Genomic DNA, 55035 nt, shown 5'->3' with positions numbered 1-55035 from the left:
CCGACGCCTACTGGGGCGAGGAATGGCTGGAACAGCTGCACGAGACGTTTTCCGACGTTCTGCTCGCGTGCGTCGCGCTGCATGTGGCCGGCGTGACGTGGGTCAGCCGAAAGACCCGCATCAACCTGCCGCGCGCCATGCTCACCGGCTACAAGAAAGATACGGGGCACGCATTCCGCGCCGTTCGCGCATCCGGAGACGACGCCGGGCGATTGACGGCATCGATGCGACAAGGTCAACGTCCTGCCGACGCAGGACGTAATGCCGCCGAAGCACGCAGAACGAAGGCTATGAGTGCACCGAGTGCGACTTGTGCACAAAGTCGCGGTAGCCCGGGGCCGTCTGCTGCACGCCATGACGGGCGGTACGTAAAGGGGCGGCAGCGGAAATCCGCTGCCGTTTTTTTGCGAAAAAACCGCACCCCCCAATTCAGTTATTGACAACCATTCTCATTATCTATATCGTTCACCTAACGTGTTTCAAACCAGAAGGTGTGCGTCATGTACGTCTGTCTTTGCAAAGGTGTCACCGACCATGAAATCCGCGGCTTGGTCCATCATCGTGGCGTGACCACGATGCGCCAGCTTCGCGACGAACTCGGCGTATCCACCCAATGCGGTCGCTGCGCGCGCTGCGCGAAAGACGTACTCCAGGAAGCGCTTGCCGAATGCCGGGGATGTTCGGCGGACGCCTCATTTGCCGCCGCCGCCTGATTCGATCCGCTCTGCTTGCGCCCGTTCTGTGCGGACCGCGCATCCATACTTGTCCCGCACGGCTTTTCCCCTAGAATGACAGGCGCCCCATTCGCCTACTAGCCAGCATTCGACCAGCCAACGGCTCTTTAAACGGGTTTGCCAAATATTCAGGAGAGAACCATGAAAGGCGACAAGAAAGTCATCCAGTATCTGAACAAGGCACTCACGGTCGAGCTGACTGCCATCAACCAGTATTTTCTCCACGCCCGCATGTACAAGAACTGGGGGCTGGTTGCGTTGGGCAAACACGAATACGAAGAGTCCATCGAGGAAATGCATCACGCCGACAAGCTGATCGAACGCATCCTCTTTCTGGAAGGCCTGCCCAACCTGCAGGATCTGAACAAACTGCTGATCGGCGAAAACGTCGTCGAATGCCTGGAATGCGACCTCAAGCTCGAACTCGTCGGCCGCGCCCTTTACGTCGAGGCCATCGCGCACTGCGAATCGGTCAAGGACTATGTTTCCCGAGAAATCCTGGTCGGCATCCAGTCCGACACCGAGGAGCACATTGATTACCTCGAAACCCAACTCGACCTGATCAAACGCATGGGCGAGCAGAACTACATGCAGACCGCTGCCGGACCGATCGAAAGCTGAGCGCCCCCGCGCGTACAATGGACGCCCCCGCTGTGGGGCGTTTTTATTGTTCACGATGCACTTCGACCCTGACTGCCGCGCCTGCCCACGCCTCGCCACGTTTCTCGACGAGGTACGCGCCCGCCATCCCGATTACCATGCCCGCCCGGTGCCCGCCTTCGGCGATCCCGCGCCCGGTCTGCTCATTGTCGGTCTCGCCCCGGGCATGCACGGCGCCAACCGCAGCGGCCGCCCCTTCACCGGCGACTACGCCGGTGTGCTGCTATACGAAACCCTGCACAAATTCGGCTACGCCAGCGCACCGCAATCGCTGTTCGCAGACGACGGCCTGCAGCTGACCGGCTGCCGCATCACCAACGCGGTGAAATGCCTGCCGCCCGCCAACAAGCCGGAACCGGGCGAAATCCGCGAATGCAACCGCTATCTGGCCGCCGAACTGAATGCCTTGCCCAGTCACGCCAGCATCCTGGCGCTGGGCCAGATTGCACACCAGGCGGTGCTCCGCGCACGCGGGCTCAAGCTCAAGGATTATCCCTTCGCCCACGCCAGCGACTACCGTCTGCCCGACGGCAGAAGGCTGGTCAGCAGCTATCACTGCTCCCGTTACAATACCCAGACGCGCCGTCTCACCCCCGAAATGTTCGCGGCCGTGTTCGAGACAATTCAAGCGAAGGACTGACCATGCCCGTCGTCACCATCAAGCTCGCCGGCAGCCTCACCCGGGAGCAGAAGCAGAAAATCGCCGAGGAAATCACCGCCACGCTGGAGCGCCATGCCGGCAAACCGGCGTCGTATACCTACATCGCGTTCGAGGAACTGCCGGACGAGAACTGGGCAATTGCGGGCAAGCTGCTCGACGAAGACTGAGCCTTGGCCGTCGACAAGGAATTCCTCGCCTCGCTGCCCACCCTGCCCGGCGTCTATCGCATGATCGATGCGGCCGGCGCCGTGCTGTATGTCGGCAAGGCGAAAGACCTGAAGAAGCGCGTCTCCAGTTATTTCCAGAAAAGCGACCAGAGCCCCCGCATCAAACTGATGCTGAAAAGTGTCGACCACATCGACACCACGATCACGCGCACCGAGGCCGAAGCGCTGCTGCTGGAGAACAATCTGATCAAGGGTTTGAAGCCGCGCTTCAATATCCTGTTCCGCGACGACAAGTCCTACCCCTATCTGCTGCTGACCGGACACCGCTTTCCGCGCCTGGCCTATTTTCGCGGCACGCCGAAAAAGCGCGACCAGACGTACGGCCCCTACCCCAACGCCTACGCGGTGCGCGAAAGCATCCAGTTGCTGCAGAAGGTGTTTCAACTGCGCACCTGCGAGGACACGGTATTCGCCAACCGCTCGCGCCCATGTCTGCTGTACCAGATCAAACGTTGTACCGCACCATGCGTCGGGCTCATCACGCCCGAGGCCTATGCGCGCGACGTCCATGAAGCGGCCCAGCTGCTGCATGGCGAGGCCAGCGCACTGACTGAACACATCACCGAACAGATGAACGCCGCTGCGGCCGCGCTCGATTTCGAGACGGCCGCCTTCCTGCGTGACCGCCTGCGCATGCTCGCAGCCGTGCGCGAGAAGCAGTTCGTCGATTCCACCGGCAGCGATGCGGACGCGGATGTGGTCGCGGTGGCCGAGGCCGGCGGCGTGATCGCGGTCAACCTGACGATGATCCGCGGCGGACGGCATCTCGGCGACCGCAGCTTCTTCCCCCAACACGGCGAAGGCGCGACGCCAGCCGAGGCGCTGGAGGCCTTCATCGTCCAGCACTACCTCGACCACCCCATTCCGGCGCGCATCCTGGTGAGCGAAGCCATCGAGACCGGCGCACTGGAAACGCTGCTCACCGAGCAGGCCGGTAAAAAAGTCACTCTGCTGCATCGCGTCACCGGTGAACGCAAGGTCTGGATCGGCATGGCGCAAGCCAACGCGCGGCTGTCGGCCGAACGCCGCAGCGCCGATCGCGCCAACCAGTCGCAGCGGCTCGCCACGTTGCGCGACACGCTCGATCTGCCGGCACTCAACCGCATCGAATGCTTCGATATCTCGCACACCATGGGCGAAGCCACTGTCGCCTCCTGCGTCGTCTATGAGGGAAACGACCTGAAGAAATCCGATTACCGGCGCTATAACATCAGCGGCATCACACCCGGCGACGACTATGCCGCCATGCATGCCGCGCTGATCAAACGCTTCCACAAGAGCGTGGAAGAGAATGGCGTGCTGCCCGACCTGCTGCTGATCGACGGCGGCAAGGGACAGATCTCGATGGCGGTCGAGGCCATGGCCGAACTGGGCCTGAACGACGTGCCGCTGCTCGGCGTAGCCAAAGGCGAGGCACGCAAGCCCGGGCTGGAAACGCTGATTTTCGCCGACGGCCGCGAACTCAATCTCGCCAAGGACCATCCCGGCTTCCACCTGATCCAGCAAGTGCGCGACGAAGCGCACCGCTTCGCCATCACCGGCCATCGCGCCAAACGCGGAAAAACGCGCGTGCAGTCGACGCTGGAAGACATCGCAGGCATCGGCCCCAAACGGCGTAAACAGTTGCTGGAACACTTCGGCGGCCTGCAAGGCGTACGCGACGCCGGCGTCGACGCGCTTGCCAGCGTGAACGGTATCAGCCGAGAATTGGCGGAAACCATTTATAACGCGCTCCACTGATGCCGCTCAATCTCCCCAACCTGCTCACCTGGCTGCGCATTCTGTTCATCCCGCTGATGGCAGGCGTGTTCTACCTGCCCGACGGCTGGGTGACGCCATCTGATGCCAACATGCTGGCGGCCGCATTTTTCGGGGTGGCGGCGCTGACCGACTGGCTCGACGGCTGGCTGGCGCGCAAACTGGGCCAGACTTCGGCCTTCGGCGCCTTCCTCGACCCGGTTGCCGACAAGCTGATGGTGGCTGCCGCGCTGATCGTACTGATCGACCTCGATCGCGTGGCGCCGCTGATCGGGCTCATCATCATCGGCCGCGAAATCACCATTTCCGCCCTGCGCGAATGGATGGCCAAGGCAGGCAAGTCGGCCAGCGTCGCGGTCTCTTTCGTCGGCAAGCTGAAAACCACGGCACAAATGGTCGCCATCGTGCTGCTGCTGTATTTCAAGCCTTTCGCCGGCCTACCCATCCTCCAGATCGGCACGCTGCTGATCTGGGTGGCCGCCCTGCTTACCCTCGTGTCGATGGCGTATTACCTCGTGATGGCCGCGCGCGCCCTGCAAAAATCTTCGCCCTGAGGTGTTGACAGAAAAAACCGAAATCACCATAATGCGCAGCCTTCAACGCGGGAATAGCTCAGCTGGTAGAGCGCAACCTTGCCAAGGTTGAGGTCGGGAGTTCGAACCTCCTTTCCCGCTCCAGCATTCCGGGGAAAACAGAAGGCTTAGCCGGACGTTTTCCCCTTTTCGTTCAAGCGTTTTACCGCGACGGCGCGATAGCAAAGCGGTTATGCACCGGATTGCAAATCCGTGTAGGTCGGTTCGACTCCGGCTCGCGCCTCCAAATTCAGGGTCAGCCGTCCGCTTTGCCCGGATGGTGAAATTGGTAGACACAAGGGACTTAAAATCCCTCGCCAGCGATGGCGTACCGGTTCGATTCCGGTTCCGGGCACCACCTTCCAGTTCACCGGCCCGAGTGGTATAATTTTTGCGCTTTATTATTAACACGATGGGCGGTTCGCCCATTTTTTATTTGTGCTGCGCCGTGTCCTGACCGGGCCGCATAGCGGCACAACAATGGATTTGCGATGATGGATCTGCCCACCCGCTTGGAGCCTGTACTTGCCGGACTCGGTTACGAGCTGGTGATGCTGGAGCGTGCCGGGCGCGGGCTGATCCGTATTTTCATCGACAAGCCGGGCGGCATCACGATTGACGACTGTGTCGCGGTGAGCAATCACCTGACCCATCTGTTCACTGTCGAGAACATCGACTACGACAGGCTGGAAGTGTCCTCGCCCGGCCTTGACCGGCCGTTGGTCAAGCCGCAGGACTATGCGCGCTTCGCCGGCGAGCCGGTGACGCTGAAATTGCGGGTGCCGATGGACAACCGGCGCCGCCTGACCGGCCAGCTGGTCGGTCTGGATGGCGAACTGGTGAAATTGATCGTCGACGGCTCGGAAGTGTCGGTCGACTTGAGAAATGTGGATGCTGCCCGCCTGAAACCCATGGTTTAGGCAAGGCAGGCTGGAGGGAATATGAGCCGTGAAATTTTGATGCTGGCCGATGCGCTGGCTCGCGAAAAGAACGTGGACAAGGAAGTGGTCTTCGAGGCACTGGAGCAGGCGCTCGCCTCCGCTACCAAGAAACGCTTCAAGGAAGAATCCGACGTGCGCGTGTCGATCGACCGCGAAACCGGCGACTACGAATCCTTCCGCCGCTGGCAGGTCGTGTCCGAAGCCGATCTGGAATCCGAGGGCTACCAGATCCTGCTGATCGACGCCCAGGACAAGATTCCCGACATCGAAATCGGCGACTACATCGAAGAGCCGCTGGAAAACGTCGAGTTCGGCCGCATCGGCGCCCAGGCTGCCAAGCAGGTCATCCTTCAGAAAATCCGCGACGCCGAGCGCGAGCAGATCATCAGCGACTTCCTCGCCCGCAAGGAACACCTTGTTAACGGCGTGGTCAAGCGCATCGACCGCGGCAACGCCATCATCGAATCCGGTCGCGTCGAAGGCTTCCTGCACCGCGACCAGATGATCCCGCGCGAGAACCTGCGCGTCGGCGATCGCGTCCGCGCCTACCTGCTGCGCATCGACCGCGGCCCCCGCGGGCCGCAGGTGGTGCTGTCGCGCACCGCGCCCGAATTCATCATGAAGCTGTTCGAACTGGAAGTGCCGGAGATCGAGGAAGGCCTGCTCGAGATCAAGGCGGCCGCCCGCGACCCGGGCCTGCGCGCCAAGATCGCCGTGGTGTCGCACGATCCGCGCATCGATCCGATCGGCACCTGCATCGGGTTGCGGGGCTCGCGTGTCACCTCGGTGACCAACGAACTGGCCGGCGAACGCGTCGACATCATCCACTGGTCGGCCGACCCGGCGCAGTACGTGATCAACGCACTGGCCCCCGCCGAAGTCAGCTCCATCGTGGTGGACGAAGACAAACACAGCATGGACGTGGTGGTCGACGAGGAGCAACTGGCGATGGCGATCGGCCGCGGCGGCCAGAACGTGCGCCTGGCGTCCGAACTGACCGGCTGGGAACTCAACATCATGTCGCGCGAAACGGCGGAAGAGAAACAATCGGCCGAAAGCGGCAAGACGCTCGCGCTCTTCATCGAAAAGCTCGATGTGGACGAGGAAGTCGCCCAGATCCTGGTCGACGAAGGCTTCTCCACGCTGGAAGAAGTCGCCTATGTGCCGCTGAACGAAATGCTCGAGATCGAGGCCTTCGACGAAGGCCTGGTCAACGAACTGCGCAACCGTGCCCGCAACGCCCTGCTGACCGCTGCCATCGTCGGCGAGGAACAGGTCGAGGCCTCCGCGGGCGACCTGCTGTCGCTCGAAGGCATGGACGCCGAAACCGCACGCACGCTCGCCAGCAAGGGCGTCCACACCACCGAGGATCTGGCCGAACTGGCCGTCGATGAGCTGACCGAAATGGCCGCCATGGATGCCGAACGTGCCAAACAATTGATCATGGCCGCACGCGCGCCCTGGTTCGCCCAAGGCTGATACGCCACGAGGACTGCATGAACGTTGAACAATTTGCCCAGGAACTGAAACTGCCGCCCCAGCTGTTGCTTGAACAGCTGAAAGCGGCAGGCGTCAATAAAAACGATGTGGTCGACTCCGTCACCGAGGCGGACAAGGCACACCTGCTCGACTACCTGCGCAAGATGCACGGTGGCGGGGCCGAGACCGGCAAGACCAAGATCACCATCACGCGCAAGCAGACCGGTGAAATCCGCAAGACCGACAGTACCGGCAAGTCGCGCACCATCACGGTGGAAACGCGCAAGTCGCGCACCTACGTCAAGCGCGATGCCGCCGCACTGGCGGCCGAAGCCCAGCCGGCTGCCGAAACCCCGCCTGTTCCGCAGGTCGAGGTGCCGGCCCAGCCGGTGACTGAGCACAAGATCGAAGCGCCCGTTCCCGAGCCAGTCGTCGAAGCCGCCCCGCCTGCAGCCGTCGAGGTTGAGCCTGTCGCCGCCGCACCCGAGCCTGTCGCCGAAGCCGCGCCGCCTGCGGCCGTCGAGGCCGCTGCGGAGCCCGCAACGGCCCCCGCGCCGGTGGTGAAAAAAACCACTCGCATCAAGAAGGCCTCGATCCTCAACGAAGCGGAAGTCAAGGCTCGCGAAGAAGAGACGCGCCGCCATCAAGCGCTGCAGGAACGTCAGGCTGCGGATGCGCGAGCCCGTACCGAACGCGACGCTCTGCGCAAGCAGGCGGAAGCTGCCCGCGAGGCCGCCAAGCTGGCGGAAGCCCAGAAAGCCGCCGCCCCTGCTGCCCCCGCCACACCGACGGAAAAAACGCTGCACAAACCGGACAAACCCAGCGCAGCCAAAGGCGCCAAAGGTCCGGACAAGAAAGCCGGAGGCACCTGGAAGGACGAAGCCGCACGCCGCAAGGGTGGTCTCAAGACCCGTGGCGGTGCTGCACCTGACGCAGGCTGGCGCGGCCGCAAGGGCAAATCCAAGGCCGGCCACGAAGAAACTACCTTCGTTGCCCCGACCGAGCCGATCGTGCGCGAAGTCCTGGTCCCCGAAACGATCACGGTGGCCGAGCTTGCCCACAAGATGTCGGTGAAGGCGGCCGAGGTGATCAAGGCACTGATGAAGCTGGGCAGCATGGTGACCATCAACCAGGTGCTCGACCAGGAAACGGCGATCATCGTGGTCGAGGAAATGGGCCACATCGGCAAGCCTGCCGCCCTCGATACGCCGGAAGCCTTCCTGATCGACACAGGCGAAGTAAGCGAACATGAAGTGCTCGCCCGCCCGCCGGTCGTCACGGTCATGGGCCACGTCGACCACGGCAAGACCTCGTTGCTCGACACCATCCGCCGCACTCGCGTCGCAAGCGGCGAAGCCGGCGGCATCACCCAGCACATCGGCGCCTATCACGTCGAAACCGAAAAAGGCGTCATCACCTTCCTCGACACCCCGGGTCACGAAGCGTTTACCGCGATGCGTGCACGCGGCGCGAAAGCAACCGACATCGTGGTACTGGTAGTAGCGGCGGACGACGGTGTCATGCCGCAGACGATCGAAGCCATCCACCACGCCAAGGCCGCCAACGTGCCACTGGTGGTGGCGGTGAACAAGATCGACAAGCCCGAGGCCAACCCGGAACGCATCCGCCAGGAACTCGTCGCGCAGGGCGTCACCCCCGAGGAATGGGGTGGCGACACCCAGTTCGTCGAAGTGTCGGCCAAGGCCAATACCAACATCGACGGCTTGCTCGACGCCATCCTGTTGCAGGCCGAAGTGCTGGAACTGCAGGCAGCTGCCGACGGCCCGGCCAAAGGGCTCGTCATCGAGGCGAGACTGGACAAGGGCAAGGGCCCGGTTGCCACGCTGCTGGTGCAATCCGGCACCCTGCGTCGCGGCGACATGGTGCTGGCCGGCCAGGTTTACGGCCGCGTGCGCGCCATGCTCGACGAAGCCGGCAAGACAGTAACCGAAGCCGGTCCTTCGATCCCGGTGGAAATCCAGGGTCTGTCCGATGTGCCGCAAGCCGGCGAGGACATGATGGTGCTGCCGGACGAACGCAAGGCGCGCGAAATCGCGCTGTTCCGTCAAGGCAAGTTCCGCGACGTGCAGCTGGCGAAAAAGCAGGCCGCCAAACTGGAATCGATGTTCGAACAGATGGGCCAGGGCGAAGTGCAGCATCTGCCCATCATTCTCAAGTCCGACACCCAAGGTTCCTACGAAGGTCTGGCGCATGCACTGGGCAAGCTGTCGACCGACGAGGTCAAGGTCAACATCATCCACAGCGGCGTCGGCGCCATCACCGAATCCGATGTCAACCTCGCGCTCGCCTCCAAGGCGGTGCTGATCGGCTTCAACGTGCGCGCCGATGCAACCGCACGCAAGCTGGCCGAATCCAGCGGCGTGGACATCCGCTACTACAACATCATCTACGAAGCCGTGGATGAAGTGAAAGCGGCGCTGTCCGGCATGCTGGCGCCCGAGAAGAAGGAAAGCGTCATCGGTACGGTGGAAGTCCGCCAGGTATTCGTCATTTCCAAGGTCGGCACCATCGCCGGCTGCTATGTGACGGATGGCATGATCAAGCGCAACGCCGGCGTGCGCGTGCTGCGCAACAACGTCGTAATCCACCAGGGCGAACTCGATTCGCTCAAGCGCTTCAAGGACGACGTCAAGGAAGTCAAGGCCAACTTCGAATGCGGCCTATCGCTGAAGAACTTCAACGACATCCAGGAAGGTGACATCCTCGAAGTGTTTGAAGTGGTGGAAGTGGCGCGCTCGCTGTAATGCCGAAGGATTTCCCCCGGGCACGCCGCGTTGCCGACCAGATCCAGCGCGAACTGCCGGAGCTGATCCGGCAGGAAGTGAAGGATCCGCGCGTCGGCATGCTGACCATCACCGAGGTGGAGGTCAACCGCGACATGGAGTTCGCCAAGGTCTTCTTCACCACACTGGGCGGGCAGGCCGAGCATGACGCCTGCCTGCAGGGTCTGCAGCGCGCCAGCGGCTTTCTGCGTTCGCAACTGTCGCACCGCATGCAGCTTCGTGTGGTGCCCAAGCTGACCTTCGTGTACGACCGCTCGGTCGAACGCGGCATCGAACTCACCCAACTGATCGAATCGGCCGTCGCCGAAGACGCCAAACACCCCAAGGACGAGTGAAGCCTGCCCGCCAAGTGGTCGACGGCGTGCTGCTGCTGGACAAGCCGGTCGGCATCACCTCCAACGCCGCACTGCAAAAGGCCAAGTGGCTGCTCAACGCCAAAAAGGCAGGCCACACCGGGACTCTCGATCCCTTCGCCGACGGTCTGCTGCCCTTGTGCTTCGGCGAGGCCACCAAGTTCTCGGCCTACCTGCTGGATGCGGACAAGCGCTATCGCGCCGTGCTGCAGCTGGGCGTCACCACCACGACGGGCGATCCCGAGGGCGAGGTACTCAGCACCCGCGACGTGGCGGTGAACTGTGCCGAAATCGACGCCGTGCTGCCAGGCTTCATGGGCGAGATCGAGCAGATCCCGCCCATGCACTCGGCACTCAAGCATCAGGGGCGCCCGCTCTACGAATATGCCCGTGCCGGGATCGAAATCGAACGACCGCCGCGCAAAGTCACCATCCGTTCGCTGGCGATGACCGAATGTGTCCCGCCCCGGGTCATCCTCGACGTCCAATGCAGCGCCGGTACCTACATCCGCACCCTGGCACAGGATATTGGCGCCGCACTCGGTTGTGGCGCCCACCTCACTGCCCTGACGCGCCTCGGTTCCGGTGGATTCAAGCTGGAACAGTCGCATACCCTGGCCGAGCTGGAAGCGCTCGATCCCGCTCGACGCCATGCCCTGCTGTTGCCCGCAGACTGCCTGGTGGCCCACCTGCCTGCCGTTCTGCTCGACGACACCGAGGCGGAGGCCTTGCGCCAAGGACGCAGCATCGCGCATGCCGCCACCGAGTCAGGCTTGATTCGCGTCTACACGGCTTCGAACACCTTCCTTGGGCTGGCCAACGCGAATGCCGGCCAGCTGGTGCCGCGTCGTCTCATCGCCACGCCACAGGCTTGAGTTAAGTCACTCATTTAGCGTAGAATTCCGGGTTTCCCCGAACGTGTCCCGCACAGCCGCAGGCCACGCGATTTGATAAGGAGTACACCATGGCTGTTACCGTCGCCCAAAAAGCAGAGATCGTCCAGAATTACCAACGCGCCGCCGCCGACACCGGCTCGCCCGAAGTGCAGGTTGCCCTGCTGACGGCCCGCATCAACGACCTGACCGGCCACTTCAAGGCCAACATCAAGGACCACCACTCGCGTCGTGGTCTGCTGAAGATGGTGAGCCGCCGCCGCAAGCTGCTCGACTATCTGAAGCGCACCAACCTCGAAGGCTACAAGACCCTGATCGATCGCCTCGGTCTGCGCAAGTAATCCCTCCAGAGCCACTGTGATGATCCGGCACCCTGCTGCACCGGCACAGTGGATGGGGCGTATTGCCCCCTGAATTTCGCACGCCCCGCTTCTGCGGGGCGTTTTTGCTTTGAAAGGAACTCGTGTGAGCGCTATCAAGAAAACTTTCACCTACGGCCGCCACCAGGTCACGCTGGAAACCGGCGAAATCGCCCGCCAGGCCTCCGGCGCCGTCATCGTCAACATGGACGACACCGTGGTGCTGGTCACCGTCGTCGCCAAGAACGAAGTCAAGCCGGGCCAGGATTTCTTTCCGCTGACTGTCGACTACCAGGAAAAAACCTATGCCGCCGGCCGCATCCCCGGCGGCTTTCTCAAGCGCGAAAGCCGTCCGTCCGAAGGCGAAACGCTGATCTCGCGCCTGATCGACCGTCCGATCCGCCCGCTTTTCCCCGAAGGTTTCTTCAACGAAGTGCAGATCATCGCCACGGTGATGTCGTCCAACCCCGAAGTCAGCGCCGACATTCCCGCGCTGATCGGCGCCTCTGCCGCGTTGTCCCTGTCCGGCCTGCCGTTCGACGGCCCGGTGGGCGCGGCACGTGTCGGCTTCATCAACGGCGAGTATGTGCTCAACCCGACCAACTCCGAGCTGAAGAATTCGGCGCTGGATCTGGTCGTCGCCGGCACCGAGACCGCCGTGCTGATGGTCGAGTCTGAAGCCATGGAGTTGCCCGAAGACATCATGCTGGGCGCGGTCGTGTTCGGCCACACCCAGATGCAGGCCGCGATCAACGCCATCAACGAACTGGCCGATGAAGCCGGTGCCGACGCCTGGGACTGGCAGCCGCTCGCCGAAGACACGGCGATGGTGGAACGCCTGAAGGCCCTGGCCGAAGACGGTCTGCAGCAGGCGTACAACATCAAGCAGAAACAGGCGCGCATGACCGCCGTTGATGAAGTCCGCAGCAAGGCCTTTGCCGAGCTGATCACCGCCGACATGGACACGGTCGCGCAGAACCACGTCAAGGACGCCTTCCATCGCCTGGAAGCCGGTGTGGTGCGCAACCGCATCCTGTCGGGCCAGCCGCGCATCGACGGCCGCGACACCCGCACCGTGCGCCCGATCACCATCCGCACCGGCGTGTTGCCACGCACCCACGGTTCCGCCCTGTTCACGCGCGGCGAAACCCAGGCGCTGGTCGTCACCACGCTCGGCACCGGCCGTGACGAGCAGACCATCGATGCACTGGAAGGCTCCTACTCCGACCGCTTCATGCTGCACTACAACATGCCCCCCTACGCCACCGGCGAAACTGGCCGCGTCGGTTCGCCCAAGCGCCGCGAGATCGGCCACGGCCGTCTGGCCAAGCGCGCGCTGCTGGCGGTGCTGCCGACCAAGGAAGAATTTGGCTACACCATGCGCGTGGTATCGGAGATCACCGAATCCAACGGCTCGTCGTCGATGGCTTCGGTATGCGGCGGCTGTCTGTCGCTGATGGACGCTGGCGCCCCGCTGAAGGCGCACGTCGCCGGCATCGCCATGGGCCTGATCAAGGAAGGCAACCGCTTCGCGGTGCTGACCGACATCCTCGGTGACGAGGACCACCTCGGCGACATGGACTTCAAGGTCGCGGGCACCGAGAAAGGCGTCACCGCGCTGCAGATGGACATCAAGATCACCGGCATTACCAAGGAAATCATGCAGGCCGCGCTGACGCAGGCGAAGGAAGGCCGCATGCACATCCTCGGCATCATGAAATCATCGGTCTCCGAGACGCATGAAATGTCGGCCTACGCCCCGCGCATCATCGCGATGAAGATCAACCCGGAAAAGATCCGCGACGTGATCGGCAAGGGCGGCGCCGTCATCCGCGCGCTGACCGAGGAAACCGGCACCCAGATCGACATCCAGGAAGACGGCAGCGTGAAGATCGCCTGCACCAGCATGGAAGCCGGCGAACTCGCCAAGAAGCGCATCGAGGAAATCACCGCCGAGGTCGAAGTCGGCAAGGTCTACGAGGGCCCGGTCATCAAACTGCTGGACTTCGGCGCGATCGTCAACGTGCTGCCGGGCCGCGACGGCCTGCTGCACATTTCGCAGATCGCCCACGAGCGTGTCAACACCATCGGCGACTACCTGAAAGAAGGCCAGGTCGTGAAGGTGAAGATCCTGGAAGCCGACGAGAAAGGCCGCCTGCGCCTGTCGATGAAGGCACTGCTGGATGCACCGGCCGCCACCGACAGCGAAACGCCGGAAACGGCGGGCTGACTACTGTCCGCCGCAAAAAAACCGCGCTCTATGGCGCGGTTTTTTTATACCTGAGCAGGCGCTGCCGGAAACAGGACGTTCACGACCAGGCCCATGCCCCCGGCCCCTGTTTCCAGGCTCACCTGCGCGCCATGCAAATGGGCGATTCGCTGGACGATGGTCAGGCCAAGGCCGGCACCATCCACGCTGCCCGACAATCGATGGAATGGCGAAAACGCTGCAGCACGTTGCGACTCCGGGATGCCCGGCCCGTTGTCCGCCAATTGCCAGGTTACGCCCTGTTCGGAACGCCGGACCGTCAGCGTGATACGCGTGCCGCCGTACCGCAGGGCATTGTCGATCAGGTTGGCAAGCATTTCCCGCAGCAATTGCGCGTCGCCCATCACCCAGGCCTCGCTGTCCTTCATGTCGAAACCGATCTCCACCCCGCTGGCCAAGGCCAGCGGAACCCACTCCCGCGCAACTTCCCGCACCACGTCCACGCCATCCAGCCGGCTCAGGCGCAGGGTGTTTTCCGCCGCATCGACGCGCGCCAGAATGAGCAGCTTCTGCACCAGGTCGCCCATGGTCTGGGTCGACTGGGCAATACGCGACAACGCATGCTGGGCATCCTCGTGTCGCGCGCTGGCCAGCGCCGCCTCGGCTTGCGCGCGAATGCCCGCGATCGGCGTGCGGAGCTGGTGCGCGGCATCCGCGACGAAACGCGATTGCGATTCCACCGCTTCGGACAGACGCTGCAGCAGCGAATTGATTTCATCCAGAAACGGGCGCAGCTCGGCGGGAGTCTCTCCCAGGGGAACCGGGCTCAGATCGAACGCCTGCCGCGCTGACAGCCGATCGCGCAGCCGGCTCAGTGGCTCGAGCCCCTTCCGCACGCCATAGGCGATGGCAATCGCCGCAGTCAGGGTCATCAGCAGCATCGGAATCACGATCGCCAGGGTGGCACGTTCGGCCATGGCCGAACGGTGCGACAGCGTCTCGCCCACCTGTACCAGGGCGGTCCCACGCGCACTCGTGCCTTTGAGCGAGAGTCCAAAAGCGGCCACCCGGACCTTCTCGCCGTCCTTGATGCCGTCATAGACGATCAACTGGCCCGGCCGGATATCCTGATGGCCAGGAAGCCGCGGCATGTCCTGCTCGCCGTCAATGACACGCCCAGCCGGATTGGTAATGCTGTGGAACAGCAAATCCTCCTGATCGAACACCAGCAATTCGCGCGCGGCAACCGGCAGGTCCACCTGCACCTGTCCCTGCAGGACCTCGACCCGATCGGCCAGCGCGAACGTACGCCGTATCAGCGACCGGTCAAACGCCGCATTGATGAAGTACTGGCTGGAGAAATAGGCGATCACCCACAGCAGAATGAATAGCGGCAGCATCATCCACAGCATGCGGACGATCAGCTGCCGTCGCAGACTTGTCTGGCCTTCCCCGTTCAACGCTCGGCTTCCAGCAGATAGCCCAGGCCGCGCAACGTGCGGATGACCACGCCTGAACCTTCGAGCTTGCGCCGCAGACGATGGATGTAGACCTCCACCGCGTTGTCGCCTACGCCGTCGTCCCATCCCGTCAGACGATCCGCGATCGCCTCCTTGGCCGTGACGCGCCCGGCATGGCTGAGCAGGATTTCGAGCACCCCTACCTCGCGAGCGGACAGCACCAGCGGCGTCTCGTCCACGCTGGCCTGCCGCTTCACGCTGTCGAAACAGAAGCGCCCCATGCGGATCTGGGTGTCAGCCACGCCATGCGCCCGCCGCAGCAAGGCGCGCAGCCGCGCCAGCAATTCATCCAGCGCAAACGGTTTCAGCAGATAATCGTCCGCGCCCGCATCGAGGCCGCGAACGCGATCCTCCACCGTATCGCGTGCGGTGAGGACCATCACCGGCAGAGTTGCGCCGCGTTTGCGCACATTGCGCAGAACCTCCAGACCTTCCCGCCGCGGCAGCCCCAGATCAAGCAGCATGGCGTCGTAGGTATAGGTCTTCAGCGCGGTCTCGGCCTGCACCCCGTCGCGGCTCCAGTCGACCGCGAAGCCTGCCTGCCGGACCGCCAGCATGACGGCCTCACCCAGGGTCGGATCATCTTCCACGAGCAAAACTTTCATATTTAAAGTCTGACACAAAGTCAGGCCTTTCGATCCCGCATGTCGCGAATATCGAGGCATCGCTTCGCACGACGATCCGTAAGGTTCATGTAAGCATGGCGCCGCATAGTGATTTTCATGCAGTCGACTGCGACTGCATGAAAACCCACTTGATCAACAGGAGAAATTGATGAGCAAACTGATGTCTTCCCTGGTCGCCGCCACGATTGCCGGTACGTTCAGCCTGTCCGCCATGGCTGCCGACGCCGCCCCCGCTGCGGCAGAGAAACCCGCCGCTGCACACAAGAGCGTCAAGAAAGCCATGAAGCACACGGCCAAGGCCCCCGAGAAAAAGACCGACGCTGCCAAGCAGTGATTTCCCCGACTGCCTGAAACCGTGCGCGAAAAAATCCATACCCGGCCCCTATCCGTAAGGTTCGTGTAAGTATGGCGTCGCATAGTGATTTCCATGCAGTCGCAATCCGTGACCGCATGTTCCTTTACTTGATCGTATGGAGAAATTGATGAGCAAACTGATGACTTCCCTGGTCGCCGCGACGATTGCCGGCGCGTTCAGCCTGTCCGCCATGGCTGCCGATGCTGCACCCGCCGCACCTGCTGGCGCTACCACCGCTGCCGAAAAGCCTGCTGCAGCCCCCAAGAAGGCCCACAAAAAGGCCAAGAAGCACGTCAAGAAGGCTGCTGCGAAGAAGGCCGAAGAGAAAAAGGGTGACGCTGCTGCCGAACCCGCCGCGAAGTAATTCTTCTTGGCACAAAAAACCGCGCTCTCTGGCGCGGTTTTTTTATGCCGGGCTGGCAAGAAACGATTGCCACCAGCGTTTGCGCTGGCCGGTCACCACCCCGCGCATCTCAAGCTCGCGCGGCGGCGTACGACTCATCAGCCAGCCCGGAAGGATCGATGACTTGGTCGCACTCGATCCGCATGAGCTTCCCAGATGATTGGGATCGTAGATCTTGATGAAGTTGGGCGCATCCAGATTGTCCGCATAGACAATCGCGCAATAATCCTCGTGATGCTCGCGCCGCAGTAGTTCATCCAGTTCGCGCATGAACTGCTGCACCTTGTCGGCGGCGGCCGGTTTCGCAGGAACATCCTGCCCCACCGCATAGAGATACCAGCCCGCCGCGGTATCCACCTTTTGCCAGAACGACGTCAACTGGTCCCAGCGCATCACACTGTAAAGCAGTCCGTTGTAATAACGGTCGAATTCGTCGATGTCTGCCATGGCTCTCTCCGCAGTGAGTCTGGTGGTCGGGGCGACGTGCGCCGCCGGTTTATTCTGTTACACGTCAGGCTGCCCTGAACAGACGACCTGGCGCCACTTCTTTTTGTTGTTATTTGGCGACCTGGCGCTCGCGGATTTCCTCGAGCGTTTTGCAGTCGATGCACAGCGTCGCCGTCGGGCGCGCCTGCAGGCGCTCCAGCCCGATTTCGACCCCGCACGACTCGCAGTAGCCGTAATCGCCGCCGTCGATCTTTGCGATGGTCTCGTTGATTTTCTTGATCAGTTTGCGCTCCCGGTCGCGGTTGCGCAGTTCCAGCGCCATGTCGGATTCCTGGGTGGCGCGGTCGTTGGGGTCGGCGAAAACTGTCTGCTCGTCCTGCATGGAATGCAGGGTGGTATCGATATCCTGCGATAGTTCGGCTTTCCAGGCTTCGAGCATTTTGCGAAAATGCGCGAGCTGTTTGGCATTCATGTATTCTTCGCCCTTTTTGGCCTTGTAAGGCTCGAAGCGCATCAAAGTTTCAGCCATCTCGTTCTCTGTTCTCTTTGAAAATTTCGGTCAAATCCGGGCCAAGCCCAAACCGACTTAATATCAGAATCGCTTACGCGCCGCAACCCATATGACACTGCACGCCCTACTCTTCGACGTGGACGGCACGCTTGCCGACACCGAGCGCGACGGTCACCGTCCCGCCTTCAATCAAGCCTTTGCCGACGCCGGTCTCGACTGGCACTGGGACGTCGCCCTCTACGGCAAACTGCTTGCCGTCACCGGCGGCAAGGAGCGGATGAAACACTATATCGACCACTTCCGGCCGGACTATAGGAAGCCGGACAATTTCGACGAATTGGTGGCCGAGTTGCACAAGGCCAAGACCCGTATTTACAGCGCACTGGCTGCGCAAGGCGACATTCCCATGCGCCCCGGAGTCAAGCGCCTGCTGGTCGAGGCGCGTACCGCCGGCCTGCGCCTGGCGATCGCCACCACAACGACGCCGGAAAACGTCACCGTGTTGCTGGAACACAGCCTGGGCGCAGGCACGCAGAACTGGTTCGAAGTCATCGCCGCGGGCGACATCGTGCCGGCGAAGAAGCCCGCGCCCGACATCTATCACTACACGCTGGAAAAAATGGGCCTCGCCGCCGCTGACTGCCTGGCGTTCGAGGATTCGGAGAATGGCCTGCGCGCGAGCCGGGGGGCCGGCCTGAAAACGCTGGTGACGGTCAACGACTACACGCTGGATCACGATTTCACCGGCGCGGCCGTCGTGCTCTCCGACCTTGGCGAACCCGGTGCGCCGAACCAGCGGCTCGCCGGGGCCGAGTTCGGCCAGCCCTTCGTCGACGTGGCCTACCTAAAAGCGCTGCATCAGCTTTAAGCCGCTCCCCTCAGGGGTTGTGCATGAGCGCGGCTTCGAGCGTATTTTCCAGCAGGGTCGCGACGGTCATCGGCCCCACCCCGCCGGGCACCGGGGTGATCCAGCTGGCACGTTCCACTGCCGAATCGAAATCGACGTCGCCGACCAGCTTGCCGTCGGGCAGGCGGTTGATGCCGACGTCGATCACGATCGCGCCTTCGCGCACCCAGTCGCCAGGAATCATGCGCGGCTTGCCCACCCCCACGACCAGGATTTCGGCGGAACGCACGAAGCTCTCCAGATCGCGCGTCGCGCTGTGGCACACGGTGATCGTGCAGCCCGCCAGCAGCAGCTCCAGGCTCATCGGCCGGCCGACGATGTTGGACGCGCCGACCATCACCGCATTCTTGCCGCGCAATTCCTCGCCGGTGGCGCGCAGCAGCGTCATGATGCCGCGCGGGGTGGAGGGACGCAGCGTCGGCATCTTCACCGCCAGCCGACCGATGTTGTAGGGATGGAAACCGTCGACGTCCTTGTCCGGACGGATGCGCTCGATCACCGTCTCGGCGTCGATGTGCGCCGGCAGCGGCAGCTGCACCAGGATGCCGTCGATGGCCGCGTCGGCGTTCAGCGTATCGATCAGCGCCAGCAGCTGGTCTTGCGTCGTCGCGCTCGGCAAGTCGTGCGACACGCTGGTGACGGCGGCCCGCTCGCAGGCGCGCTTCTTGTTGCGCACGTACACCGCCGAAGCGGCATCGTCGCCGACCAGAATCACGGCCAGGCCGGGCCGGCGTTTGCCCTGCACCTCGCGTTCGGCCACCTTGTCGTGGACCACTGCGAGGATGGTGTCGGCCATGGCCTTGCCGTCGAGAATACGTGCGCTCATCAGACAACCCTGAAGCAAAAGCGTGATTTTCCCGGAAACCCCCCTTCCGACTCAAGCGAAAATTGACCCGGCCGATTCGCCAAGGTATAGTCTCGCCTCTCCGAAATGCGCCCGGAACACCGGACGCCGATAGGATTTCGGGGTGTAGCGCAGCCCGGTAGCGCGCCTGCTTTGGGAGCAGGATGTCGGAGGTTCGAATCCTCTCACCCCGACCACCCCCTATCCGACAAGTAAGAGATGATTGCCCGAGAAGTGAGTCTCTGCCCGTAGCTCAACTGGATAGAGCACCAGCCTTCTAAGCTGGGGGTTACAGGTTCGATTCCTGTCGGGCAGGCCAAGGTTTTCGTTGCCAGCCTTGCTGGCGACAACAATGGTGGATGTAGCTCAGTTGGTAGAGTCCAGGATTGTGATTCCTGTTGTCGTGGGTTCGAGTCCCATCATCCACCCCACCGTTTAACGAGAAGCAGAACAAGGCCCGCGCGAGCGGGCCTTGTTCGTTTCATTCCCGGATCTCGCCGTCGACATACAGCCAGCGTCCGTCCGCCCGCTCGAAGCGGCTCGTTTCGAGCAGTCGGAAGGCACGGCCGTTGAGTTTGTAGCGCGCGATGAACTCGACCGTCGCATGGGTTTCGTCCAGCGGCGTGTATGCCTTCACCGTCAGACCCAGCCATTGTGGGTGGGGTACGGCATCGAGACCCAGCGCAACGGGGCAGGTCGCGGGATGCCAGGTCGCGCGCAAATAGTCCTCCAGGCCCAGCACATAGGCGCTGTAGCGCGAACGCATCAGGCTTTCAGCGTCCGGCGCCGGATCGCCTGCATGAAACCGGCCGCAGCAGTCCGTCAGCGGACGCCCCGATCCGCACGGGCAGGCCGCCGCGCTCATGGCTTGTTCACCGTGCAGCGCAATTTCGGCTTGATGTGCGGCCACACGGCGTCGAGCATCGCACCCTGGGCTTTTTCGTTCGGGTGGATGCCGTCGGCCTGCATCATGCCCGGCACGACTGCAACCTTGCAGACAAAACACGGCACGCGGACGATTTTTTCCTCGCGCGCCACGTCGACGTACAGCTTGTCCACCGCATCGGCATACAGCTTGCCGTAATTCGGCAACACCGGCGCCTCCAGCAAGGCCACCCAGGCGCCTGCCGCTTTCGCCTGGCGGATCATCGTCACCAGGTTCTGTCGGATCGTTCCGGGCGGCGTGCCGCGCAGCGCATCGTTGCCGCCGAGTTCGATCAGCACGCCTTGCGGATGATGCCGATCGAGCGCAGGCTGCAGACGCTGCAGGCCGTTCTGCGTGGTGTCGCCGCTCACGCTGGCGTTGACCACGCGCCAGTCTGGCGCCGCTTTCTTCAAGCGGCTGCCGAGCCTGTCCACCCAGCTCGCGCCATTTGCCAGACCGTATCCGGAACTCAGGCTGTCGCCGACAATCAACAGGGAGCAGGGGTTCGCCGCCGCCCAGCCCGGAATACACAGCAGCAGCAACAGCAACCACACGCGATAATTCATTCACTCACCTTGAACCGATCCATTCCAATGACGCCACCCGACAGCGCGCAGTTCCCCGATACCGTCGTCCTGGCACGCGACCTGTCCCAGCGCGTGCCGACCGCCGGCGGCATGCTCGACATCCTCAGCGAAGTCGGGCTCGCCGTCAAAGCGGGCGAGACGCTGGCCATCACCGGCGCGTCCGGCTCCGGAAAATCGACCCTGCTGGGCCTGCTGGCCGGGCTCGACCATCCTTCCGCGGGCGAGATCACCCTGCTCGGCCAGCGCCTCGACGCGCTCGACGAAGACGCCCGCGCCCGCCTGCGCGCGGGCCGCATCGGTTTCGTGTTCCAGTCGTTCCAGCTGCTGCCCGCGCTCACCGCCTTGGAAAACGTCCTGCTGCCGCTGGAATTGGCCGGCCGTCCCGACGCGCGCGAACGCGCCGCCCATTGGCTCGACCGCGTCGGCCTCGCCACGCGCGCCACCCACACGCCGCGCCAGCTGTCCGGCGGCGAACAACAGCGCATCGCCATCGCCCGCGCCTTCGCCACCGATCCGGAAATCGTGTTCGCCGACGAGCCCACCGGCAACCTCGACGCCGACACCGGCGCACGCATCATCGAACTTCTGTTCGACCTCAATGCCTCCGCCCATACCACGCTCATCCTGGTCACCCACGACGATGCGCTGGCGGCGCGCTGCCAACGCCGGCTGCACCTGGTCGCCGGTCGCGCGCGCGAAGAGGCCGTTGCATGAGCTTCGCCCGGCTCGGCCTCTGGCTGCTGCGGCGCGAACGCGCGAGCGGCGAATGGCGTGTGCTGCTGCTGGCGCTGATCATCGGCGTCGGCAGCGTCAGCACCACCGGTTTTCTCGGCGACCGCCTGAAGCGTGCCATGAGCGAACAGGGCGCCAGCTTCCTCGGCGCCGACCTGCTGGTCACCAGCCCGCGGCCGATCGAAGACTGGCCCGCCCTCGCCGTTACAAAAAGCGCACGCCCAGCCAGCCCGCTTGCACGCAGCCAGGCGCTCGAGTTTCCCAGCATGCTCGCCAAGGGCGACGCCTTCCAGCTCGCCACCCTGCGGGCCGTCGATGCGTCCTACCCCTTGCGCGGCAGCGTGCGCATCGCCGACCGCCCCTTCGCGGCCGGCACCGCACGTCCCGCGCAGCCGCCCCCCGGCATGATCTATGTCGCCCCCGACCTGCTGCCGCTGTTGTCGGCCAAAGTGGGCGACCGCGTGCAGATCGGCGAAGCCCGCTTCACCATCGCCGGAATCGTGGCCGAGGAACCGGGCCAGCTCGGCGGCGTGTTCGGCCTCGCGCCGCGCGTGTTCATGCGCGCCGAAGAAGTCGCGAAAACCCGCGTGCTGCAGCCCGGCAGCCGCGTGACCTACCTGTACCAGGTTGCCGGCGACCCGGCGCAACTCGCCGCGTTCGGCGCCGCGCTGAAACCCCGGCTCGACAGCACCCAGCGCCTCATCGGTTCGCGCGAAGGCGTCGAAACCCTGCGGGGCGCCTTCGCCAATGCCGACCGCTACATCCAGCTCACCGCGCTGATCAGCCTGCTGCTGTCGGTGGCCGCCATCGCCATCGCCGCCCATCGCCATGCGCTGCGGCATTACGATCAGGCCGCACTGCTGCGCTGCTTCGGCGCCACCACGGCACAGCTGCGTACGCTGTATGCCGTCCAATTGCTGACGCTGGGACTGTTGGGCAGCCTGATCGGTGTGGCGATCGGCGCGCTGATGCAGCAGGCGCTGGCGCTGCTGGTCCTGCCCGATGCCGTCACCCGCCTGCCGTCGCTCGGGCTGGCGCCCGTGGGCGCTGCCGTCTTCAGCGGCCTGCTGGCATTGGCTGGCGCCAGCCTGCCCGCGTTGATGCGCCTCGTCCGCGTGCCGCCGCTGCGGGTGCTGCGGCGCGATCTGCCGCCGTTGCCGGTCGCCGCGTGGCTCAGCGCGGCGATCAGCGGCTCTGCTTTGCTGCTTCTGATCACCTGGTATGCGGGCAACGCCAGGCTGATCGGCGTGTTCGTCGGCGCGCTGGCCGGGCTGGTCGTCGTGCTGGCCCTGTTGGCTCGCCTGGCGCTGGCAGCCGGCCGCGGTGTCCAGAAAATGAGCCACGGCCCGGTACGTTTCGGACTCGCCCAGTTGCTGCGCCACCGTTTCGACAGCACCCTGCAGCTCGGCGCCTTCACCCTGGCCCTGTTTCTCGTGGCGCTGCTGGCGCTGGTACGCAGCGATCTCATTGCCGGCTGGCGCCAGCAATTGCCGCCGGACGCGCCCAACTACTTCCTGATCAACATCGCCCCCGCCCAGCAGCAATCCGTTGCCGCCTACCTGTCGCAGCACCATCTCAAGGCCTCCGCGCTCTATCCCATGGTCCGCGGCCGCCTTACCACCAGGAACGGCGCCCCCATCGCATCCACCCTGCCGCCGGACGCGCGCGACGCCAACAGCCTGCGGCGCGAACTCAACCTGACCTGGACCGCCATCCTGCCCGCCAACAACGCCATACTCGCCGGACACTGGCACGGCGACCGCCGCGTCGCCGAAATCTCGGTCGAATCGGGCATGGCCGAACGCCTGCATCTGGCCCTCGGCGACCAGCTCGGTTTCCAGGTCGGCGACCAGACGCTCGCCGCCCGCATCACCAGCATCCGCAGCGTGAAATGGGACTCGATGCAGCCGAACTTCTTCGTCATCTTCGCCCCCGGCCAGCTCGACGCCCTGCCCGCCAGTTCCATCGCCAGCCTCTACGTGCCACCCGATGCGGCCGGCGTGTTGCCCAGCTTCATCAAGATGTTCCCCGGCATCACCGTGCTCGCGCTGGACCGGCTCATCGCCAACCTCGAAGCGGTGTTCGCCCAGATCATCGGCGCCATCCAGTTGCTGCTGGGATTCCTGCTCGCTGCCGGCATGGCCGTCGTCATCGCCACGCTGCTGGCCAGCCTCGACGCCCGCCAGCAGGAAGCCGTCCTGCTGCGCACCCTGGGCGCCCAGCGCGTCTACCTGGCCAAAAGCCTGTGGAGCGAATTCCTCGCCCTGGGCCTGCTGGCCGGCCTGCTCGCCAGCGCCTGCGCCGAAATCGCCATGGCGCTGATCGCCCAGCGCCTGTTCGAACTGCCGCTGCGCCTGCATCCGTGGCTATGGCTCGCGCTGCCGGTGGCCGGCGCCCTGCTGGTCGGGATGAGCGGCTGGCTCACCACGCGGCACATCACGCGCGTGCCGCCGATGCAGTCGATCCGGGCGCTGAATTGATGGTTGGGGATTTTAGGGAATGAAGGATACTGATCCAGAAAAGACTGTTGGGTGCTTGTTCATCGAATGGCTTTCCGATAGTTCAGTAATCACATCCCATGTAATTACTCACTCGGCCCTAAGTATTTGATATAGCTTTCTGCGTTCATGAGCTGATTTATCTCGTCAGCATTATTTAGTCTTATGTGTAGGAGCCATCCTGCCTCATATGGTTCTTTATTCACTAACCCCGGATCTCCACGCAAATCAGCATTGACTTCAACCACACTTCCGCTGATAGGTGCAATCAAGTCTGACATGGCCTTCTGTGATTCAATCGATCCGAATGATTTTCCCCTGAAAATAGAAGATCCGACCTTAGGCAGATCAAGGTAAATAACCTCTCCTAAATTGTTTTGGGCAAAATGGGTTACGCCAACCACTGCTTCTCCGTTTCCCAGCACCCTAACCCAAAGGGCTTCTTGATGATATAGGACCGTTTCAGGGTAATGCATGTTCATGTGAGGCCTTATGTTTCAAGGGTTTATGCACAGCTTGGCCCAATGCATCCTCAGCGGCTTCGAGCATTGCTTCGGACAACGTTGGATGAGCATGTACGGTATGTACGATTTCGTGGACTGTAGCGCCTTGTTGAATAAGTACTGCAGCTTCATGCACCATATCCGAAGCATGCGCACCAATCACATGCGCCCCCAACAAGCGGCCAGTGGCGCGATCGATAACGACTTTTACCATCCCGGACAATTCATTCATTGCTTGAGCCTTACCCAACCCACGCATGTCGAATTTTCCAACACTCACGATATGACCAAACTCCACAGCTTTCTCTTCGCTTAGGCCGACACTGCCTATTTCCGGCATAGTGAATACGGCCCATGGGATGGTCGTGTCGTCTAAAGGCGCCGGATCACGGCCAAGCATATGACCCACAGCCAATCGGGCCTGGGCAGACGCCGCGTGCGCCAGTGCCAAACGACCATTCACATCGCCAGCGGCATACAGGCCATCCAAATTGGTGCGCATCATTTCATCGACGACGATTTCTCCACGTGCCCCCGTTGCCACGCCAGCCTTTTCCAACCCAAGACCACTTGTATTTGGCGCACGACCAATCGCAACGAGAGCACGCTCCGCACTGTCAACCAGCACTCCATTAGACAAGACATTCACGCTCGATTGGTCGCACACCAGTCCATCGACTTTGCAATTGTCGATGAACGTAATGCCTCTTCTGCGCATTTCGCGCAGAACGATTAGAGAAATGTCCTTGTCAATGAATTGCATAGGGCGCTCACTCATCGCGACGATCGTCACCTTGACGCCAAGCTCATTCATGATAAATGCGAACTCACAAGCAACTACGCCATCACCGATGATGGTTAAAGTACTTGGCAAGCTCTTCCACTTAAGCAGGTCATCGCTGGTTGCCACGCGATCTTTGCTGGCCATGCAACTTACCGGCATCATGGGAACGGATCCCGTGCATATGAGCACGGCATCGCCTTTAACAACGCCATGCCCATCCACTTCAACGCTTCTGCCGTCAATGACGCGGCCAACTCCCTGAACATGCTCCACTTTACGGTCTGCCATGAGCCCGTTTATGCCACGGTTCAGCAGGCCAATGACATAGCTAGCCCGTTCCTGCATTGCCGTCCAGTTCGCCTTCACTTCTCCCGTCAGCTGCAACCCATACGAATCGGCATGACGCATCTTGTACAATAGGCTGCAGCTTTCCACGAGCGTCTTTGTCGGAATGCATCCCCTATGCAAACATGTTCCACCAAGCGAATGGGGATCAATTAGAGTGACCCTTGCCCCTTCAGCAGCGGCATGAGACGCAGCAACATACCCTGCAGGCCCGCCGCCGATAATTACAATGTGTTTGGACATTAACCTCTTCCCCGCCGTTTTTCAGAATGCTTTCAACAACCTGAGATGGAAGCGATTCTCTTCTTTGAACCCATTTTCTACGTTAATGTCCTGACCGTAGTAAGCTTGAATTTGTACGGAAGGCATAACCCAGGAAGAGCCTCCCACATAAAATCTGGATTTCTTTTGTTCATTATCCTGGCTTACGCCATCAATGCTTTGCTCCCCCCCCCGTTCGTAGGCGTATCCAACGAACACATTCGTACTTGGCGTGACGTCATAGCGAAGCGATGTCTGAGCCGTGTAATACGGCTTCTCCGACAAGGTTTTACTTGCAGGGCCGTACTGATTATTGTTGCCGAACAATGTCACATCGGCAGCAAGATCAATACTCAGCTTGTCCGTCAGACCCTGGGCCAAGCCGGTTGCCAAGGTCCACTTCCAGCGATTCTCGCCTAGGTTGAGCGCTTCATTTTTATCATAGCTGCCCGTGGGAACCCAGATATAGTGCGCGAAGCCAAAGTTGGTATGCCGAGTGTCGCCCGTTTTCAGCCAAATCGCATTGGACAGGATAAGGTCGCTAATACCCGTAGCGTCGCCCAGGCCGCTCATGTCACCCTTACCTTCAAGCTTCCCGAACGGCAGAATTGCCTGGCTAAGCGCCGTATAGTCTCCGAGCTTGAAATAGTGCACAGGGCGAACAATTCCAATATTCGCATCTAGTTTATTGTCTCCAGGAATCTTGGAGCCATTCACATAGAAGTCCTTAAAACTTGTGAATTGGTAATATCCCAGGAAGAGGCTTGTTCCCGGAGGTGCAGCAACCCAGTCTCCCGGGTTGAAATCAATCGCAGATGCACTTGGCGCATAACTTGCTGTAATGCACAGGCCGGCCGTCAGGAGGGCCGAAAGCAACGCGGATACCTTGATGTTTGATCTATTTTTCATCGGTTCAATCCTAAAAATTTAAACACTTAACGACCTCAATAAGCGCAAATCAGCCCGCAGCCTGCGCTACGTACTCTGTCCCACCATTTATGATTGCCTTGCCAGAAACGCGAATCGGGCGGACCAGCGTGTCCAGGATCGGGCATTGCGCCTCAACTGCATCAATCAGCTTCTTGAGTGTGGCTTCGTCTGCGCTGCTACGCAGATGCGTCTCGAAAGATAGATCCGTGAAACCGGGAGGCACCTCGCCTTCGCCCATCCCCATCAGCCCGCGCAGATCTAAATTTCCTTTTAGTTCAATCTTGACTGATTCCAACGGGATATCCATGGACGAAGCCAGAGCCGAGTACATGATTTCCTGGCAACTTCCCAATGCCGCCAGAATCAAATCCGCCGGGCTCATGGCCGAGTCCCCTCCCCCAAAAGCAGCAGGTTCGTCCACCATTAGGGAATGCCTACCAACTTGGTTATGGCACAGCACATCCCCTTTCCATTCGGTGGTTCCACGGTAAATTAACTTGCCATTGGAAGGGTTCTCCTGAACTGCCGCGGCCAACTTACCTACAGCCGCTTTAATCGCTTCTTGTGACATATGTATCTCCTAAAATATTTGCCATGTACTGAACGGTTATTCCCCAACCACCCCAGCCCGAGTAGTCAAGGCTATGAAGATCGTAAGCACATCACCTCAACTGGAAAATCCGCTTGAATGCATAGGTATGAATACCTATCTTTCTCGCAAAGGTTGAATATTTCACAGCTGAAAGGAATTCCGTATTTTTATAGCCAAATCACATACGTATTGATGCGAATAGCCACATAAGCTGCGAGGAAATACTTTGTTCACTGCAAACTGACAATCACAAAGATTCTGTCGGAATGCAAGGAAACAGCTCGGGAGAGTTCCCGTGATTGATTGAAACAAATACTCGTTAAGGAGAAAAGTATGGCTTTTATCGGAGTTGTTATGCTAATGATCGGAATGCTGTTGTTGACCAATGCTGCTTGGCTACAGGGGAAAGTTGAGACAAAAGATGTGGGCGTTTTCAACCTGATAGTAGGCATCATCACCGTCTTCTATTCTGGTTATCTCGGTTTGGTCGAAGGGAACGCCCATCTTTCGGCTGCCTTCATTTTGTTTGGAATGACCTATGTCTGGGTTGGGATCAACGCCCTACGCGGGGCAACAGACCAGAAAGCACTCGGTTTCTATTGCCTCTTCGTGGCCATCCTCACCTTGCCGTTTGCCTTTAAAACCTATCAGTCGGGCGATATTGTTTTCACGATCGAGTGGCTCGCATATGGCCTCACGTGGTACCTGTTCTACAAATTGCTTTTCGCAGGTGGCAATGTCATGAAGGTGCTGGTTCCCATGGTTTATCTGGTCGGCTTCGCCGCCGGATTCACGGGTTGGTCAATGTTGTATGGTTATTGGCCTTTCATCAAGCTTACCTAACACGCATGCGGTTGCCCCGTCTGGGTCTCGGCTGTCAATAGCCGACCCTCGGCGAGCAGAAACATTCTGACCAATTGGCAGAGAGAATCCGCCTGCAGCTTGAACATAACCTTCGCCCTGTACACTTCAACGGTACGAGAACTGATATTCATCTGGCGTGCAATTTCTTTATTGCTAAGACCGGTTATCAGTATTTCTGCCACTTCCAGTTCGCGTGGAGACAACCGTGCAATCCGATTCTGGATTTCCTCTTTCTGGATATTCATGTCGTAGCGTTCCTCACTCAGCCTGATTGCTGCTCGCACGCATTCCAGCAAGCGATCCTGCGTAAATGGCTTCTCGATGAACTCCATTGCTCCGAGTTTCATCGACTTGACAGTCGTCTGCACATCGCCATGCCCCGTAATAATAATTACCGGTAGCGTACAGCCGCGTATTCCCAACAATTTCTGAAGCTCTAATCCGCTCATACCCCACATACGAATATCCAGCACGAGACATCCATGGTGTCGCATATCCGTATCATAATGAGACAGAAAATCGAGAGCCGATTCGTACGCTTTTGCCTCCATACCTGCCAAATCGAGCAGTGTGCATAAACTGTCTCTCATGGCGTCATCATCATCCACTATATATACGGTCGGGTTCATAACAGTTCCTCTTCGATAACGGGCAGCAATAATCTAGCTGTACAACCCCGACGGTCCGGATTTTCTTCTAGGAATAGGCTGCCACCATGCGCAATTGCAATGGTTCGACTAATGGACAGACCCATCCCCATTCCTTTGGGCTTGGTCGTATAGAAAGAAGTGAAGACTTTATCCCTGGCTAGATCAACCAAGCCACATCCATTGTCAACTACCATAACCTCGACCTTCCCTTCTCCTTTCAAACTAGTGCTTATCGACACCTTGCCAAATACAACAGGACATACCGTTTCAATTGCCTCTATTCCGTTACGCACAATATTTAGCACCACCTGTTGTATTTGAATCGGATCAGCCATAATTTTTGGTAGACCTTCTCCAAGCGCTAGCGATACGCTAATCCCACGTTCGCGGGCCTCGGCAATACTTATGTTTATTACATTTTCGATCAGCGAATTTACGTCACATACCAACATACTTGGTTCACTCGTAGAGGCAAACTCCCTGATCTTCCGTATGATGAGTCCAGCCCGCACCGCCTGCTTACCAGCCTTGCCTGCTATCTCATCCAATTTCAAAAGTGAAGTGCGTCCACGTCTCTTAGCCAGAATTTGTATGGATTCCATATAATTCGAGATGGCACACAAAGGCTGATTCAATTCATGAGCCAGCGTAGTAGCCATCTCATTGACAGTCACCATACGGCAAACTCGCGCGAGCTCTCCCTGATGCCGCCTCACATCATCTTCGGCTTGTTTACGTGTTGTAATATCGCGGGTAATTCCAAGCAAAGCGATAATTTGTCCTGCGCTGTCACGCATTGGAACTGCGTGAGTTTCCAGCCACCTCTTCTGGCCTTTCAAGCTTTCTATCTGAAATTCAAGCGAGCCTGACTCACCTTGAAACACGCGCTGAGTCAGGTCAATGTATTGCGCCTTGTTCTCCTCGACCACCACCTGGAAAATACACGTTCCCAACAACTGCTCTGGTGTATCGGCATCCATTAGAGCCGCGCCAGCCGGATTGATTTCAAGGACTGTACCGTTGCGTGATAGCAGCTTCACACATTCCGGCTCAGTTTGAATTATCGTATGCAGAAAACACTGCTTCTCTAGTAGCTGTTTCTCCAGATTGATTCTATGGGCTATCTCATTCTTAAGTTCGCTTCTTGATCTGAGCAGATGTATAACACTCCCAATAGCATAGGGTGTTACTAACGCTACAAGTAAAGTAGTACCCGTCATTTTCAATCTGGCGCGCAACCTTAAGACTCAAGGATTCACATATATACGCTCCAGCGTAGATTTTCTACTAGGAACATCCCTATATCCGTAAAGGGATACTTACTTAGCAGTTTGGCGTATTGACCCGCCCCGTCAGCAGCGCTGAGTCAAATGGATTACGTATTTCAACGGATATTGCGCAACCCATGTGCTCTATAAACTTCTCATTCCGATTACCCTTATAAGGAAAACAGAATGAGCAACATTTACCATGACCCATCTGACCTCAATCGTCTCAAAGATCTTTCCCAGGCTGCGCCCAACGAATTTAAGGCATGGCTCGCACTTGACCAGATCGTAGCCAAGGAAGATGGCGCAATCTCCAGGAAATATCGTGAACTTATTGCTTTAGCAGTCGCCCATACTACACAGTGTGTCTATTGTATAGACGTGCATGTCGCAGCGGCAAAACGCGCTGGTGCAAGCCGAGCAGAAGTTGCCGAAGCGATATTTGTCGCGGCGGCAATTCGTGCTGGCGGCGCTGCTGCACATGGCGGCATGACAATGAAACTTTACGACAGGGAGTAATCTTATAATTGGCAGATTATATTGCCATAGAGAATTCTAAATAGGAGTCCATATTTCTAGTACATGGACCCCTCCTAATTTCACCAGTCTGACCTTTCGTCATCTATTGGCTGGCAGGCGGCTCGGTCTGCATTACGGTGATCATATTCTGTGTGTGGGCCAGCTGTCTGGCCGGCGCAATTCGGTGGACCTCGCCTCGCACCAGCATCGCTCAGACAATGCGGGCGGCAATTTGGCGAACGGGTTGAGCAGCTTGCCCCACGATACGATCGTGGGGCAAGCCATCTTCTCTTTCACCATGGAGTCATATCAATGTCTATAGAAAGTAAATGCATCTTCCAGATTACTGGCTGGGATGAAAAGACTTACCAAGAAATTGGGGATAATGCAAAGCTCACAAATGCAAAAGTTACGCAGTCCTACTCTGGTGCAATCGAGGGAACAAGTACCACCGAATACCTCATGTCATATACCGGTCACGGCACAGCCAACTTCGTGGGGCTAGAGCGAGTCTCCGCAACGATTGAGGGGAAGTCCGGCACGTTCGTAATCCAGCATGTTGGTTCTTTTTCGGAAGGCAAGGCACGCAGCTCGTGGTCTATCATTCCGGGCTCAGGTACAGAAGGTCTTGCATGTCTCTGCGGCAAAGGCTCCTTTGTAGCCGGTCACGGTGAGCCAGCACAGGTTTCATTGACATATTCGTTTGCGCCAAATGCCCTAACATGAGCTCAACCTCGCTCCCTTCGGTCGCTGGATGCTACGCGATAAAGCTGCGCAGCGCCGGTTAACTCCACTACATGAACTCCCCCTATTCCTCAACAGGAGTGGATGTTCATTCGATGTAAGACTGCGGCTCTACACACGGCGAAAGCGGTCCATTCACGATCCCATGCCCAGCCGTCCGTCACTCGTCAAGTACCACAATCAGTAATCGACCCTGCCTCTTGTCCCGTCCTATTTTTTTATCACTTAATATAAAAATGAAGTACTGGAAAAACCGGTTAAAGATCAGAGCTCGGGCAGTAGACTTCCCGATAAGCACATGTGGCAGGCCCAGACCCGATAAGCGTGCGTACTCGCGACGGCTCGCTGCCGTGTGAGGGCATCCAACCATTAGATCTTGAAATTACAGAGAGGAGTGCACGATGAGCAATGAACAGATGGCACCCGAAACGAAAGGGGTGACGGTGAAGCTACTTTCAACGGTTGACCTGGGTCCGGAGATCGAGGGCATGGCCGGGCGCCAACTTCGAATGCGCATGGTGACCATCGAGCCTGGCGGCGTCTTCGGCCCGCTTCACGACCATAAGGACCGGCCAGGCACCGTCTACATCCTGCAAGGAACGATCACGGACCATCGGAATGGCGTCGCGACGGACTATGGGCCGGGCGTAGGCTGGCCCGAGGACAGGAACACCCTGCACTGGCTTGAGAACCGAGGAACGATTCCGGCGGTGGAGATCTCGGTCGATATCGTGCGGCAAGAGTAATCAGGCCGCCTGCAGCATGCCTTCCCGTTCGATGAAGGCCATGATGTCGGCTAGGCCCTGTTCCGTCTTGAGATTGGAAAAAAACGAACGGCCCCGCGCCGCGCATGCGTTTCGTGTCCTGATCCATCACCGCCAGCGAGGCGCCGACCCTGGGCGCGAGGTCGATGACGTAGATCGTGAGAAGCGCGGGGCGTAATCTTCCATGGTCTCGTTGGCGACCCAGATGTTGTAGTCGCGGCGGACTTTGGCAACACGCTGGAGCGTCTTGGGTGGATGGTCCCTGCCTGTCTGCTCCATCGTCGTATGGCCCATGCTCCCGATAGGCGCGAATCTGCGAGCGCATCGTTTGGATGCCATGGGTGCGCGCCGCACACCCGTTCGATCAACACTGCCCCAGGTAGCAGGCAAGCCCTATGCCAATCGGGTGCTTTTTTACAGGCAGTTGTTTTGTCTTGTTTTTATTCGCAGGGAGGGCGGGCAATCAGCGATGCAGGCGTCCCGCCGCCGGCTGCAGGTCCGCGCTCACCGCCTCGCGTTCGTCGAACACGAAGCAGTCGCCGCGATAATGCGCCCCGCCGGCTTCCTCGAAATACTTTTGGATGCCATGGGTGCGCGCCGCACACCCGTTCGATCAACACTGCCCCAGGTAGCAGGCAAGCCCTATGCCAATCGGGTGCTTTTTTACAGGCAGTTGTTTTGTCTTGTTTTTATTCGCAGGGAGGGCGGGCAATCAGCGATGCAGGCGTCCCGCCGCCGGCTGCAGGTCCGCGCTCACCGCCTCGCGTTCGTCGAACACGAAGCAGTCGCCGCGATAATGCGCCCCGCCGGCTTCCTCGAAATACTTGAGGATGCCGCCTTCGAGCTGGTAGACCCGTTCGATGCCGACCGCCTTCATGTGGATGGCGGCCTTTTCGCAGCGGATGCCGCCAGTGCAGAACGACACCACGGTCTTGCCGGCATAGTCGGGCAGATGGGCGGCCAGCCGCAAGGGAAATTCGCTGAAGACGCCGATGTCGTAGTCGACGGCGTTCTCGAAGGTGCCGGCGGCGACTTCGTAGTCGTTGCGGGTATCGAGCATCACCACCGGGCGGCCTTCGTCGTCGCAGCCGCGATCGAGCCACTGCTTCAGCGTCGCGGCCGGCACCGACGGCGCACGCCCCGCTTCCGGGCGGATCAGCGGATGCTTCATGGTGATGATTTCCTTCTTCAGCCGCACCCGCATGCGCTTGAACGGCGGTTCGGCCGACAGGCTTTCCTTGGGCGCGAGATCACTGAAGCGCGGATCGGCGCGCAGATGGGCGACGATGGCGTCGATCGCCTGGCGCGAGCCGGCCAGGAACACGTTGATGCCTTCCGGCGCCAGCAGAATGGTGCCCTTGAGATCCAGCTCCAGACAACGCGCGGTGAGAGCGGCCTTCAAGGCCTCGCGGTCGGCGAGCGTGACGAATTTGTAGCAGGAGATATTGACGACGGACACGGTAAAACCCTTTCAGCAAGCCGGCATTATCCCGGAAACCGTCCCCACGGGATCAACCGGCCGGTTCTGCCCTGCCGGGGGTTTTGATACCCTTCGGTCTTCCCCCAGCCCTTTCCCGATCATGGACGAACAATTGCAAACGCTGGCATACGCCAAGAAAACCGCGATCGAGCTGGCTGTCCAGTTCGGCCCCAAGCTGCTGGTGGCGCTACTGATCCTGGTAGCGGGCTATTACGTCGGGCGCTGGGTGGGCCGGCTGACCGACTCGATGCTGGCGAAACTCGGGCTCGACGAACCGCTGCGCGTGCTGCTGGTGCGCATCGTGCGCATCCTGGTGCTGGGGCTGTTCTTCATTATGGCGCTGCAGAATCTTGGGGTGCAGCTGTTGCCGCTGATCGCCGGGCTGGGCGTGGCGGGCGCCGGGGTCGCGCTGGCCATGCAGGGCGTGCTCGGCAACCTGGCAGCCGGCCTGACGATCCTCTTCACGCGGCCGTTCCACATGGGCGAATACATTTCCATCGCCGAGGAGGAAGGCATGGTCGAGGACATCAAGCTGTTTCATACCGTTCTGAGTCATCCCGACCGCTCGCGCATCGTCATCCCCAACCGCAAGATCGTCGGCGAGATCCTGCACAACTTCGGCACGCTGCGGCAGCTCGACGTGGTCGTCAACGTAGCCTACAACACCGACATCCCGCAGGCGCTGGCAGCGATCCGCGACCTGCTCGCCGCGCATCCCAAGATCCTGCAGGAGCCGGAACCTTTCATCCGCGTGCTGGCGCTGGCCGATTCCAGCGTGCAGATCGCAATCCGTCCTTGGACGACGGCGGTCGACTTCTACGCCACAGCGGGCGACGTCACCCAGGCCGTGCTGGAAACCTTCCGCGACCGCGGCATCACCATTCCCTTCCCGCAACGCGAAGTGCGCTTGCTGGGTGCCGCATGAAGCGCGCCAGCCCCACGCCGAAAACGGCCTACACCGATCCATTGGCCGAAGTGCTCCGCCCCGGCCAGTCTATTGAACTGCTGAAGGAACTGCATATCCTGACGCGCGACGGCAAGCTCAACCAGGACAGCCGCCGCAAGCTGAAGCAGGTGTATCACCTGTGCAACTTCATCGAGCCGCTGCTGAACGACGTGCTGGCCCAGCAGGACACGCTGACGCTGGCCGACCACGGCGCCGGCAAGTCGTATCTGGGCTTCATCCTCTACGATCTGTTCCTGAAGGCGCAGCCCGGCGCCCACATCTATGGCATCGAAACGCGCGACGAACTGGTGGAAAAATCGCGCAAGCTCGCGGCCCGGCTGGGTTTTGAGCGCATGTCGTTTCTCAATGCGACAGTGGCGGAATCGATCACCACCGAGACCTTGCCGGCGCGCGTCGACATCGTCACCGCGCTGCATGCCTGCAATACCGCCACCGACGACGCCATCCGGTTCGCGCTCGCCAAACAGGCCCGCCACATCGTGCTGGTGCCGTGCTGCCAGGCCGAAGTCGCGGCCGTGCTGCGCAAGCACAAGAACGAATCCTTCGGCAAAACCCCGCTGTCGGAAATCTGGCGCCACCCGATCCACACCCGCGAATTCGGCAGCCAGCTGACCAACGTGCTGCGCTGCCTGCAGCTGGAATCGCACGGCTACGCGCTCACTGTCACCGAGCTGGTGGGCTGGGAGCACTCGCTGAAGAACGAGCTCATCATCGCCACCCAGGCAAACGCGCCGCGCCGGAACGCACGCGAACGCCTGCAGCAGATCCTGATCGAGCTCAATCTGCAGGAACTCGATGCGCGTTTCCTGGGAACCCCATAAGCCGCAAACCATCCTATGCTTTGAAGGCATCGTTAATTTTGCGGATCGAATCATGCGCCTGCCCGCTTCGCCGTTTCGCTTCATCGTGGTCGCCCTGTTCGCCGCCCTGGCTGGCTGCGCCACGCCGCAATACCAGACGACTGTCCGGCTGATCCCGCCGGCCGATGCGCAGGGCCGCGCCTGCGTGCAAGCCTGCGATGCCAAGAAAGCGGCTTGCCAGCGCGATTGCCAGACCCATTATCAGGCCTGCGTGAAAGCACTCGAACCCCAGGTGGAAGCGCGCTATCTCGATGCGCTGAAAAAATACGAACTCGAGTTGAAGCAGTATGCGGCGGCGTTGCGGCACTATGAGATGCAGATGCAGTTCGACTGGATGAACCGTTATCCCTTCTACCCCTACTGGTGGAACCCGTGGCCGGGGCCCTATTTCCCGCCGCCCTATCGCGAGCCGGTGATGCCGACGCGCGAAGGCGTACGCGCGCAACTGGAAAAATCCGAGTGCAAGGCCGACTGCGGCTGCCTGCCCGCTTACGACATCTGTTTCGTCGGCTGCGGCGGCCAGCGCGTGACCGAGACGGTGTGCATTAAGAACTGTCCGCCTGCGAAATGAGGCTTATGCAGCCGCCTGAAGCGTAGCCAGTTTCACCGGTACGCTAGCAGTGTCGGTATTGATCCAGATTTCGCCGTCCTGCACCATGCATTGCAGGCGCATGCTGCGTTCGGCCAGTGCCGCCAGCGCCTGGCTGGTTTCGGCGGGCAGCTGCAACACGGTCAGATTGGTAAAGCGTGTGAGTTTGCTGGCGATCTGTTTCCACCATACTTCGCAACTGCTGCTGTAGCACAGCACCACGACCTGGTCGGCGCGGCTGCACGCGCGGCGGATGCGCGCATCGTCGGGCTGGCCGAGATCGACCCACAGCGTGATCTCGCCCGCCAGGTTCTTCACCCACACCTCCGGTTCGTCGACATCGAACAGCCCCTTGGTAAAGGCGATGCCCTCCTGCGCATGCAGCGCGTAGGCCAGCACTCGCACCATCATGCGTTCGTCGGTTTCGGAAGGATGACGCGCAATCGTCAGCGCATGGTCGCCGTAGACGTGGCGATCCATGTCGGCGATCTGCAGGTCGGCTTTGTAGATGGTGGCTTTGAGCGCCATGGGGGTCTCACTCGAAACGCAAAAATGTCCGAAGGGCATAAATAAAAAAACCCCGGCGAACCGGGGTTTTTTCACATCAGGTCGAAAAAATTACGACATGACCTGGATGTTCGAAGCTTGCTTGCCCTTGGGGCCAGTAGTCACTTCGAAGCTGACTTTCTGGTTTTCCTGCAGGGACTTGAAGCCGCTGGAGTTGATTGCGGAGAAATGTGCAAAGAGATCTTCGCCGCCGTTATCCGGGGTGATGAAACCAAAACCTTTTGCATCGTTAAACCACTTAACAGTACCCGTTTCCATCTTATTTCCTATCTATCTAAAAAAATTGAGCGACATGCTCCATCGATCGAATTTCAAGGAAAAAGGCTTACCAGAGGTACCGCAATTTAAAGCTTGAATCCAACAGATGGCGTATTGATAACACAGAAGACCAATATGTCCAAGATTTTTTTCATCCGCCGGCCAGCGGGCGCAACACCAGGGTGTCGCCGCGCTGGGTGAATTCCAGATGCTTCAGCGCGCTCATGCCCAGTAGCACCTGATCCTCCGCCATGCCGGGGTTGAGGCTGGCCGGCACATTGCGCAGCACGAAGGGCCCGAACGCCAGCGTGCCGATCCGGGTGGCACGGGTGGCAACCGCGCCGTTGGCGGTCATCGACTGTTGATACGCGCCGGCATCGAGTCCGAGTTCACCCGCCAGATGAGCCGGCACCGACACCAGGGTGGCACCGGTGTCGAGCAGGAGACTGACCGGCCGGCCATTGATCGCCCCCGGAAAAACATAGTGTCCGTTACCACTGCGCTTCAGGACCAGTTCGGCACCCGGCGCGAGTTGCAGGCCGCGATTGGGACGGTCGCGTGCCTGCAGACTGTTCTCGAAATAGAGATAGAACAATCCCAGCATCAGCAGGCTGGCGACCAAGGCCATGCCGCGCCCGAGGGGGCGATACGGGTTGGGCGAAGACTCGTTCTCGTGCATCGGTTCATTCCGTTCGCGGGTGTTTGTTGCGGCATGGCCATCAAGAACAGCCGCGTCATGGCCGACTATATTCACAGAAGCGGCAATTGTGAAAGGGGATGCGATGTTCACCCTGGCAATTCATCCAGCATGGCCTGGCATCAGATCTGGCGTCTGTCTGATCCTGCTTCTTTGCGCCGGGTTCCTGCATGCCGCGCAGCCGGCCCCGGCCTCCTGGTTTCCCGACGCGCCGACGTTCCGCCATTACATCTGGGCCGTCCAACCGTGTCCCGGCTGCACGGCCCTCGATGCCCAGCCCAGGTGGACACGCATGGCCCTGCGCGCAGGCCTGTCCGAAGTGCATTTCAAGCGGGCACCCGACGAAAGCGGCGGCCAGGCTTATTCCGTTGCGCCCAACGTGGTGGTGTTGTCGCCTTCGGCGCTGCAACTGGCCGGCTGCCAACTGGCGTTTCTCATCGGCCACGAAATCGTCCACATCGCGCAACGCCATTTTGACGAGGATGCCATCGCCCTGTCGGTTTACTCCGGCAAGCCTGCTTACTGGACTCGCCATGGCGAGGATGCCATGCAACTGGCCGACGGCAATTTCGGCCTGGCGCTGAAGCTATCTCCGCTCTGGCAGCAACAGGAAAGGGAAGCCGACTGGCTCGGCACGCTGCTGGCGGCACAGGTTTGCGGATGCAGCCTGGAAGACGGCGCGCTGGCCTATTTCCGTCATGACGAACAATCCGGCGGCGGCATCGCAGCCGCCCATGCGCCGGCCACGGAACGCATCCGGCAACTGCTGCCGTTTACCGAATCGGCCCGGCGCCTGATGGCCTTGGCGCCGCTGAGGTGACACAGTCAGGCAACGTGCTGCATGCGCGGCTGGCTGAAGTGGCAGTGCGGCGCATCGCCGAAAATGTCGCGCAGATAGCGGGTTTCGATGTGCAGCAGGAGTTCGTGGTCACCTCCCTCCAGATAGATATCCGGCTGCGCCATCAGATCGTCGTCCCATACCATTTCCACGCCCCAGGCATTCGGCAGGCCCGGTACCACGCCGGGCTCGCATTCGCTGAACAGGCGGCTCACGCTGGCTTCGTCGGCCAGGCTGAACTCCACGCCATGGTCGAGACCCAGCCTGCCGAGATGGACCTCCTGGTCGGCAGGGATCATCGCCACCATCTGGCAGCCGACGCCGTCGAGCAGCACACCCTTGGCCACGCGGTTGGACGGAATCCCTGCCGCACGTGCCGTTTCGGCGCTGGTGTGCGTGTGCGGGTGCGCGACGATGTCGAATGGAATCATGTGCTCGTCGAGAAAGCGCGCCATGCGGTGTAGTGCGTTCATGATCGTCTCCTGGCAAGAAAAGGACGACTTTCACTATAGTTCACGCCCCGTCCGGCTGCTGGCGGCTAACGCCGCTGCGGGCGGTCGGCTACGCGAAAATGCCGGCGCGGCGCCCGCGCATGCTCCTGCTGCTGGCAGGCGCGGCGAAATGCCAGCAACGCGTCCTGCGCCTGCCCCAACACGCTATCGGGAGCGTAATGCCCTGCCGCGTTCGGCTCGCCCGCCGTCACCCCGGTCAGCAGCTCAATCCCTTCGGTCGCCAACTCCGCCGTATGGATATGGAAACGCCCCCTGGCGACCGCCTCGACCACGCGCGGCGCCAGCATAAGATGACGCCGGTTGCGTGCGGGGATCAGCACGCCCTGGCTGCCGTCCAGACCGGCGGCTTCACAGACGCTGAACCAGCCTTCGATCTTTTCGTTGATGCCGCCTACCGGCAGCACTTCGCCGTGCTGGTTGACCGCGCCGGTGACGGCGATGCCCTGCTTGAGCGGCAAACCCGACAGCGCCGACAGCAGCGTATAGAGCTCGGCGCAGGATGCGGAATCGCCCTCCACGCCGTGGTACTGCTGCTCGAAGACGATCGAAGCATTGAGGGAAAGCGGCGCCAGGTGCGCGAATAGCGCTGCCAGGTAAGCCTGCAGGATGAACACGCCCTTGTCGTGGATCGGACCGGAGAGTTCGACCTCGCGCTCGATGTTGAGCAGTCCCTCCTCGCCCGCATAGGTGCGCGCCGACAACCGCACCGGCAGGCCGAAGCGGTAGTCGCCGAGGTCGATCTGGGTAAGGCCGTTGACCTGGCCCGTCCGCGCGCCGTGCAGGTCGATCAGCACGTCGCCTTCGGCGATCTCCTCGCGCAGCCGCTGCTCGGGGTAATCGTGGCGCGCGGTATGCGCGGCGAGCGCCGCCTCGACATCCTCCGCCATCACCCGGCTCCGCCCGCCGGCACGGCAGATCGCGGCGCTTTCCATCACCATCGCTTCAGTGCGCGCGAAAATCGCGCTCTCGCGCGCCTGATCGCCTGCCTCGCGGTGCGATTCCTCGAGCAGGCGCGCCACCACCGCCGCCGAGAAATGCGGCAGGCCGTGCTCGCGGCAGACATGAGCGACGAAAATCGCCGAGGCGCGGTGGGTGCCTGCACTGGCGAGGAAACTGTCGGCGAAATCCACCTTGGCGCGGAAATGGCGGACGAACTCCGGTGCAGCCTCCTGCAATTCGTAATACTGGTCGCGCGAACCGATCAGCACGAGCTTGACCTCGACGTCGACCGCTTCCGGCACCAGCGACACTGCCGCGATCGGCGAAAACGACACGCCGGGTTCCTCGATCTGCAGCCGTCCGCTGCGCAGGAAGCGTCGCAGTTTCTCCCACACCAGCGGATCGGCCAGCACGTCGCGCAGATGCAGCATCAGGAAGCCGCCGTGCGCCTGCAGCAGGCTGCCGGCACGGATGCGTGAGAAGTCGGTCACCAGCACGTCGTTCTCGGACTGGTACTCGATACTGCCGAACAGGGCGCGGAATAGCGGATTGTCCTCGACGATCACCGGCGCGCCGGCGAGGCCGCCGTTGTCGACCACCAGATTGACCCGGTAGCGCGCGAGCACGGCGTGCAGCGCCTCCTCCTGACCTTCATCCTCCTCGCCACCGTTGAACAGCTCCAGGTTGTCGAACACGTCGTGTTCCAGCGCATCGAGCCAAACGTTGAGCTTGGCAGCGTCCTTGATCTGCTTCTTCAGCCCGGCACGGATCGCCTGCAGCGCCCGCTCGACCAGCGGCTTCACCACCTGCCGCCGTAGCGCCGCCAGCGCCTCGTTCATCGCGCGCTCCAGCGGCTGGGTCTTCTCGATATAGCGGGCGATTTCGGCGCGCAGTTCCTGCTCGGCCTGCTCCACCGCCACCCGGCGCGCCTTCGGCAGCGCCAGCACTTCGTCCTCGGTGAGCGCCTGCCCCTTTTTGCCGATGAGGGTGAACACCATGCGCCCGGCCTCGCGGTGCAGCGAAAAGCTGCGCGCCTCGGCAAACGCCGACAGCTCGGCGTAATGGCGTGCCACATCGTCCTTCCAGGCTTTCTCGATGCGTTCGCTCTCGGTCTTGTAGTCCTGCCCGCCGAGCTGCGGCGGAATCTCGGCCTGCAGGGTCTTCACTGTCTGCGCCAGGAGCTGGCGCAGCAAGCGCCCCTCGCCGGCCGGCAGGCGCAAGGCCAGGGGCCGCTCGGGCGCATCGAAATTGTGCAGATAGCACAGATCCGGCGGCGCCCGTCGCTTCGCCGCCGCCTCGACCATCGCCTGCCTGAGCAGCGAGGAACGGCCGCTGCCGACCTCGCCCAGCACGAACAGGTTGTAGTTGGGCTGGTCCATGCCGAGGCCGAAGCGGGCGGCCGCCTCGGCGCGCGCCTGGCCGATCCAGGGCAAGGCCTCGTCCGCCAGTTCGGTGGTGTCGACGAACCCGAGCGTGGCGGGATCGATGGTCAGGCGCAGGTCGGCTGGAGACAGAGGAACGGTCGGCATGGTGTAGGCAGTCTTTTTGTAGGGTGATTGGATTATTGCGCAAGACCGGTGGCCCGGCCCGATTCAGCATGCCAGCAGGCCGGTCCACTGCGCCTGGCTTTGAAGGTAGCGCGCGCGCAGGCTGGTCGCATTGTCCCGCAGCACGTCGGCGGGTGCGGCCAGCGCCTGCATCACTGCGCGTTCGACTTCGTCGACCGTCACGCCGCGTGGAACCGAGCCCGGTTCCCAGGTTTCGGCGAAGGCGGTCGTCTTGAGAGTGCGGTCGCCCTGCTGCGGCGGGATCAGGCTGACCCGCGGCAACCCATAGGCCAGCGCGACGATCCGTCCATGCAGACTGCTGCCGACGGCGCCGCGGCTGGCGGCAATCAGCGCGCAGATATCCCACAGGTTCAGCGACTGGAACAAGCGCGTCGTGCCGGGCGGCAGCCGCTGCAGCAGGATTTCGTAAAGCCCCGCATCGTCGTGCCAGGGCGCTGCGCCGGCGCGATAGCACACCAGCCCCAGCCCGGTCGCGGCGACCACCCGGGACAGTTCACGCACCAGGGCATCCAGCGTGGTGTCGTCGCCGAAGTCGGCGCTGAACTGGAGCGCCAGGTAGCCTTGGGGAAAGTCCGTGCGCAGGGTCTGCACTTCGCCATGATGCTGTCGCGCCGCAATCCGTTCACCGAAACACGCCGCCACCATCACGGCGGGATCGGGACACAGCGGAAAATCGAGGCCCTCCGCCCGCAACGCAGCCTGCGTCAGACGATCCCGAACGCTGGCCCAGTCCGCCTGCCTGAGCGCAGTTTTGACTGCTTCACGGTGCGCAAGCGACAGATGGAACCAGTCCACACCGCCCACGGCATTGAAGATCAATGTCCCGCCCGGCGCCAGCGCCTCGCGCCCCGCCACATAGGGTGCGATTCGCGACGCGCCGAGCTGACGGGCGGCCCACGCGGCAGCCGCAACCGGGTCGGCGTCGTAGCGCGCAATCGCGGCAGCGGCCCCGGCAGGATCGAGCAGCATGACCGCAGCCTGCCAGGCCGTGCAGGCCAGCAGTTCGCCGCCAACATGAATCAACTGGAGCGGCCGTTCCGCACCCAGCGCGCGCACCCGATGCCCGCCGAATGCCCGCAGATCGCGTTCGACCAGCCCGGCAAACGCAAACGCCCGCTCCGGCAGCAAGACCGTCATCAGATGGGGAAACAGCAGGTCGCCGAAGTTGTGGCGATCGAAGGCGCCAAACATGACCGACGGAGCGCTGACGCTGGGTGGCGGATTCTTCACGTGTCCTCGGGATTCACACACCATGGAATTTCACATTACATTCTAGGCAGCCCCCCTCCTCTACAGCCACCCGATGAAATCCGCCCGACCGTCCTTCTTCGTCCTGATCGCCCTCATCGGCGGGCTGGCCATCCTGAGTTCCACGTTGTCGAAGACGCCGGTCCTGCCGCTGTTCGCCCACGCGCTCCACGCCACGCCGGCGGAAATCGGCTGGATCGTCATGGCCTCGACGATTCCGGGCATCCTGATCAGCTACCCCGCCGGCGCGCTGTCCGACTACCTTGGCTCGCGTCGCCTGCTGCTGGCGTCGCTGGTCGTGTTCGCCACCGCGCCCTTCCTGTATCTGCTGGTCAAAACGGCCCCGCAGCTGATGGCGGTGCGCTTCTACCATGGCTTCGCCACCGCGATTTTCGGGACGGTGGCGAACGCAGCCATCGCCGAACGCTACACCACCGAGCGCGCAGCCCGGCTCTCCACCTATTCCTCGATCACCATCGTCGGACGGTCCATCGCGCCGTTCCTCGGCGGCAGCCTGATCTCGCTGGCCAGTTTCCATGCCGTCTACATCGCCTGCGCGATCAGCGGCATGCTGGCGCTGGGCGCCGGTCTGCTGCTGAAGGACCAAGCACCTAGACCAAAAGCGAAACTCGAATTACCCCATTTCTGGACGAGCCTGACCACTGTGCTACGCGATCGCGACATCATGCTGGTGAGCGGGGTCGAGGCGGCGCAATACCTGGTGTTCGGCGCCATCGAAGCCTTCCTCGCCCTGTTCGCCGCTTCGCTCGGCATCCCCGCGTGGCAGATCGGCGTCATCCTCGGCGTACAGCTGGTCAGCATCGTGTTCGCCAAGCCGCTGATGGGCAAGGTGTCGGACCGCGTAGGACGCCGCCGCGTCATCCTGCCCGGTTTGCTTATCGGCGCCGTGAGCATCGCACTGCTGCCGTTTGCCCCCAGCTTCATGGGCCTGTCGGTACTGAGCCTCGCGTTCGGCATCGGCTTCGCCACCGTCACCTCGTCCACCTCCGCGCTCGTCGCCGACCTCACCCGCGACGGCCGCTACGGCTCGTCGATGGGCGTGCTGCGCACGGTCATGGACGTCGGCCAGTCGACCGGCCCGGTGCTCACCGGCTGGATGGTCGGCGTCGCCGGCTACGGCAGCGCCTTCGCCCTGCTGGCGGCGATTCTGGTGCTCGCCGCCGTCATGCTCGAGCTGCTGCTGCGCGATGGGTAAGCTCGTACGCGATCGGCTATAGTGAGTCAGCCCGCCTCTACCAAGGAGATTTCCATGCGCATCCGTACCCTGCTCGCCGTCCTGGCTTTCGCCCCTGCCCTCTTTTCGCTTCCGGCCGCCGCCGATTCGACCGCGAAGAGCCCGTCCCTCGCCGCAACGCTGGAAAAGATTTCACCGCCAGCCTGCCAGGCGAATGCGAAGGGCCCACATGTCGCCCAACTCAATTGCTGCTCGGCCCACAAAGGCCTCTGCGGCTGCCGCGCCGGCAAGATCGTGTGCTGCGACGGCACCGTCAGCACCGAACCGGGGTGCACATGTCATGGGGATGAAGGCGCCACCGAATAGCAAACATACAGGTGAACCCAAGCCCCATGACCTCGAAATTGCGTCAGGCCCAATGACGGAAGCTGGGCACATCGTTGTATCGAAGCTTGATGCTGCGCAAAGGCAGTTGCGAGTTGCTATTCGTATGCTTTTCTCGGAGGATGACCCGGTTGCGGTACATACCCTTGTTGGGGCGGCATCGCTACTCTTCAGCGATCTTGTCGAGATCAACGCACCCGAACAGTCGTGGGACAAAAAGGCACGCGAAGCCACGTCACTCACTCGAGCTGAATACTTTCAAGTCATGCGTCGCCACCAAAACTTCTTCAAGCACGCACGTGATGACCACACGGCTATGCTTGAGCTCAATCCCGAGGAAACAGAATCACTTGCGTTCTGGGCGGTTATGAATGCAAGCGAACTTGCTCCCTTGTCTACCGAGTCTCAGGTGTACCAGCTCTGGTATATAGCGGCTCGCTCACCGTTCACGGACCCTACAAAGTCACCTCTGCGAGAGGCGCTTCAGGTCTTTGGCGATCTTCGTCCTCTTCCTCGTGGCGAGCGCCTTAAGTCTGGTGTACGTGTATTAAAAGCGGAATTAAGCCGTGTAGCCTAACCCTTCGCACCGGGTGTTCCCCAGCAAGCTGACTCAAGCTCGTTATTTCAATAGCCGGGAAAAACAACTTCCGCATCTCACTTACTCAACGCCACCCAAACCCCATCCCACCCCGCCTCCGGCGGTGCCTGTCGGAACGCCGCAACCCGCTCCAGCATGACCTGGCTGGGGCGATCCGATGGCGCAATGGCCAGGCACTCGCGGAACGCCGCTTCGGCCGCATCCCAGTCCTGCGCGCGATAACGCGCCAGCCCGGCCTCGAAGGCCTGCACCCGCTGCGTGTCGCTTTCGCCCAGTTCGGCTGTATAGCCCAGTAGTTCGTACACCCTGATCGGCTCCTGTTTGCCGACGACGCGCAGACTGTCGATTTCGCGGAAGGCCAGCGTGTCGCCCGCGAGCGTTTTCGTCGTTTCGCTGACGAGGATGCGCGTGCCGTAGAACTTGTTCGCCTGCTCCAGCCGCGAGGCGAGGTTCACGATGTCGCCGATGACGGTGTAGCCGCGCGAGGTTTCGGAGCCGATGTTGCCGACGGTCACTTCGCCGCTGGCGATGCCCATGCGCACGTTGACCACGGGCAGGCCCTCTCGGGTGCCGAACATCTCGGGCAGCCAGGCGCGGAAGGCCTCCATGCGTGCCAGTTGCTCCAGCGCGGCGATGCAGCCCAGTCGCGCGTGGTCGGCAGGATCGGTGAAGGGCGGGCCCCAGAAAGCCATGACCGAGTCGCCGATGTATTTGTCGACGATGCCCTGCTGGGTACGGATCACCTCGGACATCAGCGAAAAATAACGGTTGAGGAAGCGCACCGCGGCGTCCGGCGTCAGTCCCTCGCACAGGCGGGTGAAGTCCTGCAGGTCGGAGAAGAACACCGTCATTACCTGGCGCTCGCCGCGGTCCGTCGGGATGCGGTTTTCCAGCAGGCTCTTCACGATGCGCGGGTCGACGTACTGGCCGAAGGTTGCACGGATGCGCTCCTTCTCGCGCAGCCCGCCCACCATGTGGTTGAACGAGGTGGCGAGCGTGGCCAGTTCGTCGTGGGTGCGCACCAGGATTTCCACGTCGAGGTCGCCCGCCTCGACCGCGCGCGTTCCGCCCAGCAGGCGCTTGACCGGATCGACCAGCGAACGCGTGACGAAGGCGGCGAAGATCAGTCCGAGCGCGGTGGCGATGCCGGTGACGATCCAGTTGAGCGTGGTCGCGCGTGCCTCCTCCGCCTTGGCCTGGCTGGCGGTGTCCTGGGTCAGCTTGTTGAGAATGTCGGTGGTCTTCTGGATCTCGACGTCGATGGCGTCCTTTTCGCGCAGCAACTCATCGCGCACGATCTTCTCCGAGCGCGGCGTGCCTTCCTGCGCCTCAATCTGGAACTGGCGGAAGGTCGCGTGAAAATGCTGGCGGGTGGTCTGGATGGCGGGCAGCTCCCGGCCCAGTATGGCGAGCGTGACGCGGTCGAGCCGAATGCCCTTTTCCTTTTCGGCCTCGCCCAGCATGTGCAGCGAGGAATCGACGATCTGGTCGGCGTTGATCCCGCGCATGTCGAAGGCGTTCGACTCCTTCGCGAGGAATTCAGGATCGGGCTTCGCGACATCCATGCCCGCCATCACCCGCTCCATGTGCACCATCTGGTCGCGGATGAGGATTTCCACGCTGGCCACCTGCTGCTGCAGCGGCAGGTAGTAGTCGGAGAGCGCCCGCACCTGGTTGTTGAGCTGGCGGAAGTTGAGCACCGACAGCCAGGTGACGACCACCATCAAGGCCAGGAGTGCTGTGGTGATGCTGAAGATTTTCAGGCTGATGGGCAGTCGCATGGCGTCAGGCACCGGTTGCACAGTAATTTAAACCTAGCGTACACCGCCGATCCGTCAAACCCCAATCGCCGTTTGGGCCGGCCATACACGGTGTACGGCGTGGCCAGGTGGGGTCCTAGTTGTTGGCAGGAATCACCGGCGTGCCGCTCGCCACGTCGCCGCATTGCGCACGATGGCGCAGCGCGTGATCCATCAGCACGATCGCCATCAGCGCCTCGGCGATCGGGGTGGCGCGAATGCCGACGCAGGGATCGTGGCGGCCGTGGGTGACGACCTCGATCGGCTGACCGTGCAGGTCGATCGAGCGTCCCGGCAGGCGCATCGACGAGGTGGGCTTGATCGCGATGTGGGCGACGACAGCCTGGCCGCTCGAAATGCCGCCGAGCACGCCCCCGGCATGGTTGGAAAGGAATCCATCGGGTGTGATTTCGTCGCGATGCTCGGTGCCCAGCTGCCGTGCAGCTTCCATGCCGTCGCCGATTTCCACGCCCTTGACGGCGTTGAGGCCCATCAGCGCGTGGGCGAGGTCGGCGTCGAGCTTGTCATACAGCGGCTCGCCCCAGCCGGGCGGCACGTTCTCGGCCATCACGCTGATCTTCGCGCCGACCGAATCGCCCGACTTCCTGAGCGCGTCCATGTAGTCCTCGAGCTTGGGCACGATGGCGGCATTGGGCGCGAAGAAGGCATTGTTACCGATCTCGTCCCACGACTCGAATGGCACGTCGATCGGGCCCAGTGCGCTCATGTAGCCGCGGATCACGATGCCGTATTTTTCAGCCAGCCATTTTTTTGCGATGGCGCCGGCGCCGACGATGGGCGCGGTCAGCCTGGCCGACGAACGGCCGCCGCCGCGCGGATCACGGAAACCGTATTTCTGCGTGTAGGTATAGTCGGCATGGCCGGGGCGGAAGGTTTCGGCGATGTTGCCGTAGTCCTTGCTGCGCTGGTCCTCGTTGCGGATCAGCAGCGCGATCGGCGTGCCTGTCGTCTTGCCTTCATAGAGTCCGGATAGGATTTCCACGGTGTCGGATTCGCGCCGCTGAGTGACGTGGCGCGAGGTGCCCGGCTTGCGGCGGTCGAGGTCATGCTGGATGTCGGCTTCGGCGAGCGCCATGCCGGGCGGACAGCCGTCGACCACGCAGCCGATCGCGGGTCCGTGCGATTCGCCGAACACGGTGACACAGAACAGTTTGCCGAGTGTGCTGCCAGACATGGAATAAGCCGGAAAAGAGCCGAAAGAATGCGCCGAAGTCTAGCACAGGCGCGGCCTCCAGCACGGATCGACACGGTTCGTTGAACTTGCCGTCATGCACATGTTCTATCCTGAACATCTCACCCATACGAGGACCGCCCATGAACACCACGCAACACGTCACCGCCCTCGGCCAAAGCATCTGGCTGGACAACCTGTCGCGCAGCCTGCTCCATGATGGCACGCTGGCCAGACTGATCGCCGAGGATGGCGTCTCGGGCGTGACCTCGAATCCGTCGATCTTCCAGAACGCCCTGGCCACCAGCCCTTATTACGCCGACGACCTGGCACGGGTGAAAGCCGGTGAGCCGGATGTCGAGCGTCGCTACGAGGCGCTGGTCATCCCCGACATCCAGGCTGCCTGCGACCTGCTGCTGCCCACCTATGAAGCCAGCGGCGGCAACGACGGCTACGTCAGCCTGGAAGTCGCACCGCGCTGGGCCTACGACTCGACGCGCACGGTGGAAGAGGCGCAACGCCTGTCTGCCACCGTGAACCGCCGCAACCTTCTGATCAAGGTGCCGGGCACGCCAGAAGGCGTCAGCGCATTCGAGGCGCTGACCACGCTCGGCATCAACGTCAACGTGACCCTGCTGTTTTCGGTGGCGCAGACGCAGGCGGTGTTCGACGCCTATATCCGGGGTCTCACCGCTCGCATGCAGGCCGGCGCCGACGTGCGCCGCAGCAAGGCGGTAGCCAGCCTGTTCCTGTCGCGCGTCGATACGCTGGTCGACGCGCAATTGACCGCTATCGGCACCCAGGCGGCCCTGTCGCTACGCGGCAAGGCCGCAGTGGCGATGGCCAAGCTCGCCTATCAACGCTATCTGCGGATTTTTCATGGCGAGGCCTTTGCCGCGCTGACGCAGCAGGGCGCCACGCCGCAGTACCTGCTGTGGGCGAGCACCGGCGTGAAGAATCCGGACTACCGCGACCTGCTGTACGTCGAGCCGCTGATCGGCCCTGAAACCATCAACACCCTGCCCGACAAGACGCTCGCCGCATTGCGCGACCACGGCGACCCGGTGCCGCGTGTGGCGCAAGGCGTCGCCGAAGCCGAAGCACAGCTGGCGGAACTGGCTCGCCTGGGCATCGACATGGATGTCGTCGGCAACACCCTGCAGGACGACGGCGTCAAATTGTTCGAGGCTGCATTCCAGAAGCTGCTGCTGCAGACCGGCTAAGCTCGCCCGACCTGCATACGTTGTGGATGTCATGGAAGTTCGGCATCATCGACCTGCCGCATATCGCGTCACCTCCTGATCATTACCAAGGAACCAAATACATGAAAGCACGCGCTGCTGTTGCCTGGGAGCCGAAGAAACCGCTGTCGATCGAGGAAGTTGAGGTCGACGGCCCACGCGAGGGCGAGGTCCTGCTGCAGGTCGTCGCCAGTGGCGTGTGCCACACCGACGCCTTCACGCTGTCGGGCGACGACCCGGAAGGCGCCTTCCCCTGCATCCTCGGCCACGAAGGCGGCTGCATCGTGGTGGAATGCGGACCCGGCGTGAAAACGCTGAAGCCGGGCGACCACGTGATCCCGCTCTATATCCCGGAATGCGGCCATTGCGAATACTGCGCCTCGCCCAAGACCAACCTGTGCCAGTCGATCGCGTCCACCGTGTGGACCGGCTACATGCCCGACGGCACGCGCCGTTTCTCGAAGAACGGCCAGCCGATCTTCCACTACATGGGCTGCTCGACCTTTTCCGAGTACACCGTGGTGCCGGAAATCGCGCTCGCCAAGATCAACCCTGCCGCGCCGCTCGACAAGGTCTGCCTGCTCGGCTGCGGCGTCACCACCGGAATCGGCGCGGTGCTCAACACCGCCAAGGTCGAGCCCGGCTCCACCGTCGCCGTGTTCGGCCTCGGCGGCATCGGACTGTCGGCGATCCAGGGCGCGGTGATGGCCAAGGCCGGCCGCATTCTCGCGATCGACCTCAACCCCGACAAGTTCGAAATGGCCAAGGCGCTCGGCGCGACCGACTTCATCAACCCGCGCGAGGTCAACGGTTCGCTGGTCGAGTACATCCGCGACCTGACGAAGGGCGGCGTCGATTACTCGTTCGAATGCATCGGCAACGTGAACGTGATGCGCGACGCGCTCGAATGCACCCACATGGGCTGGGGCGTGTCGACCGTGATCGGCGTGGCCGGCGCCGGCAAGGAAATCTGCACCCGGCCGTTCAACCTGGTGGTGGGCCGCACCTGGAAAGGCACCGCGTTCGGCGGCGTCAAGGGCCGCAGCCAGCTGCCGGGCTACGTCGACAACTACATGGCAGGCAAGATCGAACTCGACAGTCTGGTGACCCACACCATGCCGCTGGAAGACATCAACCGCGCCTTCGACCTGATGCACGAAGGCAAGAGCATCCGCTCGGTCATCATTTTCTGAAAGAACCCATGAAACAAATCGAAAGAATCAAGGAATTCGACGGCTGGCTCGAACGCTGGCAGCACGAATCGACTGCGTGCCAGTGCACCATGACCTTCTCGGTCTACCTGCCGCCACAGGCCGCGACCCAGAAGCTGCCGGTGGTGTACTGGCTGTCGGGCCTGACCTGCACCGACGACAACGTGCGGGTGAAGGCCGGCGCCCAGCGCTACTGCGCCGAACTGGGGCTGATCCTGGTCATGCCCGACACCAGCCCGCGCGGCGAAGACGTCCCCGACGTACCCGAGCGCTACGACCTCGGCCAGGGCGCGGGTTTCTACGTCAACGCCACCCAGATGCCGTGGGCCACGCATTACCGGATGTACGACTACGTCACCCGCGAACTGCCCGCGCTGGTCGAGGCAAACTTTCCCGCGACCCCCGGGAAACGCGCCATCAGCGGCCACTCGATGGGCGGCCACGGTGCGCTCGTCTGTGCGCTGAAAAATCCCGGCATGTATGCCTCGGTCTCCGCCTTCTCCCCGATCTGCAATCCGGTGGTGAGTCCCTGGGGCCAGGGCTGCTTCGGCGCCTATCTCGGCGACGATAAAAAAGCCTGGGAAGCCTACGACGCCACCTGCCTGGTCGAGGCCGGCGCACCGCTCCCGCCTGCGCTGATCGACCACGGTACCGCCGACGAATTCCTGGCGGAGCAGTTGTATCCGCAGAACCTGCAGGCAGCTTGCGCGGCCCGTGGCATTCCGCTCACGCTGCGGATGCAGGAGGACTACGACCACAGCTACCATTTCATCGCCACCTTCATCGGCGAGCATCTGGCGTTTCACGCGCAGGCGATGGCGCGCTGAACCGCCCGCATTGCGCCGCTTCCCGTTCCGGATCTAGCAAGAACAATTTTTATGTCGGGCTAAAAAATCTTGAATGGACAGGCGGCGCGCCGAGGAACAGGATTGTTGTTTCCAGCCCCGCACGCAAGGCGTGTGCGCCTGAAGTCCAGAAAACGATGCAAGGAGATCCGACATGACCCAGACCTACACCCGCCTGCCCGCTCGCAATCTCGACAAGAGCGCCGGCCTGCTGCGCCCCGCCTGCATCCTGCCCGAGCGGGTTGAACTGGATAACCCGGCGCTCGACGTCATGACCGACTTCCGCCGCCTGACGGCTTTCATCGCCACGCCCGGCGACACCATCAAGCAGGCGGAAGAACGCATGATCCGCCGCAAGGTGCGCCTGCTGTTCGTCATGGACAGCCAGGATCGCGTGGCCGGCTTGGTGACCCGCACCGACATCCATGGCGAGAAACCCATGCAGGTCGTGCAAAGCCGCGGCATCCGCCGCGACGAAGTGCTGGTGGCCGATATCATGACGCCGGTGGAACAGCTGGAAGCGGTCGACTACGACGACATCGCCCATGCCCGCGTCGGCCATGTGCTGGAGACCCTCAAGGCGCGCGGTCGGCAGCATGCCCTGGTGATCGAACACACCGGCGGCCGGCAAATGGTGCGCGGCCTGCTGTCGCTGTCGCAGTTGTGCAAACAGCTGGGGGTCAACGTCGAAACCACCGAAGTGGCCAATACCTTCATCGAGATCGAGCAGCACCTGGCGCACGCCTGACCGTCGAATCGCTGCGCCCGTCGCCCAGCGGGTGCAGTGCCGGGGCCGTTTCGAACCCGGCCCCGCATTCGTCTGCAAAGCCGGCCTCTCCAATCAGGCGCTTTGCCCTTGAAAGCCCCGGCCCCACGAGACTGTCGGACCCAGGCACTATTCCACGCAATATCCAAGGTTTTCCCGCACGGCGTCTTGTGCTCAAATCCGGTACTCCGGATGCGTCGACGCGCGCCGGAGGAGCGAGATTGCCCACCTCATAACAAGCACATGAACATTTCCGTCAGCGAACTGATCGTCCGGTATCTGGAACGCCTGGGCATCGACCACATCTTCGGCATGCCGGGCGCGCACGTGCTGCCCATCTACGACCGCCTGCACGATTCGGGCGTGAAGAGCGTGCTGGTCAAGCACGAGCAAGGCGCGGCCTTCATGGCGGGCGGCTACGCGCGGATCTCGCACCAGCCCTCGGCCTGCATCGCCACGGCAGGCCCCGGCGCGACCAATCTGCTGACCGGCATCGCCAACGCTTACGCCGAACGGCTTCCGGTGCTGGCGATCACCGGCGAGACCTCCACCTACATCTTCGGCCGCGGCGGCCTGCAGGAAAGCTCAGGCGAGGGCGGCGCCATCGACCAGGGCGCGCTGTTCGCCAGCGTCACTCGCTACCACAAGCTCATCGAACGCACCGACTATCTGGGCCAGGTGCTGAACCAGGCTGCGCAAGCGCTGCTCGGACGTGAACCCGGGCCAGTGCTGCTGTCGATCCCCTACAACGTGCAGAAGGAGATGGTCGACGACAGCGTGCTGGAACAGATCCACTTTCCGCGCAAGGCCGCCGTCCGGCACACAGCCTCGATCTCCGAACTCGCCGAACTGCTGCGCGGCGCGCGCACCCCAGCCATTGTCGCCGGCTACGGCTGCATCCAGGCAGACGCGCGCGACATCGTCGCCACCCTGTCGGCACAATTCAATATCCCGGTCACCACCAGCCTAAAGGCCAAGGGCGTGGTTGCCGAAGGCTCGCCCCTGTCGCTTGGCTGCCTCGGCGTCACGTCCAACGGCGATGCCTATCGCTACCTCGTCGATCACGCCGACCTGCTGATCTTCCTCGGTGCCAGCTTCAACGAACGCACCAGCTATCTGTGGGACGCCAAATTGCTGGGCGGCAAGAAAATCACCCAGGTCGACCGCGACGCTGCGCAACTCGGCCGCGTGTTCCAGCCCGACGTGGCGATCTGCGGCGACATCCGCGCCGTGATGGAAGACCTCTTCGCCACCCTCCTGGCCGACGCCATGCCGCCCAAGACACTGGATCGTCTCGATGGCCATCGGCGTGCCGCCGTCCGGACGACCGATGGGTCCGACACGGCGTCGGCGCAGTCCTTCCGCTTGATGCAGGATTTCTTCAGCCGGCTTGCGCGGCGCTTCCCGCACAACGCCTTGGTGTTCGACGACAACATCGTCTTCGCGCAGAGCTATTTCGACGTCTCCGACCATAACCATTACTTCCCGAATTCCGGTATCTCGTCGCTGGGCCACGCCATCCCCGCCGCCATCGGCGCGCGCTGTTTTGCGAAAGACAGCCCCACCTTCGCCATCCTCGGCGACGGCGGCTTCCAGATGTGCTGCATGGAAATGATGACCGCGGTGAACTACGGCATCCCGATCAACGTGGTGGTGATCAACAATGGCACCCTCTCGCTCATCCGCAAGAACCAGTTCCAGCTCTACGGCGAGCGCTACATCGACTGCGACTTCACCAACCCCGATTTCGGCCTGCTCGCGCAATCGTTTGGGGTTAACCATTACCGCATCGAAACCGAGGCCGCGCTCGACGCCCTGTTCGCAAACGCCGACCTGACCGGCACGATCAATCTCATCGAAATCCTGCTCGACAAACACGCCTTCCCCCGCTACCTGTCGGCTCGCTAGCTGGTGAACGGATGACAGCGCAGCGCGTTGCCATCTTGCCGTTCAGTGCCGAACAGCTGGCTAAGCTTGATTTCTCGCAGCAGGTGTTTTCCCGCGGGCTCCCCGCCGCCACACTCGATTCCGTGCACGCTGCGATGCTTTCGAAATGCCATACGCGGCATGCTGGGATCGTCAAGAAATCGGGTTCATGCGAACGCCATTTGCCTCCACCATGCGGCCTCCGCGGGTTGACGGTGACTGACCACTCTGACACAGTCAAACGATCACTGATCAGACAAGGCCATCGACATGGACACCGCCAAGCTGTACGCACAACTCATCCAGAGCGCAGGCGAGGACATCTCGCGCGACGGATTACTGAAAACCCCCGACCGCGCGGCCGCCGCGTTCAAGTTCCTGACGCAGGGCTACACACAGTCGCTGGACGAGGTTCTCAACGATGCCGTGTTCGACTCGGACAACAACGAAATGGTTATCGTCAAGGACATTGAACTGTATTCGATGTGCGAGCACCACCTGCTGCCGTTCGTCGGCAAGGCCCACGTGGCTTATCTGCCGAAAGGCAAGGTGATCGGCCTGTCGAAGATCGCGCGCATCACCGACATGTTCGCGCGGCGCCTGCAGATCCAGGAGCAGCTCACCACCCAGATCGCCGAGGCCATCCAAACCGCTACCGGCGCGGCTGGCGTCGGCGTCGTCATCGAAGCCCAGCACTTTTGCATGATGATGCGCGGTGTGCAGAAACAGAATTCGTGGACCATCACGTCGATGATGCTGGGTGCCTTCCGTGACAATGACCGTACCCGACAGGAATTTCTCCAGCTCGTTGCCAAGTCGCATTAATTTAGGCGCGCGGGCGCGCGAGCATGGCGGACCTACAAAACGGCCCCATCAACACCGACAACCCGTTCCCCCGGTCGGCCGATCAGTACCAGCCTGGGTTTGGTTTTTATCTTCCCCTGAGCAGCGATAACGGCCCGGGAAATTGGCATGGCCCTGCCCGAAGCTCGCGGCGTCTGAAGACCTGCCGGCCGACTACTGTAGGCCTGCGCAGCGGATTCCAGCTTGAACACGCTCACCGCCTCGGCCAGCTTGCCCGCCTGGTCCTGCAAACTCTCGGCCGCAGCCGCAGCCTCTTCAACCA

The 55035-nt window shown here is 61.7% G+C and carries 58 protein-coding genes, 6 tRNA genes and 2 pseudogenes (1 of these 66 only partly in view); 42 read left to right on the top strand and 24 right to left on the bottom strand.

The window, feature by feature from the left end; all coding sequences use genetic code 11:
* The 17 genes from B058_RS17490 to pnp form a co-directional block, all read left to right on the top strand.
* A protein-coding gene (locus tag B058_RS17490) for a cytochrome b/b6 domain-containing protein (RefSeq protein ID WP_018507560.1) crosses the window boundary here: on the top strand, positions 1-440 show its 3' portion. 358 nt of this gene lie to the left of the window's left edge; the window shows 440 of its 798 coding nt (coding positions 359-798); its start codon lies off the left edge, out of view; its stop codon occupies positions 438-440.
* 60 nt (positions 441-500) lie between these two features.
* Complete coding sequence (locus tag B058_RS17485; RefSeq protein ID WP_081616740.1) at positions 501-713, top strand: (2Fe-2S)-binding protein; 213 nt, start codon at positions 501-503, stop codon at positions 711-713.
* Between the two features lie 162 nt (positions 714-875).
* On the top strand, positions 876-1355 hold the full coding sequence (gene bfr / locus B058_RS0105925; RefSeq protein ID WP_018507558.1) for a bacterioferritin: 480 nt from the start codon (positions 876-878) through the stop codon (positions 1353-1355).
* 55 nt (positions 1356-1410) lie between these two features.
* Entirely contained in the window at positions 1411-2034 is a 624-nt protein-coding gene (locus B058_RS0105920; protein WP_018507557.1) for a uracil-DNA glycosylase, read from the top strand.
* Between the two features lie 2 nt (positions 2035-2036).
* Positions 2037-2222, top strand: coding sequence for a tautomerase family protein (locus B058_RS0105915; RefSeq protein ID WP_018507556.1), 186 nt, complete (start codon positions 2037-2039; stop codon positions 2220-2222).
* A 3-nt stretch (positions 2223-2225) separates the two neighbouring features.
* Complete coding sequence (uvrC, locus tag B058_RS0105910) at positions 2226-4022, top strand: excinuclease ABC subunit UvrC (protein WP_018507555.1); 1797 nt, start codon at positions 2226-2228, stop codon at positions 4020-4022.
* On the top strand, positions 4022-4594 hold the full coding sequence (pgsA, locus tag B058_RS0105905; protein ID WP_018507554.1) for a CDP-diacylglycerol--glycerol-3-phosphate 3-phosphatidyltransferase: 573 nt from the start codon (positions 4022-4024) through the stop codon (positions 4592-4594). The genes uvrC and pgsA overlap by 1 nt, the downstream gene beginning before the upstream one ends.
* 47 nt (positions 4595-4641) lie before the next feature.
* A tRNA-Gly gene (locus B058_RS0105900) sits at positions 4642-4717 on the top strand.
* Positions 4718-4785: 68 nt separating this feature from the next.
* A tRNA-Cys gene (locus B058_RS0105895) sits at positions 4786-4859 on the top strand.
* Positions 4860-4883: 24 nt separating this feature from the next.
* Positions 4884-4970, top strand: a tRNA-Leu gene (locus B058_RS0105890).
* 136 nt (positions 4971-5106) lie between these two features.
* Positions 5107-5532, top strand: a complete 426-nt coding sequence (gene rimP, locus B058_RS0105885) for a ribosome maturation factor RimP (RefSeq protein WP_026240688.1) — start codon at positions 5107-5109, stop codon at positions 5530-5532.
* A 21-nt stretch (positions 5533-5553) separates the two neighbouring features.
* A complete protein-coding gene (gene nusA, locus B058_RS0105880; protein ID WP_018507552.1) occupies positions 5554-7032 on the top strand; it encodes a transcription termination factor NusA in 1479 nt (492 codons plus the stop codon).
* 17 nt (positions 7033-7049) lie between these two features.
* Positions 7050-9797 (top strand): translation initiation factor IF-2, encoded by a 2748-nt coding sequence (infB, locus tag B058_RS0105875; RefSeq protein ID WP_018507551.1) that lies wholly within the window; start codon positions 7050-7052, stop codon positions 9795-9797.
* Positions 9797-10171, top strand: coding sequence for a 30S ribosome-binding factor RbfA (gene rbfA / locus B058_RS0105870; protein WP_018507550.1), 375 nt, complete (start codon positions 9797-9799; stop codon positions 10169-10171). The genes infB and rbfA overlap by 1 nt, the downstream gene beginning before the upstream one ends.
* Positions 10168-11064, top strand: a complete 897-nt coding sequence (truB, locus tag B058_RS0105865) for a tRNA pseudouridine(55) synthase TruB (RefSeq protein WP_018507549.1) — start codon at positions 10168-10170, stop codon at positions 11062-11064. Before rbfA ends, truB begins: the two co-directional genes overlap by 4 nt.
* 89 nt (positions 11065-11153) lie before the next feature.
* Positions 11154-11423, top strand: coding sequence for a 30S ribosomal protein S15 (gene rpsO / locus B058_RS0105860; RefSeq protein ID WP_018507548.1), 270 nt, complete (start codon positions 11154-11156; stop codon positions 11421-11423).
* Between the two features lie 124 nt (positions 11424-11547).
* Positions 11548-13671, top strand: a complete 2124-nt coding sequence (gene pnp / locus B058_RS0105855; RefSeq protein ID WP_018507547.1) for a polyribonucleotide nucleotidyltransferase — start codon at positions 11548-11550, stop codon at positions 13669-13671.
* A gap of 44 nt (positions 13672-13715) precedes the next feature.
* On the opposite strand, the gene B058_RS0105850 is transcribed toward pnp, so the two are convergent.
* Both B058_RS0105850 and B058_RS0105845 read right to left on the bottom strand, forming a co-directional pair.
* Entirely contained in the window at positions 13716-15110 is a 1395-nt protein-coding gene (locus B058_RS0105850) for a sensor histidine kinase (protein ID WP_018507546.1), read from the bottom strand.
* A complete protein-coding gene (locus B058_RS0105845) occupies positions 15107-15775 on the bottom strand; it encodes a response regulator (protein WP_018507545.1) in 669 nt (222 codons plus the stop codon). The genes B058_RS0105850 and B058_RS0105845 overlap by 4 nt, the downstream gene beginning before the upstream one ends.
* A 169-nt stretch (positions 15776-15944) precedes the next feature.
* Between B058_RS0105845 and B058_RS0105840 the strand changes: the two genes are divergently transcribed.
* Both B058_RS0105840 and B058_RS0105835 read left to right on the top strand, forming a co-directional pair.
* Positions 15945-16130 carry a hypothetical protein gene (locus B058_RS0105840; RefSeq protein WP_018507544.1) on the top strand — a complete coding sequence of 62 codons (186 nt, stop codon included), beginning with the start codon at positions 15945-15947 and terminating at the stop codon, positions 16128-16130.
* Positions 16131-16278: 148 nt separating this feature from the next.
* Entirely contained in the window at positions 16279-16515 is a 237-nt protein-coding gene (locus tag B058_RS0105835) for a hypothetical protein (protein WP_018507543.1), read from the top strand.
* A 42-nt stretch (positions 16516-16557) separates the two neighbouring features.
* On the opposite strand, the gene B058_RS0105830 is transcribed toward B058_RS0105835, so the two are convergent.
* Both B058_RS0105830 and dksA read right to left on the bottom strand, forming a co-directional pair.
* Positions 16558-17001: a hypothetical protein gene (locus tag B058_RS0105830; protein ID WP_018507542.1), complete on the bottom strand. Its 444-nt coding sequence runs from the start codon at positions 16999-17001 to the stop codon at positions 16558-16560.
* Positions 17002-17110: 109 nt separating this feature from the next.
* The gene (dksA, locus tag B058_RS0105825; RefSeq protein ID WP_018507541.1) at positions 17111-17530 is read right to left on the bottom strand and encodes an RNA polymerase-binding protein DksA; all 420 of its coding nucleotides are present in this window, start codon (positions 17528-17530) and stop codon (positions 17111-17113) included.
* Between the two features lie 91 nt (positions 17531-17621).
* Here dksA and B058_RS0105820 point away from each other — a divergent pair, with 91 nt between their 5' ends.
* A complete protein-coding gene (locus tag B058_RS0105820) occupies positions 17622-18380 on the top strand; it encodes an HAD family hydrolase (RefSeq protein ID WP_018507540.1) in 759 nt (252 codons plus the stop codon).
* Positions 18381-18390: 10 nt separating this feature from the next.
* Here the strand turns inward: B058_RS0105820 and folD are convergent, their stop codons facing one another.
* Positions 18391-19245 carry a bifunctional methylenetetrahydrofolate dehydrogenase/methenyltetrahydrofolate cyclohydrolase FolD gene (folD, locus tag B058_RS0105815; RefSeq protein WP_018507539.1) on the bottom strand — a complete coding sequence of 285 codons (855 nt, stop codon included), beginning with the start codon at positions 19243-19245 and terminating at the stop codon, positions 18391-18393.
* A 138-nt stretch (positions 19246-19383) separates the two neighbouring features.
* On the opposite strand from folD, the gene B058_RS0105810 reads away from it, so the two are divergent.
* The 3 genes from B058_RS0105810 (at position 19384) to B058_RS0105800 (ending at position 19694) form a co-directional block, all read left to right on the top strand.
* Positions 19384-19460 (top strand) — tRNA-Pro (locus tag B058_RS0105810).
* A 45-nt stretch (positions 19461-19505) separates the two neighbouring features.
* Positions 19506-19582 (top strand) — tRNA-Arg (locus B058_RS0105805).
* Positions 19583-19618: 36 nt separating this feature from the next.
* A tRNA-His gene (locus B058_RS0105800) sits at positions 19619-19694 on the top strand.
* A 50-nt stretch (positions 19695-19744) separates the two neighbouring features.
* Here B058_RS0105800 and B058_RS0105795 read toward each other — a convergent pair.
* Positions 19745-20128, bottom strand: coding sequence for a YchJ family protein (locus tag B058_RS0105795; protein ID WP_018507538.1), 384 nt, complete (start codon positions 20126-20128; stop codon positions 19745-19747).
* Entirely contained in the window at positions 20125-20754 is a 630-nt protein-coding gene (locus tag B058_RS0105790; protein WP_018507537.1) for an arylesterase, read from the bottom strand. Before B058_RS0105790 ends, B058_RS0105795 begins: the two co-directional genes overlap by 4 nt.
* Positions 20755-20781: 27 nt before the next feature.
* Between B058_RS0105790 and B058_RS0105785 the strand changes: the two genes are divergently transcribed.
* Together B058_RS0105785 and B058_RS0105780 are read left to right on the top strand one after the other, a co-directional pair.
* The gene (locus tag B058_RS0105785) at positions 20782-21489 is read left to right on the top strand and encodes an ABC transporter ATP-binding protein (protein WP_018507536.1); all 708 of its coding nucleotides are present in this window, start codon (positions 20782-20784) and stop codon (positions 21487-21489) included.
* Positions 21486-23987, top strand: a complete 2502-nt coding sequence (locus tag B058_RS0105780; protein WP_018507535.1) for an ABC transporter permease — start codon at positions 21486-21488, stop codon at positions 23985-23987. The genes B058_RS0105785 and B058_RS0105780 overlap by 4 nt, the downstream gene beginning before the upstream one ends.
* A gap of 104 nt (positions 23988-24091) precedes the next feature.
* Here the strand turns inward: B058_RS0105780 and gcvH are convergent, their stop codons facing one another.
* From gcvH to B058_RS0105765, 4 genes are read right to left on the bottom strand one after another with little or no spacing between them, the layout of a single operon-like run.
* A complete protein-coding gene (gcvH, locus tag B058_RS17480; protein WP_245539264.1) occupies positions 24092-24481 on the bottom strand; it encodes a glycine cleavage system protein GcvH in 390 nt (129 codons plus the stop codon).
* Positions 24468-25880 (bottom strand): dihydrolipoyl dehydrogenase, encoded by a 1413-nt coding sequence (gene lpdA / locus B058_RS0105775; RefSeq protein WP_026240686.1) that lies wholly within the window; start codon positions 25878-25880, stop codon positions 24468-24470. Before lpdA ends, gcvH begins: the two co-directional genes overlap by 14 nt.
* Before the next feature lie 21 nt (positions 25881-25901).
* Positions 25902-26807 carry a transporter gene (locus B058_RS0105770; protein ID WP_018507533.1) on the bottom strand — a complete coding sequence of 302 codons (906 nt, stop codon included), beginning with the start codon at positions 26805-26807 and terminating at the stop codon, positions 25902-25904.
* A 49-nt stretch (positions 26808-26856) separates the two neighbouring features.
* Positions 26857-27399 (bottom strand): OsmC family protein, encoded by a 543-nt coding sequence (locus tag B058_RS0105765; protein WP_018507532.1) that lies wholly within the window; start codon positions 27397-27399, stop codon positions 26857-26859.
* Positions 27400-27753: 354 nt separating this feature from the next.
* On the opposite strand from B058_RS0105765, the gene B058_RS0105760 reads away from it, so the two are divergent.
* Complete coding sequence (locus tag B058_RS0105760; RefSeq protein ID WP_018507531.1) at positions 27754-28263, top strand: AmiS/UreI family transporter; 510 nt, start codon at positions 27754-27756, stop codon at positions 28261-28263.
* On the opposite strand, the gene B058_RS16515 is transcribed toward B058_RS0105760, so the two are convergent.
* Both B058_RS16515 and B058_RS0105750 read right to left on the bottom strand, forming a co-directional pair.
* A complete protein-coding gene (locus B058_RS16515) occupies positions 28260-28913 on the bottom strand; it encodes a response regulator transcription factor (RefSeq protein WP_018507530.1) in 654 nt (217 codons plus the stop codon). The genes B058_RS0105760 and B058_RS16515 overlap by 4 nt on opposite strands.
* On the bottom strand, positions 28910-30154 hold the full coding sequence (locus tag B058_RS0105750; protein ID WP_026240684.1) for a PAS domain-containing sensor histidine kinase: 1245 nt from the start codon (positions 30152-30154) through the stop codon (positions 28910-28912). The genes B058_RS16515 and B058_RS0105750 overlap by 4 nt, the downstream gene beginning before the upstream one ends.
* Positions 30155-30388: 234 nt before the next feature.
* Between B058_RS0105750 and B058_RS17475 the strand changes: the two genes are divergently transcribed.
* The 3 genes from B058_RS17475 (at position 30389) to B058_RS0105740 (ending at position 32211) form a co-directional block, all read left to right on the top strand.
* Positions 30389-30721, top strand: a complete 333-nt coding sequence (locus B058_RS17475; RefSeq protein ID WP_026240683.1) for a carboxymuconolactone decarboxylase family protein — start codon at positions 30389-30391, stop codon at positions 30719-30721.
* Between the two features lie 312 nt (positions 30722-31033).
* The gene (locus B058_RS17470; protein WP_081616738.1) at positions 31034-31447 is read left to right on the top strand and encodes a DUF3224 domain-containing protein; all 414 of its coding nucleotides are present in this window, start codon (positions 31034-31036) and stop codon (positions 31445-31447) included.
* A 419-nt stretch (positions 31448-31866) separates the two neighbouring features.
* Positions 31867-32211 carry a cupin domain-containing protein gene (locus B058_RS0105740; protein WP_018507527.1) on the top strand — a complete coding sequence of 115 codons (345 nt, stop codon included), beginning with the start codon at positions 31867-31869 and terminating at the stop codon, positions 32209-32211.
* On the opposite strand, the pseudogene B058_RS18335 reads toward B058_RS0105740, so the two are convergent.
* Positions 32212-32395: pseudogene (locus tag B058_RS18335) on the bottom strand (urease accessory protein UreG); the annotation flags it as partial. It abuts the gene before it with no gap.
* 546 nt (positions 32396-32941) lie between these two features.
* Positions 32942-33688 carry a sulfurtransferase gene (locus B058_RS0105735; protein ID WP_018507526.1) on the bottom strand — a complete coding sequence of 249 codons (747 nt, stop codon included), beginning with the start codon at positions 33686-33688 and terminating at the stop codon, positions 32942-32944.
* A 121-nt stretch (positions 33689-33809) separates the two neighbouring features.
* Between B058_RS0105735 and B058_RS0105730 the strand changes: the two genes are divergently transcribed.
* Genes B058_RS0105730 through B058_RS0105720 form a run of 3 tightly spaced genes read left to right on the top strand, consistent with a single transcriptional unit; the run spans position 33810 to position 36107 of the window.
* Complete coding sequence (locus B058_RS0105730; protein ID WP_018507525.1) at positions 33810-34634, top strand: mechanosensitive ion channel family protein; 825 nt, start codon at positions 33810-33812, stop codon at positions 34632-34634.
* A complete protein-coding gene (locus B058_RS0105725; RefSeq protein WP_018507524.1) occupies positions 34631-35497 on the top strand; it encodes a class I SAM-dependent methyltransferase in 867 nt (288 codons plus the stop codon). The genes B058_RS0105730 and B058_RS0105725 overlap by 4 nt, the downstream gene beginning before the upstream one ends.
* Positions 35498-35549: 52 nt before the next feature.
* Complete coding sequence (locus B058_RS0105720) at positions 35550-36107, top strand: hypothetical protein (RefSeq protein ID WP_018507523.1); 558 nt, start codon at positions 35550-35552, stop codon at positions 36105-36107.
* Positions 36108-36110: 3 nt separating this feature from the next.
* On the opposite strand, the gene B058_RS0105715 is transcribed toward B058_RS0105720, so the two are convergent.
* From B058_RS0105715 to B058_RS0105705, 3 genes are all read right to left on the bottom strand, one after another.
* Positions 36111-36653, bottom strand: a complete 543-nt coding sequence (locus B058_RS0105715; protein WP_018507522.1) for a YaeQ family protein — start codon at positions 36651-36653, stop codon at positions 36111-36113.
* Positions 36654-36743: 90 nt separating this feature from the next.
* A complete protein-coding gene (locus tag B058_RS0105710) occupies positions 36744-36950 on the bottom strand; it encodes a cold-shock protein (protein WP_018507521.1) in 207 nt (68 codons plus the stop codon).
* Positions 36951-37101: 151 nt separating this feature from the next.
* Positions 37102-37629: a retropepsin-like aspartic protease family protein gene (locus B058_RS0105705; protein ID WP_018507520.1), complete on the bottom strand. Its 528-nt coding sequence runs from the start codon at positions 37627-37629 to the stop codon at positions 37102-37104.
* A gap of 310 nt (positions 37630-37939) precedes the next feature.
* Between B058_RS0105705 and B058_RS0105700 the strand changes: the two genes are divergently transcribed.
* The gene (locus tag B058_RS0105700) at positions 37940-38467 is read left to right on the top strand and encodes a M48 family metalloprotease (protein ID WP_157265617.1); all 528 of its coding nucleotides are present in this window, start codon (positions 37940-37942) and stop codon (positions 38465-38467) included.
* Between the two features lie 5 nt (positions 38468-38472).
* On the opposite strand, the gene B058_RS0105695 is transcribed toward B058_RS0105700, so the two are convergent.
* The 3 genes from B058_RS0105695 to B058_RS0105685 all read right to left on the bottom strand — a co-directional run bounded on the left by B058_RS0105695 (position 38473) and on the right by B058_RS0105685 (position 42695).
* A complete protein-coding gene (locus B058_RS0105695; RefSeq protein WP_018507518.1) occupies positions 38473-38958 on the bottom strand; it encodes an aminoacyl-tRNA deacylase in 486 nt (161 codons plus the stop codon).
* Between the two features lie 65 nt (positions 38959-39023).
* Positions 39024-41465 (bottom strand): Lon protease family protein, encoded by a 2442-nt coding sequence (locus tag B058_RS16510; RefSeq protein ID WP_018507517.1) that lies wholly within the window; start codon positions 41463-41465, stop codon positions 39024-39026.
* 63 nt (positions 41466-41528) lie between these two features.
* Complete coding sequence (locus B058_RS0105685; RefSeq protein ID WP_018507516.1) at positions 41529-42695, bottom strand: polysaccharide pyruvyl transferase family protein; 1167 nt, start codon at positions 42693-42695, stop codon at positions 41529-41531.
* A 112-nt stretch (positions 42696-42807) separates the two neighbouring features.
* Here B058_RS0105685 and B058_RS0105680 point away from each other — a divergent pair, with 112 nt between their 5' ends.
* Genes B058_RS0105680 through B058_RS0105670 form a run of 3 tightly spaced genes read left to right on the top strand, consistent with a single transcriptional unit; the run spans position 42808 to position 44908 of the window.
* Positions 42808-43968: an MFS transporter gene (locus B058_RS0105680; RefSeq protein ID WP_018507515.1), complete on the top strand. Its 1161-nt coding sequence runs from the start codon at positions 42808-42810 to the stop codon at positions 43966-43968.
* Between the two features lie 54 nt (positions 43969-44022).
* Positions 44023-44313 carry a hypothetical protein gene (locus B058_RS0105675; protein ID WP_018507514.1) on the top strand — a complete coding sequence of 97 codons (291 nt, stop codon included), beginning with the start codon at positions 44023-44025 and terminating at the stop codon, positions 44311-44313.
* Positions 44288-44908, top strand: a complete 621-nt coding sequence (locus tag B058_RS0105670; RefSeq protein WP_157265610.1) for a hypothetical protein — start codon at positions 44288-44290, stop codon at positions 44906-44908. Before B058_RS0105675 ends, B058_RS0105670 begins: the two co-directional genes overlap by 26 nt.
* A 77-nt stretch (positions 44909-44985) precedes the next feature.
* Here B058_RS0105670 and B058_RS0105665 read toward each other — a convergent pair whose 3' ends face one another.
* Both B058_RS0105665 and aroC read right to left on the bottom strand, forming a co-directional pair.
* Positions 44986-46710: an adenylate/guanylate cyclase domain-containing protein gene (locus B058_RS0105665; RefSeq protein ID WP_040723549.1), complete on the bottom strand. Its 1725-nt coding sequence runs from the start codon at positions 46708-46710 to the stop codon at positions 44986-44988.
* Between the two features lie 115 nt (positions 46711-46825).
* Positions 46826-47923 carry a chorismate synthase gene (aroC, locus tag B058_RS0105660; RefSeq protein WP_018507511.1) on the bottom strand — a complete coding sequence of 366 codons (1098 nt, stop codon included), beginning with the start codon at positions 47921-47923 and terminating at the stop codon, positions 46826-46828.
* Positions 47924-48063: 140 nt separating this feature from the next.
* On the opposite strand from aroC, the gene tal reads away from it, so the two are divergent.
* From tal to folE, 6 genes are all read left to right on the top strand, one after another.
* Complete coding sequence (tal, locus tag B058_RS0105655) at positions 48064-49143, top strand: transaldolase (RefSeq protein ID WP_018507510.1); 1080 nt, start codon at positions 48064-48066, stop codon at positions 49141-49143.
* A gap of 101 nt (positions 49144-49244) precedes the next feature.
* Complete coding sequence (locus tag B058_RS0105650) at positions 49245-50354, top strand: S-(hydroxymethyl)glutathione dehydrogenase/class III alcohol dehydrogenase (RefSeq protein ID WP_026240682.1); 1110 nt, start codon at positions 49245-49247, stop codon at positions 50352-50354.
* A gap of 8 nt (positions 50355-50362) precedes the next feature.
* Entirely contained in the window at positions 50363-51199 is an 837-nt protein-coding gene (fghA, locus tag B058_RS0105645; protein WP_018507508.1) for an S-formylglutathione hydrolase, read from the top strand.
* A gap of 172 nt (positions 51200-51371) precedes the next feature.
* The gene (locus B058_RS0105640; protein ID WP_018507507.1) at positions 51372-51965 is read left to right on the top strand and encodes a CBS domain-containing protein; all 594 of its coding nucleotides are present in this window, start codon (positions 51372-51374) and stop codon (positions 51963-51965) included.
* A 261-nt stretch (positions 51966-52226) separates the two neighbouring features.
* Positions 52227-53891 carry a thiamine pyrophosphate-binding protein gene (locus B058_RS0105635; protein ID WP_018507506.1) on the top strand — a complete coding sequence of 555 codons (1665 nt, stop codon included), beginning with the start codon at positions 52227-52229 and terminating at the stop codon, positions 53889-53891.
* A 288-nt stretch (positions 53892-54179) separates the two neighbouring features.
* Positions 54180-54734, top strand: coding sequence for a GTP cyclohydrolase I FolE (gene folE, locus B058_RS0105625; RefSeq protein ID WP_018507504.1), 555 nt, complete (start codon positions 54180-54182; stop codon positions 54732-54734).
* Between the two features lie 32 nt (positions 54735-54766).
* Here folE and B058_RS18135 read toward each other — a convergent pair.
* A pseudogene (locus tag B058_RS18135) lies at positions 54767-55035 on the bottom strand (hypothetical protein); the annotation flags it as partial.

The organism is Thiobacillus thioparus DSM 505, from assembly GCF_000373385.1.
Classification (GTDB): domain Bacteria; phylum Pseudomonadota; class Gammaproteobacteria; order Burkholderiales; family Thiobacillaceae; genus Thiobacillus; species Thiobacillus thioparus.
Note: the sequence above shows the minus strand (reverse complement) of the source record. Positions and strands in the feature narration are given on the sequence as shown.

Coding starts and splice junctions, on each gene's coding strand:
- B058_RS17485 (WP_081616740.1), top strand. CDS start 501: ATGTACGTCTGTCTTTGCAAAGGTGTCACCGACCATGAAATCCGCGGC.
- bfr (WP_018507558.1), top strand. CDS start 876: ATGAAAGGCGACAAGAAAGTCATCCAGTATCTGAACAAGGCACTCACG.
- B058_RS0105920 (WP_018507557.1), top strand. CDS start 1,411: ATGCACTTCGACCCTGACTGCCGCGCCTGCCCACGCCTCGCCACGTTT.
- B058_RS0105915 (WP_018507556.1), top strand. CDS start 2,037: ATGCCCGTCGTCACCATCAAGCTCGCCGGCAGCCTCACCCGGGAGCAG.
- pgsA (WP_018507554.1), top strand. CDS start 4,022: ATGCCGCTCAATCTCCCCAACCTGCTCACCTGGCTGCGCATTCTGTTC.
- rimP (WP_026240688.1), top strand. CDS start 5,107: ATGGATCTGCCCACCCGCTTGGAGCCTGTACTTGCCGGACTCGGTTAC.
- nusA (WP_018507552.1), top strand. CDS start 5,554: ATGAGCCGTGAAATTTTGATGCTGGCCGATGCGCTGGCTCGCGAAAAG.
- infB (WP_018507551.1), top strand. CDS start 7,050: ATGAACGTTGAACAATTTGCCCAGGAACTGAAACTGCCGCCCCAGCTG.
- rbfA (WP_018507550.1), top strand. CDS start 9,797: ATGCCGAAGGATTTCCCCCGGGCACGCCGCGTTGCCGACCAGATCCAG.
- rpsO (WP_018507548.1), top strand. CDS start 11,154: ATGGCTGTTACCGTCGCCCAAAAAGCAGAGATCGTCCAGAATTACCAA.
- B058_RS0105845 (WP_018507545.1), bottom strand. CDS start 15,775: ATGAAAGTTTTGCTCGTGGAAGATGATCCGACCCTGGGTGAGGCCGTC.
- B058_RS0105840 (WP_018507544.1), top strand. CDS start 15,945: ATGAGCAAACTGATGTCTTCCCTGGTCGCCGCCACGATTGCCGGTACG.
- B058_RS0105835 (WP_018507543.1), top strand. CDS start 16,279: ATGAGCAAACTGATGACTTCCCTGGTCGCCGCGACGATTGCCGGCGCG.
- B058_RS0105830 (WP_018507542.1), bottom strand. CDS start 17,001: ATGGCAGACATCGACGAATTCGACCGTTATTACAACGGACTGCTTTAC.
- dksA (WP_018507541.1), bottom strand. CDS start 17,530: ATGGCTGAAACTTTGATGCGCTTCGAGCCTTACAAGGCCAAAAAGGGC.
- B058_RS0105820 (WP_018507540.1), top strand. CDS start 17,622: ATGACACTGCACGCCCTACTCTTCGACGTGGACGGCACGCTTGCCGAC.
- folD (WP_018507539.1), bottom strand. CDS start 19,245: ATGAGCGCACGTATTCTCGACGGCAAGGCCATGGCCGACACCATCCTC.
- B058_RS0105795 (WP_018507538.1), bottom strand. CDS start 20,128: ATGAGCGCGGCGGCCTGCCCGTGCGGATCGGGGCGTCCGCTGACGGAC.
- B058_RS0105790 (WP_018507537.1), bottom strand. CDS start 20,754: ATGAATTATCGCGTGTGGTTGCTGTTGCTGCTGCTGTGTATTCCGGGC.
- B058_RS0105785 (WP_018507536.1), top strand. CDS start 20,782: ATGACGCCACCCGACAGCGCGCAGTTCCCCGATACCGTCGTCCTGGCA.
- B058_RS0105780 (WP_018507535.1), top strand. CDS start 21,486: ATGAGCTTCGCCCGGCTCGGCCTCTGGCTGCTGCGGCGCGAACGCGCG.
- gcvH (WP_245539264.1), bottom strand. CDS start 24,481: ATGCATTACCCTGAAACGGTCCTATATCATCAAGAAGCCCTTTGGGTT.
- lpdA (WP_026240686.1), bottom strand. CDS start 25,880: ATGTCCAAACACATTGTAATTATCGGCGGCGGGCCTGCAGGGTATGTT.
- B058_RS0105770 (WP_018507533.1), bottom strand. CDS start 26,807: ATGAAAAATAGATCAAACATCAAGGTATCCGCGTTGCTTTCGGCCCTC.
- B058_RS0105765 (WP_018507532.1), bottom strand. CDS start 27,399: ATGTCACAAGAAGCGATTAAAGCGGCTGTAGGTAAGTTGGCCGCGGCA.
- B058_RS0105760 (WP_018507531.1), top strand. CDS start 27,754: ATGGCTTTTATCGGAGTTGTTATGCTAATGATCGGAATGCTGTTGTTG.
- B058_RS16515 (WP_018507530.1), bottom strand. CDS start 28,913: ATGAACCCGACCGTATATATAGTGGATGATGATGACGCCATGAGAGAC.
- B058_RS0105750 (WP_026240684.1), bottom strand. CDS start 30,154: ATGACGGGTACTACTTTACTTGTAGCGTTAGTAACACCCTATGCTATT.
- B058_RS17475 (WP_026240683.1), top strand. CDS start 30,389: ATGAGCAACATTTACCATGACCCATCTGACCTCAATCGTCTCAAAGAT.
- B058_RS17470 (WP_081616738.1), top strand. CDS start 31,034: ATGTCTATAGAAAGTAAATGCATCTTCCAGATTACTGGCTGGGATGAA.
- B058_RS0105740 (WP_018507527.1), top strand. CDS start 31,867: ATGAGCAATGAACAGATGGCACCCGAAACGAAAGGGGTGACGGTGAAG.
- B058_RS0105730 (WP_018507525.1), top strand. CDS start 33,810: ATGGACGAACAATTGCAAACGCTGGCATACGCCAAGAAAACCGCGATC.
- B058_RS0105725 (WP_018507524.1), top strand. CDS start 34,631: ATGAAGCGCGCCAGCCCCACGCCGAAAACGGCCTACACCGATCCATTG.
- B058_RS0105720 (WP_018507523.1), top strand. CDS start 35,550: ATGCGCCTGCCCGCTTCGCCGTTTCGCTTCATCGTGGTCGCCCTGTTC.
- B058_RS0105715 (WP_018507522.1), bottom strand. CDS start 36,653: ATGGCGCTCAAAGCCACCATCTACAAAGCCGACCTGCAGATCGCCGAC.
- B058_RS0105710 (WP_018507521.1), bottom strand. CDS start 36,950: ATGGAAACGGGTACTGTTAAGTGGTTTAACGATGCAAAAGGTTTTGGT.
- B058_RS0105705 (WP_018507520.1), bottom strand. CDS start 37,629: ATGCACGAGAACGAGTCTTCGCCCAACCCGTATCGCCCCCTCGGGCGC.
- B058_RS0105700 (WP_157265617.1), top strand. CDS start 37,940: ATGGCCCTGCGCGCAGGCCTGTCCGAAGTGCATTTCAAGCGGGCACCC.
- B058_RS0105695 (WP_018507518.1), bottom strand. CDS start 38,958: ATGAACGCACTACACCGCATGGCGCGCTTTCTCGACGAGCACATGATT.
- B058_RS16510 (WP_018507517.1), bottom strand. CDS start 41,465: ATGCCGACCGTTCCTCTGTCTCCAGCCGACCTGCGCCTGACCATCGAT.
- B058_RS0105685 (WP_018507516.1), bottom strand. CDS start 42,695: ATGTTTGGCGCCTTCGATCGCCACAACTTCGGCGACCTGCTGTTTCCC.
- B058_RS0105680 (WP_018507515.1), top strand. CDS start 42,808: ATGAAATCCGCCCGACCGTCCTTCTTCGTCCTGATCGCCCTCATCGGC.
- B058_RS0105675 (WP_018507514.1), top strand. CDS start 44,023: ATGCGCATCCGTACCCTGCTCGCCGTCCTGGCTTTCGCCCCTGCCCTC.
- B058_RS0105670 (WP_157265610.1), top strand. CDS start 44,288: ATGGGGATGAAGGCGCCACCGAATAGCAAACATACAGGTGAACCCAAG.
- B058_RS0105665 (WP_040723549.1), bottom strand. CDS start 46,710: ATGCGACTGCCCATCAGCCTGAAAATCTTCAGCATCACCACAGCACTC.
- aroC (WP_018507511.1), bottom strand. CDS start 47,923: ATGTCTGGCAGCACACTCGGCAAACTGTTCTGTGTCACCGTGTTCGGC.
- tal (WP_018507510.1), top strand. CDS start 48,064: ATGAACACCACGCAACACGTCACCGCCCTCGGCCAAAGCATCTGGCTG.
- B058_RS0105650 (WP_026240682.1), top strand. CDS start 49,245: ATGAAAGCACGCGCTGCTGTTGCCTGGGAGCCGAAGAAACCGCTGTCG.
- fghA (WP_018507508.1), top strand. CDS start 50,363: ATGAAACAAATCGAAAGAATCAAGGAATTCGACGGCTGGCTCGAACGC.
- B058_RS0105640 (WP_018507507.1), top strand. CDS start 51,372: ATGACCCAGACCTACACCCGCCTGCCCGCTCGCAATCTCGACAAGAGC.
- B058_RS0105635 (WP_018507506.1), top strand. CDS start 52,227: ATGAACATTTCCGTCAGCGAACTGATCGTCCGGTATCTGGAACGCCTG.
- folE (WP_018507504.1), top strand. CDS start 54,180: ATGGACACCGCCAAGCTGTACGCACAACTCATCCAGAGCGCAGGCGAG.